46 protein-coding genes (1 of these 46 running past the window's edge) are annotated in these 57671 nt (G+C 40.5%); 28 read left to right on the forward strand and 18 right to left on the reverse strand.

Annotated elements, in window-relative coordinates:
• Positions 1-233: 233 nt before the first annotated feature.
• Together KCG35_RS09620 and KCG35_RS09625 are read right to left on the reverse strand one after the other, a co-directional pair.
• On the reverse strand, positions 234-998 hold the full coding sequence (locus KCG35_RS09620) for a substrate-binding periplasmic protein (RefSeq protein ID WP_215819483.1): 765 nt from the start codon (positions 996-998) through the stop codon (positions 234-236).
• A gap of 127 nt (positions 999-1125) precedes the next feature.
• Complete coding sequence (locus KCG35_RS09625) at positions 1126-2352, reverse strand: EAL and HDOD domain-containing protein (protein ID WP_215819484.1); 1227 nt, start codon at positions 2350-2352, stop codon at positions 1126-1128.
• A gap of 295 nt (positions 2353-2647) precedes the next feature.
• On the opposite strand from KCG35_RS09625, the gene KCG35_RS09630 reads away from it, so the two are divergent.
• The gene (locus KCG35_RS09630; RefSeq protein WP_215819485.1) at positions 2648-3013 is read left to right on the forward strand and encodes a hypothetical protein; all 366 of its coding nucleotides are present in this window, start codon (positions 2648-2650) and stop codon (positions 3011-3013) included.
• A gap of 50 nt (positions 3014-3063) precedes the next feature.
• Here the strand turns inward: KCG35_RS09630 and KCG35_RS09635 are convergent, their stop codons facing one another.
• Positions 3064-4041 (reverse strand): LysR family transcriptional regulator, encoded by a 978-nt coding sequence (locus KCG35_RS09635; protein WP_215819486.1) that lies wholly within the window; start codon positions 4039-4041, stop codon positions 3064-3066.
• A 137-nt stretch (positions 4042-4178) separates the two neighbouring features.
• On the opposite strand from KCG35_RS09635, the gene KCG35_RS09640 reads away from it, so the two are divergent.
• The 7 genes from KCG35_RS09640 (at position 4179) to KCG35_RS09670 (ending at position 15155) form a co-directional block, all read left to right on the forward strand.
• Positions 4179-5384, forward strand: a complete 1206-nt coding sequence (locus tag KCG35_RS09640) for a multidrug effflux MFS transporter (RefSeq protein WP_215819487.1) — start codon at positions 4179-4181, stop codon at positions 5382-5384.
• A gap of 291 nt (positions 5385-5675) precedes the next feature.
• Complete coding sequence (locus tag KCG35_RS09645; protein WP_215819488.1) at positions 5676-12023, forward strand: transporter substrate-binding domain-containing protein; 6348 nt, start codon at positions 5676-5678, stop codon at positions 12021-12023.
• A gap of 123 nt (positions 12024-12146) precedes the next feature.
• A complete protein-coding gene (locus KCG35_RS09650) occupies positions 12147-12662 on the forward strand; it encodes a chemotaxis protein CheX (RefSeq protein ID WP_215819489.1) in 516 nt (171 codons plus the stop codon).
• 2 nt (positions 12663-12664) lie between these two features.
• Complete coding sequence (locus KCG35_RS09655; RefSeq protein WP_215819490.1) at positions 12665-13051, forward strand: response regulator; 387 nt, start codon at positions 12665-12667, stop codon at positions 13049-13051.
• A 77-nt stretch (positions 13052-13128) separates the two neighbouring features.
• The gene (locus tag KCG35_RS09660; RefSeq protein ID WP_215819491.1) at positions 13129-14064 is read left to right on the forward strand and encodes a sensor domain-containing diguanylate cyclase; all 936 of its coding nucleotides are present in this window, start codon (positions 13129-13131) and stop codon (positions 14062-14064) included.
• A 136-nt stretch (positions 14065-14200) separates the two neighbouring features.
• On the forward strand, positions 14201-14737 hold the full coding sequence (locus KCG35_RS09665) for a hypothetical protein (protein ID WP_215819492.1): 537 nt from the start codon (positions 14201-14203) through the stop codon (positions 14735-14737).
• A 10-nt stretch (positions 14738-14747) separates the two neighbouring features.
• Positions 14748-15155 (forward strand): phnA protein, encoded by a 408-nt coding sequence (locus KCG35_RS09670; RefSeq protein WP_215819493.1) that lies wholly within the window; start codon positions 14748-14750, stop codon positions 15153-15155.
• A 9-nt stretch (positions 15156-15164) separates the two neighbouring features.
• On the opposite strand, the gene KCG35_RS09675 is transcribed toward KCG35_RS09670, so the two are convergent.
• A complete protein-coding gene (locus KCG35_RS09675) occupies positions 15165-15662 on the reverse strand; it encodes an SUF system Fe-S cluster assembly regulator (protein WP_215819494.1) in 498 nt (165 codons plus the stop codon).
• Between the two features lie 389 nt (positions 15663-16051).
• On the opposite strand from KCG35_RS09675, the gene sufB reads away from it, so the two are divergent.
• The 6 genes from sufB (at position 16052) to sufT (ending at position 22115) form a co-directional block, all read left to right on the forward strand.
• The gene (gene sufB / locus KCG35_RS09680) at positions 16052-17500 is read left to right on the forward strand and encodes a Fe-S cluster assembly protein SufB (RefSeq protein WP_215819495.1); all 1449 of its coding nucleotides are present in this window, start codon (positions 16052-16054) and stop codon (positions 17498-17500) included.
• 9 nt (positions 17501-17509) lie between these two features.
• Positions 17510-18250, forward strand: a complete 741-nt coding sequence (gene sufC, locus KCG35_RS09685; protein WP_215819496.1) for a Fe-S cluster assembly ATPase SufC — start codon at positions 17510-17512, stop codon at positions 18248-18250.
• Between the two features lie 105 nt (positions 18251-18355).
• Positions 18356-19717, forward strand: coding sequence for a SufD family Fe-S cluster assembly protein (locus KCG35_RS09690; protein WP_215819497.1), 1362 nt, complete (start codon positions 18356-18358; stop codon positions 19715-19717).
• Complete coding sequence (locus tag KCG35_RS09695; protein WP_230409113.1) at positions 19714-21009, forward strand: cysteine desulfurase; 1296 nt, start codon at positions 19714-19716, stop codon at positions 21007-21009. Before KCG35_RS09690 ends, KCG35_RS09695 begins: the two co-directional genes overlap by 4 nt.
• The gene (sufU, locus tag KCG35_RS09700) at positions 21006-21455 is read left to right on the forward strand and encodes a Fe-S cluster assembly sulfur transfer protein SufU (RefSeq protein ID WP_215819498.1); all 450 of its coding nucleotides are present in this window, start codon (positions 21006-21008) and stop codon (positions 21453-21455) included. Before KCG35_RS09695 ends, sufU begins: the two co-directional genes overlap by 4 nt.
• A 9-nt stretch (positions 21456-21464) precedes the next feature.
• Complete coding sequence (gene sufT / locus KCG35_RS09705; protein WP_230409114.1) at positions 21465-22115, forward strand: putative Fe-S cluster assembly protein SufT; 651 nt, start codon at positions 21465-21467, stop codon at positions 22113-22115.
• A gap of 10 nt (positions 22116-22125) precedes the next feature.
• Here sufT and KCG35_RS09710 read toward each other — a convergent pair whose 3' ends face one another.
• The 4 genes from KCG35_RS09710 to KCG35_RS09725 form a co-directional block, all read right to left on the reverse strand.
• Positions 22126-22488, reverse strand: a complete 363-nt coding sequence (locus KCG35_RS09710; protein WP_215819499.1) for a hypothetical protein — start codon at positions 22486-22488, stop codon at positions 22126-22128.
• Positions 22489-22679: 191 nt separating this feature from the next.
• The gene (locus KCG35_RS09715) at positions 22680-23171 is read right to left on the reverse strand and encodes a GNAT family N-acetyltransferase (RefSeq protein WP_215819500.1); all 492 of its coding nucleotides are present in this window, start codon (positions 23169-23171) and stop codon (positions 22680-22682) included.
• 164 nt (positions 23172-23335) lie between these two features.
• Positions 23336-24379: an SGNH/GDSL hydrolase family protein gene (locus KCG35_RS09720; RefSeq protein ID WP_215819501.1), complete on the reverse strand. Its 1044-nt coding sequence runs from the start codon at positions 24377-24379 to the stop codon at positions 23336-23338.
• Between the two features lie 383 nt (positions 24380-24762).
• Positions 24763-25230, reverse strand: a complete 468-nt coding sequence (locus tag KCG35_RS09725; RefSeq protein ID WP_215819502.1) for a DUF6174 domain-containing protein — start codon at positions 25228-25230, stop codon at positions 24763-24765.
• Positions 25231-25796: 566 nt separating this feature from the next.
• Here KCG35_RS09725 and KCG35_RS09730 point away from each other — a divergent pair.
• Positions 25797-26603, forward strand: coding sequence for a substrate-binding periplasmic protein (locus KCG35_RS09730; RefSeq protein WP_215819503.1), 807 nt, complete (start codon positions 25797-25799; stop codon positions 26601-26603).
• A gap of 71 nt (positions 26604-26674) precedes the next feature.
• On the opposite strand, the gene KCG35_RS09735 is transcribed toward KCG35_RS09730, so the two are convergent.
• Both KCG35_RS09735 and KCG35_RS09740 read right to left on the reverse strand, forming a co-directional pair.
• A complete protein-coding gene (locus KCG35_RS09735; protein WP_215819504.1) occupies positions 26675-28399 on the reverse strand; it encodes an LVIVD repeat-containing protein in 1725 nt (574 codons plus the stop codon).
• Between the two features lie 973 nt (positions 28400-29372).
• A complete protein-coding gene (locus tag KCG35_RS09740) occupies positions 29373-30527 on the reverse strand; it encodes a GNAT family N-acetyltransferase/peptidase C39 family protein (protein ID WP_215819505.1) in 1155 nt (384 codons plus the stop codon).
• A gap of 283 nt (positions 30528-30810) precedes the next feature.
• Here KCG35_RS09740 and KCG35_RS26320 point away from each other — a divergent pair, with 283 nt between their 5' ends.
• From KCG35_RS26320 to KCG35_RS09770, 7 genes are all read left to right on the forward strand, one after another.
• Complete coding sequence (locus KCG35_RS26320) at positions 30811-31245, forward strand: RimK-like ATPgrasp N-terminal domain-containing protein (protein WP_230409115.1); 435 nt, start codon at positions 30811-30813, stop codon at positions 31243-31245.
• Positions 31224-32300: an ATP-grasp domain-containing protein gene (locus tag KCG35_RS26930; RefSeq protein ID WP_309227344.1), complete on the forward strand. Its 1077-nt coding sequence runs from the start codon at positions 31224-31226 to the stop codon at positions 32298-32300. Before KCG35_RS26320 ends, KCG35_RS26930 begins: the two co-directional genes overlap by 22 nt.
• Positions 32301-32670: 370 nt before the next feature.
• Positions 32671-32952 carry a hypothetical protein gene (locus KCG35_RS09750; RefSeq protein WP_215819506.1) on the forward strand — a complete coding sequence of 94 codons (282 nt, stop codon included), beginning with the start codon at positions 32671-32673 and terminating at the stop codon, positions 32950-32952.
• 297 nt (positions 32953-33249) lie between these two features.
• Entirely contained in the window at positions 33250-36381 is a 3132-nt protein-coding gene (locus KCG35_RS09755; protein WP_215819507.1) for an efflux RND transporter permease subunit, read from the forward strand.
• Positions 36382-36541: 160 nt separating this feature from the next.
• Positions 36542-37987 carry a DUF4139 domain-containing protein gene (locus KCG35_RS09760; RefSeq protein ID WP_215819508.1) on the forward strand — a complete coding sequence of 482 codons (1446 nt, stop codon included), beginning with the start codon at positions 36542-36544 and terminating at the stop codon, positions 37985-37987.
• 7 nt (positions 37988-37994) lie between these two features.
• Positions 37995-38699 carry a Sir2 family NAD+-dependent deacetylase gene (gene cobB, locus KCG35_RS09765; RefSeq protein WP_215819509.1) on the forward strand — a complete coding sequence of 235 codons (705 nt, stop codon included), beginning with the start codon at positions 37995-37997 and terminating at the stop codon, positions 38697-38699.
• Between the two features lie 157 nt (positions 38700-38856).
• The gene (locus KCG35_RS09770; protein ID WP_215819510.1) at positions 38857-40599 is read left to right on the forward strand and encodes a sugar phosphorylase; all 1743 of its coding nucleotides are present in this window, start codon (positions 38857-38859) and stop codon (positions 40597-40599) included.
• A 68-nt stretch (positions 40600-40667) separates the two neighbouring features.
• Here the strand turns inward: KCG35_RS09770 and KCG35_RS09775 are convergent, their stop codons facing one another.
• Both KCG35_RS09775 and KCG35_RS09780 read right to left on the reverse strand, forming a co-directional pair.
• Positions 40668-41879: a glycosyltransferase family protein gene (locus KCG35_RS09775; RefSeq protein ID WP_215819511.1), complete on the reverse strand. Its 1212-nt coding sequence runs from the start codon at positions 41877-41879 to the stop codon at positions 40668-40670.
• A 12-nt stretch (positions 41880-41891) separates the two neighbouring features.
• Positions 41892-42719 (reverse strand): HAD-IIB family hydrolase, encoded by an 828-nt coding sequence (locus KCG35_RS09780; RefSeq protein WP_215819512.1) that lies wholly within the window; start codon positions 42717-42719, stop codon positions 41892-41894.
• 534 nt (positions 42720-43253) lie between these two features.
• Between KCG35_RS09780 and KCG35_RS09785 the strand changes: the two genes are divergently transcribed.
• The 5 genes from KCG35_RS09785 (at position 43254) to KCG35_RS09805 (ending at position 47301) form a co-directional block, all read left to right on the forward strand.
• A complete protein-coding gene (locus tag KCG35_RS09785; RefSeq protein ID WP_215819513.1) occupies positions 43254-43613 on the forward strand; it encodes a hypothetical protein in 360 nt (119 codons plus the stop codon).
• Positions 43614-43786: 173 nt separating this feature from the next.
• Positions 43787-44152 (forward strand): hypothetical protein, encoded by a 366-nt coding sequence (locus KCG35_RS09790; protein ID WP_215819514.1) that lies wholly within the window; start codon positions 43787-43789, stop codon positions 44150-44152.
• A 44-nt stretch (positions 44153-44196) separates the two neighbouring features.
• A complete protein-coding gene (locus KCG35_RS09795) occupies positions 44197-44550 on the forward strand; it encodes a hypothetical protein (protein ID WP_215819515.1) in 354 nt (117 codons plus the stop codon).
• Positions 44551-44811: 261 nt separating this feature from the next.
• Complete coding sequence (locus tag KCG35_RS09800) at positions 44812-45792, forward strand: ABC transporter substrate-binding protein (RefSeq protein ID WP_215819516.1); 981 nt, start codon at positions 44812-44814, stop codon at positions 45790-45792.
• Between the two features lie 855 nt (positions 45793-46647).
• Entirely contained in the window at positions 46648-47301 is a 654-nt protein-coding gene (locus tag KCG35_RS09805; RefSeq protein WP_215819517.1) for an outer membrane beta-barrel protein, read from the forward strand.
• Between the two features lie 60 nt (positions 47302-47361).
• Here KCG35_RS09805 and KCG35_RS09810 read toward each other — a convergent pair whose 3' ends face one another.
• From KCG35_RS09810 to KCG35_RS09835, 6 genes are read right to left on the reverse strand one after another with little or no spacing between them, the layout of a single operon-like run.
• The gene (locus KCG35_RS09810; RefSeq protein ID WP_215819518.1) at positions 47362-49146 is read right to left on the reverse strand and encodes a BatD family protein; all 1785 of its coding nucleotides are present in this window, start codon (positions 49144-49146) and stop codon (positions 47362-47364) included.
• On the reverse strand, positions 49140-51104 hold the full coding sequence (locus KCG35_RS09815; RefSeq protein ID WP_215819519.1) for a VWA domain-containing protein: 1965 nt from the start codon (positions 51102-51104) through the stop codon (positions 49140-49142). Before KCG35_RS09815 ends, KCG35_RS09810 begins: the two co-directional genes overlap by 7 nt.
• On the reverse strand, positions 51104-52129 hold the full coding sequence (locus KCG35_RS09820) for a vWA domain-containing protein (protein ID WP_215819520.1): 1026 nt from the start codon (positions 52127-52129) through the stop codon (positions 51104-51106). The genes KCG35_RS09815 and KCG35_RS09820 overlap by 1 nt, the downstream gene beginning before the upstream one ends.
• A complete protein-coding gene (locus KCG35_RS09825; protein ID WP_215819521.1) occupies positions 52099-52614 on the reverse strand; it encodes a DUF4381 domain-containing protein in 516 nt (171 codons plus the stop codon). Before KCG35_RS09825 ends, KCG35_RS09820 begins: the two co-directional genes overlap by 31 nt.
• Positions 52611-53543 carry a DUF58 domain-containing protein gene (locus KCG35_RS09830; protein ID WP_215819522.1) on the reverse strand — a complete coding sequence of 311 codons (933 nt, stop codon included), beginning with the start codon at positions 53541-53543 and terminating at the stop codon, positions 52611-52613. The genes KCG35_RS09825 and KCG35_RS09830 overlap by 4 nt, the downstream gene beginning before the upstream one ends.
• A gap of 1 nt (position 53544) precedes the next feature.
• Complete coding sequence (locus KCG35_RS09835; protein ID WP_215819523.1) at positions 53545-54507, reverse strand: AAA family ATPase; 963 nt, start codon at positions 54505-54507, stop codon at positions 53545-53547.
• Between the two features lie 400 nt (positions 54508-54907).
• Here KCG35_RS09835 and KCG35_RS09840 point away from each other — a divergent pair, with 400 nt between their 5' ends.
• Positions 54908-57671 carry the 5' portion of an NAD-glutamate dehydrogenase gene (locus tag KCG35_RS09840; RefSeq protein WP_215819524.1) on the forward strand. Its footprint extends 2114 nt past the window's final position, so only the first 2764 of its 4878 coding nucleotides appear in the window; the start codon lies at positions 54908-54910; its stop codon lies beyond the right edge, outside the window.

Here is a 57671-nt window from a genome sequence, read left to right on the forward strand (position 1 = left end):
GGGCCTAATGACTGTTGTAAATAAATTATGAAGTGTTATATGAACGTTATTAGAGTATTTATACCCATAACAAAGGGGAGGAGTGAGACAAGTCTGGTTTATTATATAGTAGTCAAATACTGACAACAAAACCTTTATGCCTTAAGGATATAAAAATGATTCATGAAGGGGATAGGATAGCTTGTAACTGATAAGCGTTAACCCTCCTTGGTTAGTAGTGAAATAATAACCTTTTAATTTACGCCATATCTTCTGAGTATTTCTTTATAGTCGTTAGTTGTTTTGAAAGCACTTAGTGCTTTATTGAACTTATCCATAATCTGCAAACCACGGGAGTCATGTTTATTAAACATTAAGTGGAGTTGTGCATGGTTAAATGGTTTTTTCAGTGTTGCAAAGCGTTGCTTTGCATCAGGGAATTTTTTAAGTAATAAATTCCAACCAACTAATTCAGCAAGTGGTAAAAAGTCGTGCTTACCTGCAGACAACTCGATAAAGGCGGTTTCTTCATCTTTTGCCAGACTTACTTGTAAGTTAGCTGTACGTAACTTTTCTTCATCAGAGTAACCATTCGGGATAACCATACGGTATTGCGTAAAGTCTGCTAATGACTCCCAGTTGTGAGGTGGTGATTGGATATTATCTTTAACATAAAAGAAAACGGTATTTGAGTCAGCAATGGGATCTGAAAAAGCAAAGTATTTTTCCCGCTTTTTATTATGATAATAAGGATAAATGGCCCTCACCTTACTGTAACGTAAATGTGCTTCACAACCACGCCACGCCATGAATTTAATTTTAGGAGTGAGATTCATTTGAGTCTCAAAGGTCCCTCTAATAATTTCGGTGATAAAGCCATTGCCAGGCTCAAATTCGGTGACATAAGGAGCCCATTCACCGGTGGCTAATTGGATGGTATCGCTTTGGTAGCTATAAGCAACGAGTGGAGTGAGAAAAAAACAGATTCCTAAAAGTACTTTTTGCAGCGTACAGCGCATATTACAGCTCTCCTCTGTTAAGCACTTGAGTTTTTCTTATTTATGAGTGCTATTTCGGATAATACGTATGCACAGGGTTGTTTTCTACAGAAAGGTTAGAATAATTCGTAATAAAAACTGATGGTTGCTATTGACCGCTGGCAACTTGTAACCATTGGTTTGTTTCCTGAATCGCGTTGACGTATGCCTGATTTAAATCGGATAGACCTGCTTGAATAGACTCTAATGTAGAAAATTGAATGTAATCCCATAAGGCCTGCTGATAATAGGAAACTGCTAAAATTGTTTGCCCAAGTTGGCCTTCGTAATTGAGAATGGCTGACTTTAGCCGGGCGTCGATAGGTAGTTTATCAAGTACATCAGCCTTAGGTTGGTCAAAGAATGCATCAATTAAAGATAATAAACCACCTAGGAAGTAAGGGGCTGAGGGAACCTTTAAGTGGTGTTTTGCTAACCATTCACACATACTGGCACGGGTTAGAGCCATCTGACAAAGGATAGAAGGTTTTTCTTGCAAATGACTTAACGATAATAAAGTAACAAAGTTACGAACTCTATCAAGACCCAACTGTAGTATAGCTTGTTTTATTGACTCTATCTCTTTACGGCGGCGGTATAAAGGACTATTAACCCACTTTAAGAGTTTTATGGAGAGGGTAGGGTCTTGTTTTATAATTTGTTCAATATTTTCGATTTTACAATCGGGGTCTTGTAATTGTGCAATTAGGTTCATGACAGCCAAAGTACTGGCATTAAGCTCCTTACCTGACAAAAGTTGAGGCTTACTAAAGAAAAAACCCTGAAATAATGAAAAACCTAATGACTTACAAAAATGAAAAACCTCATGATCTTCGATTTTTTCAGCAAGAAGTGTGACTTGATAAGGCTTTAATTGTTGTATTATTTGCTCAATTTCATTCGGACTCAAATGTAATACATCGACTTTCACAATATCCACTAGCTTGAGTAGAGGAGACAAGCGCTCGGTATCGATGACATCATCGAGTGCGAGTGTGAAGCCTTGTTTTTTTAAGTTAGCAATGGCTGCAAGCACAGCATCGTCCAACGGTACAGTTTCTAATATTTCAATAACGGTATTTTCAGGAGATAAAGATGGTGGGTTGAGCAGCCAGAAACGAGTAAAATTAATAAATGCTCTACTATTATCAGTGATTTCTTCAAGTGTAAAAGTTGTTAGCAAGCGGTCAATTAACCGGGAAGTTGTCTTGTCGCCACTAATATCTGTTGGACCAAAGTTGGCATCTCGAAATAATAGCTCATAGCCTTGAATTCGATAGCTAGTATCAATGATAGGCTGTCGTGCCATTAAAATTTGTGTTGTTTCTTCATTCATACCGCGAATCTCTAATACTTGAAAGAATATAGCACATAAGCATTTTCAGGCTGAGGAATATGAGGGAGAGGAGACAAGAGGTATCAAATAAGCTCTTAGCTTGTGGTTAATCGTCTGGACACTGTTTAGCAACGTGATGGAATAATTCATGGCTATACTGTTTACAGGTATTAGTTAAATGAACACTTCCTCAAGTTTGCTGCATACAGGGTGAGCATGTGTAGGAAAGCAGCTCATCAAGCTACATGGGGCAGAGGGTGGACGACCCCAAATGGTGTGGCAAGGAGCTATTAACATGACTACATTTCGAGAGTGCTTTCAAGAACCGCCTCCTATGGAGTCGGATGAAAAAGATTGCATTCGATATCCAACAGAAAGTGAGATGGAGTCTTTGTTTGAGCAGTTTCAGCACTTGCCAAATCATCAAGAGCGGCAATATTTTTTGCAGCAACACTTTCCTTACCACTGGTTACCTGACGATTTATTGGAGTGGTTAGTTGATGAATGGCGCTATCGCCTTCCTCCTGACCATCCTATGTTGGAAGCTTTTATTAACCCTAAGGTCGACTGGCAGCAATTAGCCATATTAGCCCGATCTCATGGACTTAATCAGTTTTATGATCAGCTGGTGACGTTGTTAAGCTATAAACACCAAGAATAACCCATTGCTTGTTTTGGAAGCCTCCTTTGTTTTTGTACAGTGGTTTTTGCTCAGTGGTTGAAGTTGAACGTTGAGGCTTGGTTGTCACGTATATGTTGATAAAGCGTTTCTCGAAGCCACTTATGACCAGGGTCACTTTCATAACGTTGATGCCAAGTCATCAGGTAGGTAATGGTATCGATGGTAATAGGAAGAGGTAACATGGCAAGTGGATAGTTTTGCACCGCATGTCGTGCAAATATATGGGGGCAGGTAAATATAAGGTCACTATTACGGGTAATTTCTAACGCAGCATGGAATTCTGGTACCTGAACAACGATGCGGCGAGACTTATTTTGTTTGGCAAGGGTGATATCAAGTGCCCAGCGGTCATGACCTTCACAAGAAGCCTGCACGTGGGAGAGTGATAGGTAATCGGCAATTTGCCATGATGGCTTTGACAGGATCGGATGGTCCTTGCGAACCAGACAAACAAAATGGTCTTCGTGATCTTCTAATAAGTGTTGAAATTTTACACCAGGTGGGATGGGATCCAGTTGGTGGCGAGAGTCAATAGCATTTTCTCTCGCAGTAATGCCAAGGTCAATCCGTCCTTGGGCAATAGATTGAAGAGACTCTTCAGACCAGTCTTCGAATGTAAGTACCATATTGGGAGCTGCTTTAAGTAGGGGCGCAAAGAAGCTAGGCAAGAAGAGCTGATAGGCACTATCCACCGTTACAATCGTAAAGTCCCGTTGAGTCGTCGCAGGGTCAAACTTGGGTGGCTGGATGAGTTGTTGAATATCTTGTAGTGCACTGGCGAGTTGGGTGTGTAGGCTTTCTGCTCGGGGAGTGGGCCGTAAACCGTGTGCAGAGCGTATAAAAAGAGGGTCTTCAAAGAGATCGCGCAATCGAGCCAATGTTTTACTCATGGCTGACTGGGTGACATGGAGGCGTTTGGCTGCCTTGCTGACGCTCTGTTCTTCCAGTAATACTTGAAGATTGATTAGCAAGTTCAGGTCATATCGTGATAGTTTATCTAGCTTCATGGTCGTGATATTCCATAGCGGAAATATTACCTTGAATATTAGTCATTTGAATTCATATCTTAATCGTACTAAATTGAACGCGCAACCACCCCGTGTGAGTTGATTTTTTTAACCTCTTTCTGCTTAAAAACTGCAACATGAAGTCTAAAGTTGTAAGTCAATTTTTTGTGGCGGCCCTGGTGCCGCTTGTTTTATTTGGGCCTATGGGGATTGATATTTATCTACCCTCGATGGCATCACTTGTTGATTACTTCCACACCGATACAAACCAGGTGCAATACACACTGAGTGTGTTTTTATTCACGGTGGGTATTGGGCAGTTGGTTGTGGGTCCGCTATGTGATCGCTTTGGTCGGCGGCCTGTAGTGCTTGTAGGTATTGTTTTGTATTTGCTTTGTAGTCTAGCAGCTGCTTGGGCACCTACGATTAACTGGTTAATTACAGCCAGGGCTTTACAGGGTTTAGGGAGCTGTTGTGCTTCTGTCGTTGCCTTTGCAGTGGTTCGAGATGTGTTCCCTGCTGCACAAGGTGCCAAGATGTATAGCTACCTCAATGGTTGTGTTAGTGTTGCTCCAGCATTGGCGCCAATGTTAGGAGGTTTACTTGCAACTCTGTGGGGATGGCAGGCAAACTTTTATTTTTTAGCCTGCTTTGCCGGTATTATAGGTATTATGGTTTGGTGCTGGTTAGATGAAACCCGGCCCAGTGATACCGAAGCTGTGCGCTGGCACTGGCGGCCCTATTGGGAAATTCTTCAACATCGACGTTTTCAATTTTACTGTTACTGCTGCATGGTTGCCTTGGGCATGATTTGTAGTTATGTATCCGTGGCCAGCTTCATCATGATTGAAACCTTAAAGCTAACCCAGATTCAGTTTGCCCTTTGTTTTGGTGCAAATGCGTTGGTTATTATGGCATCTAGCTTTTTAGTTGCACCTAAGCTTATGACCTACTTAGGACGTCACCGCTGTGTGATGTTGGGCTGTTTACTGATTGTTATTGCTGGGGTACTCATGTTACTTGGGTTCATGGTACAAGGTACTACTTTAATAGGGTTTTTGCTACCAGTGATGGTTGCGGGTTGTGGCTTTGCTTTGATATTAGGTTCTGCTGCTAGCTATGCATTAGCACCCTTTGGCAAAAGTGCGGGTACTGCTTCTGCAACACTGGGCTGTTTACAAATGGTTATGGCTTCTGTGGCAAGTATTGTCACTGTGCAGATGCCTTTCCCTCATGTAATGTCATTAGCGCTAGTAATGATTACCTTAGCTATTATTCCACTATTATTAAGCAAAAGCTGGTTAGGCCAAGCAATTCCAGTGGAAAATCATAGCTGCGCATAACTTATTTTTTTACTGAATGCCTTACCATTAAGCCGTACTCTTAAACAGGGTACGGCTTTTTTTTAGGTTTAATGAAATAAGTAAACGTTATTCTCTCTTAAAAAATGAAAACCCAATTAATAACGTAATATGTTCTGTTATTACTTCGGCAGTACCAGGCTAATCTGACTATAATTGATTCACATGATGAGCATACAGAGCGATGTTATTGGACATGTGTTTTATAAAATGATCAATCGTTACGACTAAATAGAATTTGGTTAGCATCACCCCATATAGCTCGAGAGATAATTGTTTGTAATTAATTTATTAAAGGAGTTCTGGCAACATGCAGTAGGGACACATCAGGGTATCCCTGGAGCAGTAAGCTTAATGAGTGTTTCTCAACAATTATTAAAGAAGCTTTATTATTATTTGTGCTGTATTAAGTCGATACAGTGCATATTTCTTTGGCTATTGATACTTCAGTTAGTAACTGCATTTCTATTTTCTCCAATGTTGGCTTTGGCGGCAGAGCCAATATCACTTCACCATGTAAAACTCAAGATTAATGGTCCCCACCAGTTTGCTTATGCGGGTTATTATGCGGCTATTGATAATGGCTATTTTCGTGCATTTGGTCTTACCGTTACGATTGAAACAGGGGAATCAGACCATGATGTCATTAATCTTGTTAGCAATCAGCAAGCCGAGTTTGGTGTTGCTGGCGCCAAACTTATTCAAGCTCGGTTAGCCAATAAACCGGTCTTATTATTGGCCAATCTATTCAAACAAACCCCAAAAGTGATTGTATTACAAGGGATAGATAAATCGCCTCAAGCGTTAAAAGGCCAGCGTTTAGCGGTTGAAAATCCTTATAACCTTGACCTGGTAACACGAGTTTTTTTATACCAACAAGGAATTCTATTGGATCAGGTCAAGCTTGTCGTAGAGCAAAATCCTCTACAAGCCTGGCAACAGGGAAAGGTTGCAGGATTTACATCAAGGTTGGATCAGTTAGATGATGTACAAGCATTAAAAATACCTCATACAGTACTGCGTATGAGCGATTGGGGAATACATTTCTATGAAGGAAACTTATTTACCTCTGAAGCTTATGTCACCAAACATCCGCAATTAGTGAAAGACTTTATCGCGGCTTCACTTCGAGGTTGGCAATATGCATTAAAGCATCCCAAAGAAACAGCACAGCTCATTCACCAGCGTTATTCACCCCAGGTCAGTGTTGAGAAACTGATGCAGCAGGCTGACGCCTTAAAAGAAATTATTTTAGAAAAAGGAGAGCTAGAGATTGGCAGTGCAGACTGGGGGGATTTACGTAAGATGGGGCGAGCCTTACTGGCGATGGGCGTGTTTGGCTCTGATATGCAGTTAAATGAAATGTTATTTGAGAGCTTACGGGGGAAACAGGTACGTTTAGCATCATTAGAGTGGCCTCCCTTTGTGGGGAATACGCTTCCCGAGAATGGGTTGACTTCAGCCATTGTGGTTGATGCTTTTGCGAAAGTAGGCTATCAGGTGAAGGTTGATTTTTTACCATGGACGGAAGCGGTTCGTCGAACCTCAAACGAAGAATATGACGGTTATTTTCCTGAATATTATGATCCAGAATTAGCCAAACGTTTTATTTACTCAAAGCCTGTCGGTCAAAGTTATGTTGCCCTGGCTCAGCGTAAAGCTTATCCCATCCATTGGCGAATTATTGATGACTTGGAAAAATACCGTATTGGCGTAGTGGAAGGTTATTTAAATCATCCTTTGTTGGATCGAAAAATTTCTCTTGGGGAGGTTGAAACATATAACAGTGTCGATGATGCAAGAAATTTGCAAGCGCTATCAAAAGGTTTAGTTGATGCCAGTGTGGTTGATCCTGCTGTTTACTACTATTTAATGCAAACTCATCCTGAGTTACGTGGTAATGAAGAATCATTAGAACTTAACCAGCGTTGGCTTGGGACGCAACAATTACACATAGCATTTGCAAATAATAGTCGAGGCAAACAGTTAAATGAAATTTTTTCACAATCCTTTTCAGCGGTTACCTCTGCTAAGGAACAATTGGCGTATATCACTCAATACCAGCATCAATACCCGATTTTAACTCAGGCCTTATTAACGTTAGAGTCAAGTGCCAGACAAAGGCAATTGGAAGAGGCGAATTTATCACCTGAGCATCGAGACTGGATCAGAAAAAATCCTGTGTTACGCGTACCTTTAGTCAATAATCGGCCACCATTTGTATTTGAAAAACAACCAGGGAAGTTTCAAGGGTTCATTATTGATTATATTTCACTGCTAGCAAGTAAAGTGGGTTTGCGAGTTCAGTTTTTTCCTCATGATTCAGTGCTGTCATTGCGTCAGCATTTTCACCAGAAAAATTATTCATTAATGATCAGTGAATTGCCAGATTTACTGGCAACCAGTAACACCGTACTCAGTCCAACGGTTCTTGATGACCCTTTAGTGTTTGTGGGTAATCGAGCAAAAAGTGCGATTACCCAATTAGAGGAACTTGAACAAAAAAAAGTAGGTGTTGTAGAGCACACTACGGCATATCATTTTTTGGTTAAAAAGTATCCTTTAACACAGTGGGAAATTTATTCCGATGCTCAGACACTATTGAAGGCAGTAAGCAAACAGGAAATTGATGCTGCCGTTTTGCATGAAGCAACATTTAACTATATTACTCGAAACTATTGGTTTCCAGATATTTATATAACAGGACAACCCCAAATAGTATCGGTAGATAAGTCCCTTTCCTGGCGTTTTATAGTCTCGCAAGAAGACCCTAAATTATTTAGTATCCTTAATGAAGGAATACAACAAATAACACCTATTGAAATACAGCAGTTACAACGAAAGTGGATTAGATCTCCAAGGCTCGAGCCCAGCTCTCGGATGAAGTTGGTATTAACAGAAGATGAATTGCAGTGGCTACGGCAACATCCATTAATAAGAGTATCAAATGAAACCGATTGGCCACCATTTGATTATGCTGAAGATGGTGTCCCAAAAGGATATTCCATTGATTTAATGAATTTGCTTGCCAAGCATTTAGGATTACGGTTTGAGTATATTACGGGGCCACCGTGGCAACGTTTTCTGGATATGATACGTAAACATGAATTGGATTTATTGCATACGGCATTTATTTCTCCAGAACGGGAGAAGTATATGTTGTTTTCCCAGCCTTACCTTATTTTACCAACGGCTGTTGCCGTTATTGATAAAAATAAAGCACAACAAGCAATGCAATCAAACCTTAAGCAACAACGTATAGCCATTGTAAAAGGGTATAATTACGAGCGTACGTTAACAGAGTATTTTCCTGAAGCAAAATTATTTTCGGTCACTGATCCCGTAAAAGGGTTACAGGCAGTATTGTTTGATGATGCAGATATGTATATGGATTCTAAACCTGTGTTGCATTATTTATTGGAACGATATAACATGCATCAGTTGCAAGTTATGGATGCACCAGGCAATGTGAACATTGATAATGATGAGTTAACTGTTGCTGTTAGGGATGACTGGCCAATACTCAGAAATATTATTAATAAAACACTGACAAATATATCCGATGCTGAGAAACAGGTGTTAAGCAGTCGATGGTTACAGTCTACAGTCTCTGATCATCAACAAACAGTACAGCTTTCTCCAGAAGAACAAGAGTGGTTAAAAAGGAATCCTGTTTTAAAAGTTGCCAATGAGACGGATTGGCCACCCTTTGATTTTTATGAAGATGGTAAACCACAGGGATTATCCGTTGACTATATCAATTTATTAGCTAAAAAAATAGGCTTCACCGTTGAGTTCATTACGGACTCCTCTTGGAATAAATTGCTGAACCAAGGCTATGAAAATACCCTTGATGTCCTTGTAAATATTGTTAAAACACCTGAGCGTAGTGAACATCTAGTGTTTACAAAACCATATGCAAAGCTTCCTAATACATTAATTAGCCGTCAAGAAGATCATTATCAAGCGCTGCAACAGCTAAATGGAAAAGTACTGGCATTTACCGAAGGCTTTTATATTGGTGAGTTTTTAAAAGAGTCCTTTCCAAAAATAAATATTAGGTTAACGCATAGTAGTCGTGAAGCGTTAAAACTTGTCAGCTCAGGAAAGGCTGATGCAACCATTGAAAGTAGTGCTACCGGAAAATACCTAATTGAAAGAGAAGGGTTAACTAATCTTGTATTTGCAAATAATGTGCTTGAGCTTGATAAGCAACATGAGGCATTGCATTTTGCGGTGAATAAAAAAAATAAAATATTGCTAAGTATTTTGAATAAAGGGATCAGTGAGTTAAGTTTAAATGAAGTACAAAAAATTAATGCTAAATGGATAGGTGACTACTCTCATGCAGTGATGGAAGGTTTAAGATTAGATCTAACATTTGATGAGAAAAAATTTGTCGCTAAAAAGCGGAAGATAAAATATTGTATTAATGATCATTGGCAACCTGTGGAGTTCATTACGCCAACGAGTGAGCATAGTGGTATGACAGCTGATTATTTACAGTTGATTACTGAAAGAACAGGGTTGAGTTTTTCGCTAGTAACAGATAAAGATGATATGAGTTCATCCTGTGAGGTGTTGTTGGCTGCAATGGATTTACCTTCATTACGAGAGAAGTACAACTTTACCAGACCACTATTACGCTTTCCTTTGGTTGTTGCTGTAAGGTTGGAAAAGTCTTTTGTGGAAAATATTAATTCATTACAGGGGTTACGAATTGGTGTTGTTTCAAACAGTATTACAAAAGAAATCCTACAAAAAAATAATGTGGGCATTAATATTTTTGAGTATGAAACCGTAGAAAAAGGTTTTAATGATGTTGTCTCGGGTGATATCGATGGTTTTGTTGATGATATTGCGGCAATTAGTTACTGGCTTCAAAAAAAACGTGCTCATGAAATAAAAATTGCAGGTCGATTAGATCTTGAAAAAGTATTGAGTATTGGTGTAAGTAAATATTATCCTGAATTGTTAAGTATTTTAGATAAAACAATTGAAACGCTCACTGTTCAGGATCAAGAACAGATTTATAACCACTGGATGAAGGTAACCATGGAGGAATACGTTGATTATAGTTTGTTATGGAATGTATTGCTGATTGTCAGTGGAATCATTATTGTGGTTGTTTTTTGGAATAGAAAAATAACCACACTTTATCGACAGTTACAGTATAAGTCTAACCAAATTGAAAATCTATTACATAATTCTGGGCAAGGCTTTTTAACGTTTGATGATAACCTATTTGTTGATCCTCAATATAGTATCGAGTGTGAGCGAATTTTTCATTGTACGCCTTCTGGTAAAAAAATAACATCATTATTGCCGTTAGCTAACGATACAGATGCTAGCTTGTATGAGCGAGTGCTTAGTCGGTTAAAAAGAACGATTGATCCGCTAAAAATAGAAATGCTACTTTCCTTGTTGCCTTCAAGTTTTGTTATTACTGGTCGTTTTATTGCGGCAGAGTACCGCTATGTGCAAGAAAAAATCATGATGATATTAACGGATATGACGGAGGAAAAAGAATTACAGGAAAACCTTGAAGAAGAACGGCGCAACCTTGAGTTTGTAGTATCAATTTTGACGGATGGACAGGATATTTTTTATTTGCTGGATGAGTTTGAGCAGTTTATTTCGAATTTGCAGCAGCTATATGCATCTTCAAAAGAGGTCGCACTAAGTGTAAATGTGAGGCAGATTTTGCAAGAATTCCATACTTATAAGGGGATATTTTATCAGTATGGTTTTAAGCGGTTGCCTGATGCTATTCATAACGTAGAACAAAAGATAATAAATTTGCCTGATAAAAAAGAGTATAAAAAAGTATTAACTCATGTCGTTGAGAGTAATTTAATGGCATGTTTAGACCAGGATCTTAATGTTGTCCGTCGAATGTTTGGTGAAGACTTTTTAGCCAATAAGGGGGGAGTTGTTATAGGCAATCAACAGTTAGAGTTGTTAGTGAAAAAGGCTAAGCAAGTTTTGGCAAATGAAGCTGACCCTGAACAAACTAGGGCGCTTGCACGTTATGCCCTGAATATGAAAGCCGTCGATTTGCATACGATGCTGGCTGCTTATGAAAAAACAGTACAACGCTTGGCTAAGCGCTGTGCTAAAGAAGTGTCATTTGTTTTGGAGGGTGAGTCAGTCATTGTTAATCCCGATCGCTTTACTAAATTAATTCATAGTTTGATTCATTTGTTTAGAAATGCAATTGACCATGGTATTGAAGCCCCAGATGTGCGGCTTGAAGCTGGCAAAGAAGCTTGTGGTGAAATACTCTGTACAGTAAGAGCCAAAGAAGGTTCCTGCATAATTACAGTGGCTGATGATGGTGCAGGGATTTCCATTACAGCGTTACGGGCACAGTTACAAGAGCGGTATATAGAGAGGGTATTAGAATTTGCCAAGATGGAGGATGAGGAATTACTGCCTTTTGTTTTTGAGCATGGTATTACAACCTGTTCAAGTGCAAATGAAATATCAGGTAGAGGCATTGGTTTGGCAGCAGTAAAAGAAGCCGTTGAAGAACTGCATGGTTCTATTCATGTTACCAGTCAGCGAGGAAAAGGGACTCAGTTTAAAATGAGTGTTCCTCTTCAGTATGGTGATATGTAAAGGCTGCTTTGCTCAGTTAAAGAGTAGATTATTACTAAACTTGTATTGTAAAAAGCAAAATGGCATGAAGATACGCTAAGGATGAAGTCGGTGAAGTAAGTATCGGATTGAAGGGTAAGTAATATGACAAAGCCAGTGGATATTGGCCATGTAATGGCGCTCATTGCTAACCGAGCGAAAGAAATTTTGGTTGAAGAAGCTTCGATAGAAGTACAAAGAACTGACTTTGTTTTAGAAGATGTGCAGTTATTGACGCTACGTGACTATACTTCAATTTTAAGTATGGGCGGTCCAGTCAATATGATGATTGCATTCAGTTTTGATATGTCATTACTGCATTATTTGATGAATTGTTTTATGTCTGGTATTGAATTCCCTCCTGAAGAAAAAGAAGTGTATTTAGAAGAAACAGGAAGTGACTTGCTGAATACGATTATTGGTAATTGTACAGCACTGCTAGGTTGTAAAGAACTTGTTCACTTTTCTCCTCCTGTTGCGTTTTCAGGGGGGAAAAGTCTGGTGAAACATCGTCATGCACAGTTCTATCGAACCACACTACAAACCCAGTTTGGGGATTTAGTCATTATCTGTGTTGGACCAAAGGATATGTTTGATCAATATTTAAACTATCTGGAGTGAGTATGACAGGGTTGCGGGTGATGGTTGTGGATGACTCACTCATTACCATCAATAAGCTAACTAGAATGTTGACGGAGCTAGGGTATGACGTGGTTAGCCAGTGTCGTAGCGGTGTACTGGCCGTTGAAAGTTATCCAAAAGTGAAACCTGATATTGTGACGATGGATATTACCATGCCTGATATGGATGGTATCGAGGCGACAAAAGCGATTATGGCCAGTGACCCTCAGGCCAACATCATTATGGTGACTTCCCATGGACAGGAACAAATGGTGCTGGAGGCCATTGATGCGGGTGCTCAGGGTTATGTGTTGAAACCAGTTAAAGAAACACGTTTACAGGAAGTTATTCGAAAAGTTTTGAAAAGTTACAATGATAAGGCGGAGTAACTTGTTTTTTGAGGTAAAAGGAAGGAAGTACATGGTGTTTAGCCCATAAGATAAGTGTTAATAATGGTATTTCGTCCATGCTGGATGATAGTATTTTTGAAGCGTTGTTTGATGCAATTCCATTTGGAATTTATGTGGTTGATGTTAATTACCGTGAGGTTGTTTATGTTAATCAAGCATTTAAACAAGCAATAGAGCACAAGCCAGGCTTAAAATGTTGGCAACAAATTTACCAGCAGGATCAACCATGCCTATTTTGTAAAATTCCTGAACTGGTGAATGGTTCAGGTAAACCAAATGGTAAAGTGGTTGTTTTTGAGTATTTTAATGATACGAACGACTGTTGGTATCAGTTACAAGAGAGTGCCATGGTTTGGCATGATGGGAGGGTTGTTAAATACTCAATCTCTGTCGATATAAGTCAACTCAAGGAAGTTCAAAATTCGTTAGCTGAAGCACATGCAGAATTAGCATTAAAAAATCGTGAATTGGAAAAACTGGCCAATTTAGATCGATTGACCTCACTTAATAACCGCTTAAAACTCGATGAAATTCATCTCCAAGAAGTACAGCGTGCTGAACGTTTTAATCACCCGTGTTCAATTATGTTATTAGATCTCGATAATTTTAAAGAGGTGAATGATCAGTATGGGCATCAGATGGGTGACAGTGTCTTAATTAATATTGCTGGATTGCTTAAAGCAAATTTACGAAAAGTTGACACTGTGGGGCGGTGGGGAGGAGAAGAGTTTTTAATTATCTGTCCAGAAACGAGTACTCAGCAGTGTGTTTTTCTTGCTGAAAAGCTTCGACAGGCACTGGAAAACTATAACCATGGTACCGCACAGTGTACAGGAAGCTTTGGTATAACGGGTTACATTCCAGGTGATCGACCTGAAACAATGGTTAGGCGTGCTGATAATGCACTTTATTTGGCTAAACATGCTGGACGCAATTGTGTACGTGTGATTGATTCAAATAATTTAATCCCTCTTCGCGAAATTCCCGGTTAGTATTTTTCTGTCTCATTTTTTGTCGTTGTTTATTACTGACTATGAGACAGGTTACCCTTGAACGAGATCATGCTGTGCTTTAATAAGCGTTTATGATTTTTCCCTGCCGTTAGAGCGCTTTGGTTAGGAGCAACAATTGAAAGTATTCAGTTTATTGTTTGGGGTAATGGTATCCCTCAGTACAAGTGTATTAGCTTCATCGGTCAAATCCAGTTTGCCCTGTTACCAGTCAAATAATACAAATAAGGTGATTGAGTGTTTAGCAAAGGTTATAACCAAAGCTTCTGTTACAGGAGACTATACTGATACTGCTGCCTATGTGGACCCTGATACCTTAGCGGCATTGCAGCAGCGGTGGCCATCAGCGCGTGATCGTCAACGTGTTTGTTTACAATTGGCAGTGAAACCATGTCAGTGGCCGACATCAGGTGAAGCATTGCTGGTGTGGTTGGCAAACCTGACTGTGAAGAAAGGGTTATGGTTGAATGAAAAACTGAAGGTGATCAGTACATGGCATAATGATCACCAAGGACAGGTAACTATCAGATTAGAGTCTGTAGCGGGCAACAACAAAGCGTCACATGTCGTCAATGTTGAATTAACATATAAAAATCAACAGTGGTATCTACTGTTACCAAGTGCTATGGTCCATACATTAATGGCATTAGATTAGATAAAAACAAATGGCAAAAGGTTTCCAAAGGGATGTGTTGCGAAAGCAGCAGCTGGAAAATTTCACAAGAGAATTAGTTCGTCGATACAGTGCCCTGTGCGAACTTTGTGGTGCACGAAAAACTAAATTGGTTGTATTTGAAGTACCACCTGTGTCTTCTGATATCAACATAGAGCATTGTATTTTGCTTTGTGAAACTTGTTTGCAACAAGTCTGTTATCCCAAGCAACGTAGTATTGACCATTGGCGATGTCTTTCTACGGCAGTATGGAGTGATCACCTACCTGCTCAAGTGATGGCTGTATTGCTGACTCGTTATTTTGCGAAGACGCATGACTGGGCTGCAAATTTGGAAGACACGTTATACCTATCGCCGGAAGCAGATCAATGGCTAGCAGAAGTTGAGTCTTTTGTTTAAGTGAGAGTGTTAGTCAATTTTGACAGGTGAAGGTTCAATAGGTAAAGGTTCAATGGTAGTTATTGTTTGCAGAGCATCTGAGGATACTTGTTGTGTAGACGAAACCGAAGCGTTGATATCCGTGAGTTTTACCTTTTTCAGTGTAATGTGGAGTTGTTGATTAATTTGTTGCCAGGGTTCTTTTAAATGGCAATGAGGTGAGAGCTCACACTGACAGCTTTGGGTGATGTTTGCGCATTCAGTTAATGCTATAGGGCCTTCAATGGCTTCAATAATATCTGCGACAGAAATGCAATTTCCTGGTTTAGCAAGAAGATAGCCGCCTCGAGCACCTCTAACGGACTTAACGATCTGATGCTGTACTAGATACCTTAAGAGCTTCCGTACAGTAGCCAGTGGAATGTTCGTCTTTTCAGCAATGGCTTCCAGACTGATAAGGCTAGCTTGCTGTTGTAGGAAATGTGCAATAATCAACGCGTAATCGGCTAAGCGGCTGATACGAAGCATATTTTATCCTTCCCTCTTTTATTGAGTATAACTAAAGTGTCAGCCTTGATAGCTAACTCAGTCAGCGAGCCGTTAAGTGCTGGTGTTCAGTAATATGACAAAATGCTTTCCTAGCAACCATTCTCGTTAATATCAGACATCCTTTATCATTCATTCTATACCAAATCAGTATTGATTTTAAAGCTTTTGAGGATTACCATGATGTATAAAGTTTACTAATTTAGTATGGTTTTGGCGGGTTAGGTAGGTTGAGAGGGAAATATACTAGTATGCATAGATTGCTACGTTGACTATTTTTTTAAAGACGCTCAGTGTTGGTGAGTAGCTATTTGCTTGCTAATAGGTTTGTTAAAAGTGATAGAGGGCTAAGGTGCTAGAGGAAAGTCACTATGTGTGCAGCCAATACAGACTTGCAACATCATTTGCAGCAACACTACAGTGCTGGCTTTGTTACAGACATTGAATCTGATACCTTTCCGGCAGGTCTGAATGAGACCGTTATTCGTCAATTGTCGGCTAAAAAACAGGAACCTGAATTTGTTCTAAATTGGCGGTTACAGGCTTTTCAACGATGGTGCAAAATGAAACCACCTACCTGGGCACAGGTGAAATATGCGCCAATTGACTTTCAAAGTATTGCTTATTACTCCTCACCAAAATCACTCGCAGACCGTCCAAAGAGCCTCGATGACGTTGACCCAGAGTTGCTGCAGACCTACGAAAAACTAGGTATTCCATTGCATGAGCAGGAAATGCTCGCTGGGGTTGCCGTTGATGCTGTGTTTGACAGTGTATCCGTAGCCACCACATTTAAAGACACCTTAGCAAAAGCAGGGGTAATTTTTTGCCCAATTTCAGAAGCTATTCAACAGCATCCTGAACTCATACAAGCTTATCTGGGACGCGTTGTCCCTCCTGGAGACAATTTTTATGCGGCATTGAATGCCGCTGTATTTAGTGATGGTTCATTTGTCTATGTGCCTGAGGGGGTACGCTGTCCATTAGAATTGTCTACTTATTTCAGAATCAATGCAGCTAATACTGGTCAGTTTGAGCGAACGTTAATTATTGCGGATAAAGGGAGTTATGTCAGCTATCTCGAAGGCTGTACGGCACCTATGCGGGATGAAAACCAATTACATGCGGCTGTCGTAGAGTTAGTGGCATTAGATGATGCAGAGATTAAGTATTCCACAGTACAGAACTGGTATCCCGGTGATGAACACGGGCGTGGTGGTATTTATAATTTTGTGACTAAGCGAGGCCTGTGTGCAGGTACTCGCAGCAAAATAAGTTGGACACAAGTTGAAACCGGCTCAGCAATAACGTGGAAATACCCCAGTGTGATCCTTCGTGGAGATCATGCGATTGGTGAGTTTTACTCTGTGGCTGTGACCCGTAATTATCAGCAGGCAGATACGGGCACTAAAATGATCCATGTTGGGAAAAATACCCGAAGCACCATTTTGTCTAAAGGTATTTCCGCAGGTAAAAGCCAAAATACGTATCGTGGCTTAGTTAAAGTTAACCCTACGGCAACTGATGCCCGAAATTATACCCAATGTGATTCTTTGTTAATTGGTGATGGCTGTTCAGCCAATACTTTTCCGTATATCGAAGCAGGTGAATACTCAGGTATTGTTGAGCATGAAGCCACAACATCAAAAATTGCTGATGAACAATTGTTGTACTTACAACAAAGAGGCCTGGAGCCTGAGCAGGCTGTCGCGCTAGTGGTTAATGGTTTTTGTAAGGATGTTTTTGAACAGTTGCCCATGGAGTTTGCGGTAGAAGCCAATCGTCTTATGCAAGTCAGTTTAGAAGGCTGTATAGGTTAAGGGGAAAATATGCTGGATATTCAATCATTGGCGGTAAGCGTAGCAAATAAAACTATTCTTAAGGCGATTGAGTTAACCATTAACTCTGGGGAAATTCATGTATTAATGGGTCCTAATGGGGTGGGAAAGAGTACGTTAACCCGAGCATTATTGGGTGATGAAGACTACACCGTTGAGTCAGGTTCAATAACGCTTGCCGGACAAGATTTATTGCCTTTGTCTATTGAGCAGCGTGCCCACCAGGGATTATTTATTGCATTTCAGCACCCAGTAACGATTCCTGGTGTGAGTAATTTACAGTTTTACAAAGCCATGGTGAATGCGCATCGTCAGGCTCAACACCAGGAACCTCTGGATGCTATTGAACTATTAGAACAAGTCAAACACGCTGCACAGCAATCCGGCTTGGCTGAGGACTTTTTATACAGAGGCTTGAATGATGGTTTTTCTGGAGGAGAAAAAAAACGAAATGAATTGTTACAGATGTTGTTGCTATCACCGCGATTTGCGGTAGTGGATGAAATTGATTCAGGGCTGGATGTTGATGCGTTAAAAATTATTGGCCAAGGTATACGACATTTGCAGCAACAGGGCACAGGTTTTTTATTAATTACCCATTATCCGCATTGGTTGGAGTATTTAACACCCGATCAGGTGCATATTTTGGTGGGGGGGCGTATCGTCCAGTCTGGTGGTGCCGAACTTGCCGATCAAGTAGCAGATCATGGGTTTCAGGCTTTTGCTGCTTGAGTTTTAGTTTTGGCAACTGACGGGAATGAATTACTAAATGTTCATCATTGATTGAATAAACAATTAGAGAATTTGAAGGTTATATCGTCACAGAGGGTTTTGTGAATGAGTGTGACACGCCAAACGATTAATGACCATTGCCAGCAGTGGTGGGATTCTGTTACAGACTCTTCGGCTAAGACTGTATCATTAGCACAACAACGTGCTTGGCATCGTTGGCTGCAACAGGGATTACCCACACGTCATCAAGAGTCTTGGAAATATACTCGGGCTGAACAGTTTTTTACAGAGCCTTTATTAAGTCAGCCTTTCCAGAAATTGAGTGTTTTACCACAAAAAAAGGGAATGCAAGTTATTGCCGATATAAAACAGTTATCGGCTAATATCAACCTTGATAAGGTTCGACAGGCTATTAACCCTTTACCAAACGCTGTGGTTGTTTATTGTGTGAATGATCAGTTTTATGTCGATAGTGATGGTGCTTCTCAACTACATTACCAATCGTATGAATCTTCACAGTCTTCAATGTTCCTGCCAGCTCAGGATTTGCTGGATGAAGACAGTGATGGTTTTGCACTACTTAATCTGTCGCTATCGTTATCATCACCACGGCTGACCATTCCAGCTAATAGCCAACTATCATTACACATCGTTTATATTGCAGTAGAAACGGGTTGGTATCAGCCCAGTTTGCGTATCCATGTGTCATCGGGCAGTCAGTTGACGTTAGTGGAGCATGGTATTTCTGTTCCTAGTTATTCTAAGGTTGACAGCTTATGTAATAGCTTGACTCAGCTGCATATTGCGTCCTCTGCAGACGTTTCTTATGTGTATCTCAATCAATTTTCACCCTTATGCCAGCATGTACATCAATTACTGGTTGATTTGGAGGAGGGTGCAAAGATACAGAGCTGGCTTGCTGCCTTGGGAAGTCGGATCTCTCGGTTACAGCTTATTCATCGGTTAGCAGGTAAAGGTAGTTCCGCTAAAGCGAATGCATTGTTATTGGGTCATGCGCAGCAGCACCATGATCATCGCATTGTTTTTCGCCACTTAGCTGAGGAATCTGAGAGCTATTGTTTGCATAAGGGATTATTAGCAGGAAAGGCAAAAGGGGTATTTAATGGCCGCATACTAATGACACCTGAAGCCCATCAAGCAGAAGGGAATATGTATAGTCGCAATATGCTGCTCAGTAGAGAAAGTCGGATGCATACGAAACCTGAGCTGGAAATTTATCATGATGCTGTGCGCTGTGCTCATGGGGCTACGATTGGTCAGCTTGATCGACAGGCATTACAGTATTTATGCAGTCGAGGCATAGCTTTAGCCCATGCTCGACAGCTGCTGTTAGCGGGTTTTATCCAGACGCTTTGGCAATCGTTGCCCAAATCATTATCTGAATGGCTTAATCATCACGTTACACCGAGTTTTGCCTTAGTCAGTGAACAAATGGAGGATGTATGATGGTTGAGCGGCCGCATCAACAACCATCTCAGCAGCAACCGAGTGATAGTCAGTCGACAGTGATTTCGGGTAGGCATTGCTTGACTGATGAGGTACGCCATCAGTTTCCCATATTGCATCAGCAGGTGCATGGTCAGCCATTGGTTTACTTGGATAATGCGGCAACAACCCAAAAACCTAATGCGGTATTGCAGGCACTTGATCACTATTATCGCTGTGATAATGCCAATGTTCACCGTGGTGTACATGCCTTAAGTGAGCGGGCGACTTGGGCTATGGAATCGGCCAGAGATACCATTCAGCAGTTTATTAATGCGGCCAGCCGGGAGGAAGTGGTCTTTGTCCGGGGCACAACAGAAGGTATAAATTTAGTTGCTCATGGTGTTGCAGAGAGTATTTTGCAACCTGGTGATGAGATTGTGATTTCAGCAATGGAGCATCACTCCAACATTGTCCCTTGGCAACTCGTGTGTCAGCGAACACAGGCGGTGTTAAAAGTTATTCCCATTCTGCCTTCAGGAGAGTTAGATCTGGAGGCATACCAACAACTCTTATCAGAACGAAGCCGGTTAGTTGCGATTAGTCATATTAGTAATGCGCTAGGTACGATTAATCCTGTGGCTAAAATAATTTCAATTGCCCATGATCATGGTATACCTGTGCTAGTGGATGGTGCTCAGGCAGTGGCACATACCCCTGTTGATGTACAGGCGTTGGATTGTGACTTTTATGTATTTTCGGGTCATAAAGTGTATGGACCAACAGGGATTGGTGTGTTGTATGGTAAGCAAGTATGGTTAGACCGTTTTCCGCCTTATCAAGGTGGAGGGGAAATGATTCGGCGGGTTAGCTTTGATCATACTGAATTTAATACCTTACCGTATAAGTTTGAGGCAGGTACTCCTGCTATCGCTGAGGCGGTTGGCTTAGGGGCTGCACTGCAGTGGTTTAGTCATTACCGTCAGCATTCTCTGTGGGAGCACGAAGCCACACTGCTCTATCAGCTACAGGCACAATTAAAGACTTTATCGGGGGTCACTATTATTGGCAATGCTAAAGAAAAAACAGCTGTGTGCTCTTTTACCGTAGCAGGCATTCATCCCCATGATTTAGGGACCTTATTAGATCACTGTGGTATTGCGGTGCGAGCAGGGCATCATTGTGCAATGCCTGTGATGGACTTTTTTAACGTACCAGCCACCGTTCGTGCATCACTGGCTATCTATAACACTACTGAGGATATTGCGCGACTGATTAAAGGGTTAGAGCAATCTATGGAGTTTTGGCAATGAACCCTGAGCTAAAACAGTTATACCAAGAACTTATCATGGATCATGGGCGACAACCTCGAAATTTTCACAAGCTTTCTCCCTGTACTCATGTGCAGCAAGCGGATAATCCTCTGTGTGGAGACCAGCTTACTTTGTACCTTGATATAAAAAATGGGGTCGTACAGGATATTGCTTTTCAGGGGCATGGTTGTGCTATTTCAATGGCGTCAACTTCCATGATGACGCAAGCGATTAAAGGGAAATCTGTTGAAGCTGCCTTGACGTTATTTAAACAATTTCACGAGTTAATTATGTCTGGGGAAAGCTCAGAAAATATGGGCCGATTGATTGTACTCAGTGGCGTTAAGGCTTTTCCTATGCGAGTAAAATGTGCCACGCTGGCTTGGCATGCACTAGAGCATGTGTTGTCTGCGAATGATGGGCAAGCAATTACCACTGAATACTGAGTGTAAAGCATGACGAAAAAGATGCCTTCAGCTTCTCTTATTCCTACTCATGTTATCAACGTGGGAGCAGCAGATGCTTTTCCCTCAAGTAGGCGTTATGAAGTGATCAAATTACAGCGAGCCTGTAAGGCTATCCTTGTGCCTGCAGGTGAATCAGTGCGCTTAAAAAAAGGTACGGACGTTGAGCTTGTTCAAAGTATGGGGCTGTCTTTCACTGTCAGGTTACGTGGTAACTTGTTTCGCATAGCTGGGGCAGATGCTGATGCTTTGGGCAAAGAAGAACCCCTATTAACTTTTCCTCAGGTTGATGCTGGAAGGGGGGATGATGAAAAGCTTGATGGTAAAGAGGTTAATAAAGCACATGTCTGGGCAGTACTTCGGCATTGCTATGATCCAGAAATACAGTTGAATATTGTCGATCTTGGGCTTATTTATAACGTCGAAATCATTCAGCGTAAAACAGGTCAACAGGTTGTCCATATTGATATGACACTGACAGCTCCTGCCTGTGGTATGGGGCCTGTGTTAGTTGACGAGGTTAAGCATCAAGTAGAGCAAGTACCCAATGTGGATGCTGTTCATGTCAACCTGGTCTTTGACCCTCCTTGGGATCGAAGTAAGCTTTCCGAAGCGGGTAAATTACAGTTAGGACTCATTTAAGCATGATGTATTACTGGCAAATATAACCTGTCCCAGTAACTCCAGCACAAAAGCAGGGTGTGCCTACGGGGCCAGGGTTGATAACGATTTGACACCATTTGTTGCCATACATATCACAACAATAAAGGTTGTAACTATTGTTATTGGCTGGGGTGTAGCGAGGAGTTCGTTTGGCAGGATAATCAGGGTCAAAGCTATCAAAGTCCACAGGGTTGTCTGCTTGTGGGGTGACGACTTTACTGGGCTGAATGTTGCTATTATTTGTATCGCTGAATGTACATTGTTGCATTACAGTAACGATGCTGACAAGGGCAGTAAGGAATGCGGTTGTTACCGCGAGCTTGCCCCAGAAAGACTTCGGTTCATCAGACATCTACAGCTACCTTACAACGTTGTCTATGAAAGCAGGTGAAACGTAATACTCTATATACAATGGCTTGTTAAATTCAGTATATACGCTTTAGCCGCAGTAATGACTTTTTGTTGGTAAGGCGGTGGGTGAATTATAGTGTTGGAGGCAATTCCTCTAACAGCGCGCTCCATGCGCTGTGTAAGTGATAAAGACTACTCTGCTAATTGATTCAAGGCTGTCCCCGTTAAGCGATATACTGTCCACTCATCTTGAGGTTTAGCGCCAATAGACTCGTAGAAATTAATGGCAGGTTGGTTCCAGTTCAGCACAGACCACTCCAATCGGCCGTAGTGTCTAGATTTGGCAATTTGTGCCAGTTTGCGTAGCAGGGCTTTGCCAATACCATGACCGCGTAATGTCTCATTAACATAGAGGTCTTCTAAATACATACCTGGCTGGGCTAAAAATGTTGAGTAGCTGGAAAAATATAAGGCAAAACCTGCAGGTTCGTCACCTAAAAAGGCGATTATCACTTCAGCAGCAGGATGTTCACCGAACAGTGTGGCTTTAAGTTTATCTTCTGTAGCAACGACTTCATGACTTAGCTTTTCATATTGAGCGAGGTTTTTAATAAAGTTAAGAATAGTTGGAACGTCGTCACTGGTGGCTGGGCGAATTATTAACGGCTGGTTATTATTACTCATTTACTGCTCCATGCTGATTTAAGGGCAAATATATGTTACACCCTTAATAATTATTGTGGGTATTTTTAGCTGAAGAAAATACCTTTTAGAAGGAGCATAATAACGGACTGAATAAACGATATGAACCCCTCCTTTAAATATAGAATATCGAAGTAGGCGAATTACTAGCGTTTACCTGAAGCAGAAAGAAGCTGAATAATGTCATCGGCCAGCAGATGGTGTACGGCATCTGTTGGATGCAAACCATCCCAAAATAGATACTGTTGAGGATTATCAACAATCTTATTTTGCGAAAAATCCCATGCTGAGTCTGTATAATTAGTCAAGGTTATATTGAGTGCCTGATGGGTATAGTGACTATGCTGATGAATTGTATTAATAATTTTTTGGAAGGCCGAGTGGCTATCATAGTAGTAAATGTTGACCGCTTGCCAAAGCTTATCCTGCTGACGCAGACGAATACCTGACGTTAAAACATCATTAAACGTGGTAATAAATTTTTCTGACTCTGCGCGATGTGCGGAAAGTAGAGGTGCGTACTCTAAAGCCGGAATATTACTGACCAGGATATGTCTTGCACCTAATCGATGCAACTTATCAATGTGATGTAGCAGGAGTTTTGCTGCTTGTTCGCCGTTCTGATTTAAGTCGCCAAATAAGGTGAACCAAAGATTATTAGCACCTCCTTGAATACTGATTAATTCGTCGCCTTCAAAATAAGCGTGCTTATGTGCCCAATCATTGATTTGCTGACCAATATTAGGCATGACAGAAGCACCGTGGAGTAGAGTGTCATCCGTTGTGACATCAATATCTTTAAAATATCCTTTTCCTGCTTGAGCGCCACCAATAGCCCAATTTTGTCCTTCATGTGCGTTAATGGTAAAAGGAAAAAATAATTTATTATTAAACTGAAGCGTGCCTTTTACGAGCTGGCGAGCGGGAGATAAATTACCATTAAAATAATGAGCCCATAGGTAGTCAGACCATACGAAGTGATTTGAAAAGCGGCCATTGAAGTAGGGGGGCCGAGCACGTACTCCAATACGTTGATCTGAGGCATTGGCTAGTGCTGTGGTTACTTGGTGTTTATTGCCAGTATCTGAGAGGCTGTCACCAAAAAAAATGATGGTTGAAAATGGTGAGCTGGCATTAGTGAGTAAAGGTAAAGCGCAAAGCATAAGGAGTACTACTCGCATAAACTTCATCGTGATATCCTAACTAGCAAGAAAAAAAGGCATGTATATTGCCATAGATTAGAAAGTAAACTATTTTCTATTAAGAGTAATTGTAAATGATGAAAAAAGAATTAATATGAAATTAAACTAATAACTAAATGAAAATATTTGATCTTTAATTGTAGTTGAAGTGTACGAAAAAAAAGCAGGGTGAAAAACTGTTTTAAGTCAATAATGTAAAAAGTATCAACAGTATATTCTTTTGTTCAGGATAAGTTATAACAGTATAAAAAATGCCAAAAAGCGACATCTCATAGGCAATGAGTTATGTCGCTTTTTTTCAAAGGGCATGCTAATAGAAGTAAACCTTTAGCTATCCCTAAGTTAGTTTACGCTAAATAAAAAAAGGCTGATTATGGCATCATAGGATATATTTTAGATATTGTGTAACCAATCTCTTCATCAGCAATGTAAGGATTGCGATCAATATATACTGATGTTGGATGATTCCAGCGCTTGTCAAACTCGGCGTTAATAATATGCGCATTGCCATTGGCTTGCATCAGCTCCGCAAACAAGGTATCAACTGTTTTAAACATACCTCTTCTGTCTTCTGGTACAACGGCCCCAGTACTTGTGTTGACAACATTTTTTACCTTATTGTCAAGCACATCAACTCTGAATGGTACGCCTGCATCCATACAGAAACAAGAGTAAGTATAAACATAAGAGTAGTTGGTGATTTGTTTTTTGTACCACCCAGCATAAGCACCATAAACTTGGGGTTTAAAGTCTTTGCTGAAATTATCCATAGGATCTGCAGAAACAGCACTAGCTGCAACAGACATTAATGCGATAGGTAAAATGTGGCGAAATTTCATGTTGAACTTCCTGTCCCAAAAAAGAGAGTTTTAGGAATTAATTTATATCTAACTATCGTTTCACTTCTGCCAAAATAGCAGTATTCTTGTTATGTGTATGTAAATAACTTAGTACAGCATCTCTGATAGTTAGAAATAAATTTGCCTTTTATTTTGAGTATTCTTAAGTACAGTACCTGTACATCTTGAGCTTAGTGTAACAATAGTCACCATTATGCACAGCTAATGGTGTTTTACTGCTTTTGATATTAAGTCTAAGCTTGAGATATTATTGCTCGAATAACGTTGTCACTAGGATGATGACTGGGGTCAATAATACATATTCTGTTGTCTAAATCAATAGCTGGTATAAATTTATTGGCGTCAATAAATGTTAGCTTTTTGCTACGATATTCGTTTAGGCCAACACTGTAAATATGGGTAAAAGAAGGGATGGATTGAAATCCGGCTAAAAATCTTTCGCGAAGGGTATATAATCATTAAGGTTACAATGTATTGATTTTCTTTATAGGACGGACAAAAGGAATTGGAAATATCTTTTTATATGAGCGTTTGATTGGCTTCTTATGTTGACTTATGCTTGGTTTTTTTTGGCTGTTAGCCTGAATATAGACTCAGTTCCGCCGTTGTTAGTGGTTGGAACGCCTGAGATTCCTTATCGCTATCAAGATGAAACAGGCGAATTGAAAGGTATTGATATTGAGATTATTCAGGGTGTTATGCAAGCGATGCACTTTAATTATACGATTCGCTTAGTGCCTGTTGGTTCTCGTATTATCAAAATGGCTCAGTCTGGTGATGTAGATATAGTGCTGAGTTTTTCAAAGAAGTCTGATCGTTTAGCTTATTTGTTATACCCCAAACAGTATTATAGCCTGTTTACCTGGAATTTTTTTATCCGTCGTGATGATGCTGCACATATTAAGTATCAAACGCTCAAAGATTTGGAGTCATTACGGGTGGGAGCCACGCAAGACTGGTCATACACTGAGGCTTTCTGGTCTGCCCCATTAAACTTACATGTTGAAACCAATAATCTTCTGCATATTGAAAAGTTATTACGTAACCGTATTGATGTTGTACCGATGAATACGTTACCCACCTTGATAGAACTTCATCAACGTGGGTTAAATCAGTTTATAAGCTATCTACCCAAGCCTTTGAGTTCAAAAGCTTATTATAATCCTACCAGCAAGTTTTCAACGCATCCTTTACTATCCAAGTGGCGAGTTAATTATGATCGTTTACTTTATTTATGGTTAAAGAATGGTCAAGTGAAGGCGATTTATCATCGATATTTTCCAAAAGATATTATTACTGATGATCTGATTCCTGCTCCACAAGCCATGGAGCAGACTCCTACTGATAACTAAAAGGTCGCCTGGTCTCTGTGTATCAGTAAAGCTTTTAATACAAGACTAAGTAGGCTTTATGAGAGAGAGCGTTAATCATGAGGCGGCCATGGGGATGTTGGTGCACTAAATTGCGGTCTTCCTAATATGGGACTGCTGAGCAGATAAAAGCCATGATTGGTAAATAACCAAAATAAATTGCGATCGTACTCAACGTAAACACTGTGAGACAAATTACCCATAGCCGATGGATGGACACGGTCAGGTGCGTAAGGAGGTACAAAATATGCGCTGATAAATGGATTGTGCGGGTTAGATACATCATATACTTGTAAGCCTGCATTATAAAAATTATAGGGAATAATGCCTTTGCGTGCGCTGCCTGGTTGGGTATAAGCACCGGTTCGTTTAGGACCAAAACTGCCTCTTCGTTGGCAAAAGTCAGTAAACATGGCCTGTTTGGGCGGATGAGGTCGAGGTAGAACATTTGTGATTGTAGGTTGGTGAGGATTACTGACATCGATTTGATAAATATGTTTGTAAGGCTCCCAACAGTCTTCGTTTAGAGGATATCCACTGTAATAAATATGTCCAGTGTAGTTGACTTGGCTGATATCGATAAAATCACCTTCTGTACCCGCAACACTTGGAGGGAAGTTTAAGTGAGCAACGGTCTTCATACGTTTGGGGTTGCTGATATCAACACTATAAAAACCAAGGCCTCCCATTGCCGCATAGCCATATTGAGCTGGTTGTGATTTAGTGGCTGGAGGGATAAATAACGACATGCGTGCGCCCATCCAGGACGTTCGATTTCCTGCGCGAGGATTCTGTTGATAGGCAAACGCATGCCAGCGATTATTTGTTCGCTGGCCAGGAACGGTAAGCTGGTCTAAAAAAAGTGGGTTTTCTGGGTTGCTTATATCCCAGGACTGGTAGCCTGCACTATACAAATCATTAGGGTATTCGGTTAAAGCGTAATCGGCACTTGGCGCTGCTGCAACAAACATCAGCTGCTTACCAGAAAAAGTTGGAATATCTCGAACACCAGAACCTTGTTGTTTTCCAATAGTAGCATCAGGATGGGTAATATCTGTCGTACGTGTTGCTAACAGTTCCCATTGATCAGGTAAAGGGCCATGCATAGCATAAACTTTAAAGCCTTTTAAGTGAGGTGCAGAGCGAATAGCTTTTACTTTTTCTTGCTCTTGGTATTTATCATGCAGTAAACCAAATCGTTGAACTTCATAGGCTTGGACCATAATGTAATGTTGTCGTTTGACATCCCATTGAATAGTACTGGCACCCATCATCTCTCCTGGTGGAAAGGGGTTTTCTTCGGGACCAGGACCATCTTTTCCCCAGGTACTGCCTTTGGTGAATAGCAACTTTGCCTGTTTGGGATAAGTGATATCAAAGATTTTTAAATCACGGCGAACATATTGATATAAATAACGGTGACCATTGAAATCAACAATATTTTGCCATGTATGAAAGGGTTCAACAGTAATAGGGTAATAGGCTTCAACTGTCATATTATGGATGTAACTATTGGTATCCCAGTAGTTAAGTTGCCCAGGAAAAGGCTGTGGTTTAGTTTGCTCGGGTGTTAAGGCGGGGTGCTTGAATTTACCAGTCTTAAGATTCATTCCATAACTGGTTGGGTCAGGAGGAAGAGGCTTTTTTTCTGGTGTTATATTGACCAGGCTTTTTAAATAAGGGTCTGTTATTGGGTGGGATGGTTTATCACAGATTCCATGCGGAGCAAAACAAAATGATATGCTAATAAGAGATAAAATAGAGTAAGTTTTTATCATGTTATGGTTTCCGCCTTCCGTATGCAGAACATTTTCAATCGAAATAAAAAAACATGAGTCTAGCGCCTTTCTTGACATAAGCCACTTTATATAAAGAAAGGCGAACAATAGAGTGTATCAAATGATATGCATCATTGCTTGCTTAAGTAGGGCTACTAAGGCGTTTATGCCTTTATTTCAACAATTAAATTCTTTTCGTTGTAAATATTTCTATATAATTATTCTAATTTATTCAGTTAAATAGCGTGGCACAATTGAATCATGTTTCCATTATGGTGATGAGTTAACAAAAAATACGCTTCATTAAGGAATTTAGACTGTTTAATCGTCACTCTACACCCAGTTATTTATTTTATATGCCAATTATCCAGGAAAAGTAACCGCTTATTTATAGTGGTATTTTCTTATGAGTCATACATTTGTTTTATTTTGGTTAAAAAATTACCAATAATGTGTGCAGTAAATACCTCGACTTTGGCCATCATTCAATACACATGACAGCTAAAAATAAGCTATTAGAAACAACAGGTTAGAATTAATTCATATCATGGTTTTCATTAGACATGAGTTAATTCAGGTTATAAACACTAACTGTATTGCTTTACCTGCAATGCCTTAGCTTCTAAATGGCCAAAGTCGAGTAAATACAATACTGTGTAATTTTTCAGGAAAATAATTAAAAGTAGTTGTCATTGATGGTTAATATCAGTATTGTGCCGGCTGGTACGATTGTACCGGGCAGATTTATTGCTTACCGGGGAAGCTGTTATATAGTGGAAACCTATTATATAAAGTGGTAAGTGATGAATCTGCCCAACTCTATTTATTTTTTACAAAGACCCTAAAACAAAGCTTTTTGTATCTAGGGTATGTGTATATCCATGAATAAGATCATTTAATTCCAATTAGAACAGCTCATCGGTCTTATATAGCCACCAGTCAAGAAAATAAAAATAGTTATATTCGGTATGAATTAGCTGGATTTATTTAGAAATAATGCGGTGCGCAATTTTACTTTTCCAAACTGACACATACGGCCAAAGCTTTCGCGCCGAATAGGCAGATGCTGATTGTCCAATGCTGTTTTATGGTACTTTTCGTCAATGTAAGGATCATGGATATACACGAAGTATTTATCAATATCGGTTACGACTACCCAATGTGGTGTTTTGCACCGATCTAATTGATAGGTGCTGATTAATACAATTGCTACTTGGTTTTGGTTAAGGGCATGTTCAATGTCATTGATCGTCAGGGGGCGATGGTGAGCTCGAATAGATGTTTTAGATATTTGTGATAAAAAATCATTGTGGACTAATGTCAGCACTTCTTTTTTATGTGTACTTCGTACAGAGTCAATGAATAAAGGCTGCTGATGACTGATCATCATTTCAACGTCAAAGCCCCGTTGCCACGCAGCAAGTGCTAAGCCATGTGGACCACAGCCACCGTGACCTGATGTCATAAAGATGGTTGTTGCCTCACGCCATAGTTGCAATTCAAGATGCTGGGTTACAGAAAACTCTGGTTTTAACGCTTGCATTGCCATCATTAAGGCCGCAGGACCACAGGTAAAGTCGGTTGTTTGCGAGTAATAAGGAATCGTACGAAACTGACATGACTGTTGATGATAGAGGATCCGCTTTTGGAGTCGAAGCGCATCTTCTTGGTCGTCATAATACTGTTTATAGATACCAAATGATTTGTACCCCATTCGCTGATAAATGCGGATGGCGGCTTCATTATCCAAACGAACTTCCAAGCGCATAAAAATACAATGCCTTTGAGCTGCCTGTAACTCACTAAAGTGCATTAATTGTTGAGCAATGCCTTGACCTTGGGCTTGGGGGAGGACAGCGACTGAATATAACCTGGCCAAACAAGTACCTCGGTGATAAAGGATTAATACATAGCCAAGGATGGGACTGCTTTGACTGCTTTGGGCTACAGCTAACAAAGCGGTGGAGGAGTGTAAAAAATGTTTAAAGCTTCGTTTACTTAGCCGATCGCTGGTAAAACATATTTGCTCAATTGCCAAAAGTTCGCTTAAGTCATTAGGGCGGGCAGGGCGGATTTGAATGCCAGTTGACCTGTCAGAGTCGTGAGGTTGAAATTCAGGAGAAAACATAAGTTGACTCAATAAATGGGTTAGTGTTAACTGCGCTATACCCTTCGCGAATAACTGTTATATATGTTATCCAAACTGTATTGAAACCACCTATATCCACTAAGGTCGATGTGAATGCATTTGTTCAAAATTTTAACCTACCGTCACACCCGTCTTTAATACTATAAACGTAATAGCTATTCAAAGCTACTAAGATGATGTGACTAAAAAATAAGCTGCCCGATGTATAGTGTTCGAAATAAATAAACATTTGTTGGTTAAATAAATTAAGGCACATGCGATTATGTCTCTCCTATATATCGTTGTTGAATCAACCAAAGATTGGAAGGACTTTTACCCAAGTGATGATGTGATTACGTTTGAGGACTATGTATCGTTATCGATGTCGAAAAAGAAGGAGCGAGTTAGAGTTCTCAATTTATGTCGGGGTTATAAATATTTAAGTAAAGGATATTATTGCTCATTACTTGCTGAAGCTCGGGGTCATCATGTTATTCCTTCAGTGAAAACACTTAATGATTTACGCAAACGAAAAATCTACGCCATTGACCTGGAACTTATGGAGCCTGATGCGCATATTGCCTTAAAGCATTTAAAGAAAGAAACCCGAGTGCATATTGATTTTAAATGTTATTTTGGCACAACTCCTCAGGAGTCAGCACAGCCCATTGCCCGCTTGTTGTTTGAGCGGTTTCAGTGTCCTGTGTTACAGCTTTAGCGAAGAACAAAGTAGATCATTGGTTGGTGACGTCATTAAAAGCACTATCACCCACCAGTTTAACGGATGATGAACAAACGGTGTTTGCTGAAGCGTTGGATGAGTACAGTCGAAAAATTTGGCGAAAACCAAAGCTGGCCAAGCGTTACCGCTACGATATGGCGATTTTGCATAACCCTGAGGAAGCATTTCCACCCAGTGATAAAATGGCGTTAAAACAGTTTGTTAACGCTGGAAAACGACTTGGGGTTTCTGTGGATTTGATTCAGCCTAAAGATTTTCTGAGATTGTCAGAGTACGACATGTTATTTATTCGAGAAACAACAGCCATTGATCATCATACGTTCCTGTTTGCCAAAAAAGCTGAAGCAGAAGGTGTGGTTGTTATTGATGATCCACTCTCAATTATGCGTTGTACCAATAAGGTTTTTTTAGCTGACTTATTTAGAACTCATCATGTGCCAAGTCCTCACACAATCTTGCTAATGCGTAACCAAAAGCCACAAATTGATCAACTGGAAGCAACGCTTGGCTTTCCCTTGGTATTAAAAATACCTGATGGATCTTTTTCCAGGGGGGTCGTAAAAGTGACTAATGCGACAGAGTTACAGATGCACTTGAAGGAGCTTTTTAAACAGTCGGCACTGTTATTGGCTCAAGAGTATATGTATACACCGTTTGATTGGCGTATTGGTGTGTTACAAGGTAAACCTATTTATGCTTGTAAATATTTTATGGCAAGGGATCACTGGCAAATTTACCAACATAATACGTCACATGTAGAGAGTGGAGACTATGAGGCGATACCCACCTATGAAGTACCAAAGCCAGTGGTTAAAGCGGCTGTAAAAGCGGCGAACTTGATTGGTGATGGATTATATGGCGTAGATATTAAAGCCCTCGATGATCGAGTTGCCGTCATTGAAGTTAATGATAATCCCAGCATCGATTATGGTGTCGAAGATGGTTTTCTTGGTGATCAACTTTATGAGCTTATTATTGAGGACTTTATTAGGCGCGTTGATAATGGAAAAAGAAGCGTCACATCATTGTAGTATTTTTTTATTGTATAAAGCTTAAGGCTCCTGTTCTATAATACCAATATAGTATTCATTTAAGTGGACGAGTAGTGGTTAATGAGAAGCTGATTCATTAAAATGGGTTACGTCATTGACGCACAGTAAAATGAGTGACTGACGTAAGGAAGAATCTCTTAAATCAATTTAACATATAAGTATGGTCACAGCGATTACACTTAATTACAATGCACACTGCTTAACTGTTGGGTTTTTGATGAGATAGATTACAGGGCTGTAATAGAAAGTGAGTAGACCTGTAAAACTAGGGAAGGTTTTAAAGGAAGTTGATTTGTAAAAAGTTAACTTCTTCCATATAACGCTGGGCTTAACAAAATGAGGTAAGTCTATGGTCATGGAAGATTTGCTCTGTGTAACGTACAACGGCGCTTTTTATATTGCACCTGTCGTTTATGAAAAGTCCATTGCCGCGTTACCTTCAAACCCTGATGAGCCTGACGCTGACCAGGCCTCAACAAATGTATCATCAGGCACTTCACAACCAGATATGGTTCCTATAGGTGTTTATTTAGAAGGAAAAATTGTGCCTTGGGATCGGCTGGATAGTATACACTATGAAGCGTCTGTTTTAGTTAGAAAAGGAGATGCTATATTTCAAGAGGCATCTTAAATCAGTGAATTCAATTAGACTGTTTATGTCAAATGGCACGCTTTCTATGCATGACATTTTAATATGAATAAAAAATGAAAGTGGTTGATTTGTGTAAACGTCTCCCTGATTAAAAGTGTTGATTACACTAGGGTGTCTAGTTCTGTCTGCTATAAATCTCTTTTCCGCTTATACCTGCTTATTCTCGCAAGTGATAATTCCAGATGGCTGACTATTATTAAAGGACATGAACGCTTATTACAGCCCATGATCTTTAAAGGTAGGTGATAGTGGGAATTCGAATTAAACAGGTCATCAATGAAGACTGATCAGTCTTCATTTTCTGGGTTTATTCCGTTATTAGCAAGTCATAGGGTTGCAGCGCACCTGTTGATGGGGGTTGCAATTATCGTAGGGCTTTGGGCATTACGACACATTAATACTCAGTTTTTTCCTTCCTTTGAGGTTGATGTCATTACCGTTTCTTCTGTTTGGAGTGGGGCAACCGCTGAGGATATACAACGTAGTATTACGATGCCTGTTGAGCAGGTATTAAAAGGGTTAAATGGCATTGATAAAGTTTATGCGACATCAACCTATGGCGTCAGCTTAATACGAATCGAGGTTCAGCCAGAGGTTGCTTTATCGGATGTGTTGGATAATGTAAAGCAAGCGGTTGATAATCTGCGGGACTGGCCCGAAGCGGCTGAGCAGCCAGAAATACGTTCTCTGGTACGTTATGAGCCCATTGCGAAAGTTATGTTACGAGGGGCTGTCAGTCTTGATGAGTTACGACAACTGGCTTACCGCTTTGAAAGAGAGTTATTGAACTTAGGTATTCGTAAGATCGACTTTAGAGGCCTGCCAGAGCAAGAAATCGCTATTAAAGTCGCGCCAGAAAAGCTATATGAACTTGGTATTACACTACAAACACTTTATACATTAGTCACTCAACGTAGTGTGGATTTACCCGCTGGAACAGCGGCAAGAAAAGAAGGCGCAAAGCCAGTACGTAGTTTAAGCCAAGCACGAGATCCTGCGGCATTAGCGGCACTACCCTTAGTCATTGATCCTGCTGGTCGTTTGATCAGATTAGGAGATATTGCAGAGGTAGTAAGGCAACCTAAAGATGATCAAGTCTTGTTAACCAGTAATGGTATGCCAGCTGTTGAGATGACGCTGCTTAGAACTGAGCGTGATGATACGCTTCAGGCCGCTGAAATGTTACGACAATGGTTAGCTGCATCTACCCATGAGTTACCTAAGGGGATTACCCGGCATGTGTTTAATGAACGTTGGCAGTATTTGCAGGAACGTATTTCCTTATTGCTCAAAAATGGGGTAGGGGGGTTATGTTTAGTCATTATCATGCTATTTCTATTTCTAAATGCTCGAGTTGCGTGGTGGGTAACATTAGGTATTCCAGTCTCTTTTTTATCTGCACTGGCCATTTTTTATTTAATAGGAGGTACGATTAATCTGGTCAGTTTATTTGGCCTGATTATGACGCTGGGTATCATTGTTGATGATGCGATTGTTGTTGGAGAAAACACACTTCAACGTATCCAGGGGGGGGACACGCCACTTCATGCGGCCATTAGCGGTGCACATTTAATGTTAGCCCCTGTCGTAGCCTCATCGTTAACGACAATTGCGGCATTTCTTCCATTACTGATTCTTGAAGGTGATATTGGCAATATTTTACGGGATATTCCCGTTATTGTAATTTGTGTCATTGTTGCATCGTTAATGGAATGTTTTTTTATTTTGCCTGGTCACTTACATCATAGTTTAAGTGGATTATCATCTCACCGTTATTCTTTGCGTGAGAAAATTGATAATCGATTTAGTCAGTTTCGTAATGGGCCATTTCGCCGTTTAATTCAACAAGCCGTCCATTATCGAGGGCTGACTATGGCTGCTGCATGTTGCTTATTGGCAATAAGTATTGGCTTAGTGGTTACCAATCATATTAAGTTTACATTTTTTCCTACAATTGACGGTAATAACCTACGGGCCAATGTACAGTTTACGGCAGGAACGTCTCAGCAAGCAGTGAGTCAATTTTTAAGTTACCTCGTTCAACAGTTGCGCGTTACCGAGCAGCAATTTGATCAACCCTTTATCGATCAAGTGTTAGTTATCCATCGCGCGGCTTCATTTGGTTTTCGTGGACAAGAAGCCGATGGTGATGAGCTAGGTTCTGTTGAAGTTGAAATCAGTTCTGCAGATAAACGACAGTTTAGTGATGCGGAGATTATTCGGCAGTGGCGACAACATATTGAATTACCCGCAGGTGTTGAAAAATTTACTTTAACTCAACGACGAGCGGGTCCCTCAGGAAAAGCGATTGAAATCAAATTGACGGGTTCATCGTTAGCTGACCTCAAAACAGGTTCTCAACAAATACAGGAAAAATTACGGCAATTTCAGGGGGTTACTAATGTGGAGGATGATTTACCCTTTGGTAAGGAACAACTTATATATTCTCTGACACCCGTAGGGTATGCATTGGGTTTAACGCTTAATGAAGTGGGACTTTATTTAAGGGCTGCATTGGATGGTCGGCGGGTTCAAATATTTCATGATGCAAATGAAGAACTTGAAGTTCGCTTACGCTTATCTGATGCGCAACGTGATTATTTATCTGCATTACAACAACTGCCTGTGGTTTTAGCTGATCGGTCAACTGAATTATTAAGTAATATTGTCAAATTTGAGAGCAGACAAGGGGTTGATAGCTTAAACAGGGTAGATGGCGAGTTAGCAATTATTGTCAGTGCGGATGTTGATGAAAATAGTGCTAATACCAACGAGATTCTGGGTCAATTACAGCAAACGTTTTTTCCTCAAATATCGGCAACACTGGGGATTCGCCTTAGTTACGAAGGACAAACGGCAGAACAGGATAAAACGCTGGATGATATGGTATTAGGCGGCGTTATTGCACTGTTACTGATTTATATTATTTTAGCCTGGGTTTTTTCCTCTTATAGCTGGCCATTTGCAGTAATGATGGCTATTCCCTTTGGTCTTACGGGGGCTTTTTTTGGGCACTTTATTATGGGCATGAACTTAACGATTTTATCGTTATTTGGCTTATTTGGACTAACGGGTATTGTGGTGAATGACTCAATCGTATTACTCAGCGTTTACCGACAACTCCGTTTACAAGGTATGGGGATACATGATGCGATTGTCGAAGCCGCATGTCGACGATTGCGTGCAGTATTATTAACATCGCTTACCACCATTGCTGGGCTTACACCTATTCTCTTTGAAACATCCTTGCAAGCTCAGTTTTTGATTCCAATGGCGACATCCATTGTATTTGGTTTGACGTTTGGAACCGTACTGATTTTGTTGGTCGTACCTGCTTTTTTGGTACACGTTGAGTGGTTATCAAAGACAACTAAACACCACTGGCGTGGTCTGATTAATGGATATTAACCACGATTTAACCTTTTCATGCCTATAGTACTTCAGCTATGCACAGTATCTTAGTGTTGATTAGCCTCTTTATTGTGAATAGACCCTTTGCAGTTAATAGAATTTTGGCTGTAAAAGACTGTAAATAGTACCTTGGCTGTGAAATTAACAGGAGTAGTGAATGCGATCTTCTAATTCCTTGTTACCTCAAAAAAAAGGGGTAAATAAGTCCTTGGCTTTATTACACCGGCTAAAACCATTGGCATGTATTTCCAGTGTTCTAGTTATGAGTCCATTGGGTGTTGCTGATACGTTGTCACTTAATGCGGCAGAAGATGCTGAACATACCGCACTCACCCTTTACCCAAATACTGCCTTGATTGAACAGGGTTTTAGTAAGTCTATCAAGCAAGGCGCGCAAACCATTGTCTTACAGAATATTAGTGATCAGGTGCTACTCGATAGCTTGACGATTCATGGTCAAGGTCATGTCAAGTCTGTACAGTTGACACGACAACCGTTGACGTATGATCAGTTAATGAAAAGTGTTATGGGAAAATCAGTTTCCGTGTACCAGGCAGGTAACTATTTAAGCAGTAGCCGACAGGGAAGGCTCCTTGCCTATGAAAATAAGTTAGGTATTGTATCTGTTGCAGATGGTGAGCATCTTATAGTGGACTTGCGCGATCCAAATGGATTACGAATAGCGTTACCTCAAGATACATTACCAAATGCCAACTTTACGCCACAGTTAATGGCTCAGTGGCAGGGCAAAGATACAACACAACAAGCTAAAGTTCGCTACTTGACGACAGGTCTATCCTATTCCAACCATTATGCTATTGCGATTGAGCCTAAACAGAAAAAGCTGGATATTACAGTTAATACGATTTTGGCTAATAAAACACGCACCGAATTTAATCAGGCTGAAGTCACGCTAGCCGCAGGGGATTTAGGCGTGCCCGCTCGTTCTCCACAATTGAAAGGACGTGCACGTATGGAAATGGCAATGGCTGATGCTGTGGGCGCTGCGCCTCCTGAAGCTTTAGGTGAACTTAACTTTTACCACTTCAAACAGGCTTTTGATATACCTGCACATTCTGAACAACAGTTGACATTGCTTTCCGAAAAGGATGTTGCTTATCAGCGTCACTATGAACACTTATTTTATTCTTCTCCATTTAACCGGCAGGTAAGCAGTGAACATGAGCGGCCCGTAACACTGTATGAATTTACCACAGAAAGTGATTTACCATCAGGTGATGTTCGTGTTTTTCAACAAGATAGCCGAGGTCGTTCTCAATGGATTGGTCAGTCATCCATTAGTGATACAGCGGCTGGGCAAAAGGTTAAATTGCAGTTAGGTGAATCATTTGATATTGACATTCAACGTAAGAAACAAGATGTTCAACAAATCGATAAGAATACATTACAAGTTGATTGGCAGGTTGAGATTCAAAATAGTAAGACAGAAGAAGTATCATTAGTGCTGGCAGATCAGGATGCCTCTTTGTTGTCTATTTCTTCAGTAAAAGGTGCAGAAACTATTGGTCATAATCGTATGCAAGTGGTGCTTCCTGCCAAGGGAACAGTGTCAGTAACATATCGTTCTACTCATCGACGTTGAGGTGAATATGTCATCCTATCAATCCATTGTCGTGTTAACAGGTGCGGGTATATCCGCTGAGTCAGGTATTCGTACATTTCGGGCAAGTGATGGATTATGGGAAGAGCATCGTATTGAAGATGTGGCAACACCTAATGGGTTCAGGAGGAACCCAACAATGGTGCATAATTTTTATAATACTCGCCGTAAACAGTTATTATCGCCTGAAATAACCTTTAATGCAGCTCATAAGGCATTAGCTTTATTTGAGCAACGCTTTGCTGGAAAATATTTATTAGTTACTCAAAATATTGATGATCTTCATGAGCGAGCGGGTAGCCAGCGAATTGTTCATATGCATGGGGAGTTACTGAAATCCCGTTGTGATGATTGTGGTGAAATTTTTTCATATAGGGATGATTTGTGGGTGACGACACCTTGTCCTCGTTGTCAATTGTCTGGCAGTTTACGTCCACATATCGTTTGGTTTAATGAAATTCCACTGGAGCTTGAAGCGATTTATTCAGCGTTAGCCTCATGTGATCTTTTTGTGGCGATTGGAACATCAGGTAATGTCTATCCCGCTGCGGGTTTTTTTCAAGAAGCTTCTCATCATGGTGCACATACGGTCGAATTGAATTTAGAACCCTCTGTATCAGGCTCTTTATTTAAAGAACAGCATTATGGCCCTGCGAGTGAAGTCGTGCCGAGGTTTTTTGCAGAAATTGCCTGAATCTGTACCGTTTACGTCTACACTAACAAATGACTTATTCTTTTTGTAAGCCTGTATCTATAGTCGAAGCTTTCGATCAAGCATAAGGTAAAGATATTGTGCTTACAGTAAATAGTTTTAGTGAGAATTCGCATTATTTGTATGCCATAGGTAGCCTATGACACCCTTTGAGCAGCGTGTACTGGAGCGAGTACGTTTTCTGTATGGCGATGATGAATCAGAAGTTATTGTTGAACGCATTTGTGATTTGGTTCGACGCTATGCGAGTTTAACAAAGGAAAGGCCAGATAGCCTTTGGACTGAAAAAGATGCGTTTTTAATTACGTATGCTGATAGTATTATTAAAGATGCTGAGCGTCCTTTAGTCATGCTGCAGCAGTTTTTGAGTGAATACTGCCGTGATATCTTTACGACAATTCATATTCTGCCTTTTTTTCCCTTTAGTTCTGATGATGGCTTTTCGGTAATTGATTATCGAGAGGTAAATCCTGAGTTTGGTACTTGGGATGATGTTCGTAGTATCAATGAAAATTTTGATTTAATGATTGATTTAGTCATAAACCATGCCTCCAGGGAAAGTGTGTGGTTTATGGACTTCGTAAATGATCAACCACCAGGGCGTGATTTTTTTATTGAGCAAGATAAAGAAACCGATGTATCTATGGTGGTGAGACCAAGAAATACCCCCTTGCTAGTACCTGTGCATACCCGTCGTGGGGTCAGACATGTTTGGGCAACGTTTAGTGAAGACCAAATTGATTTAAACTTTAAAAATCCCTCCATGTTATTGGAGCTAATTGATATTTTTCTCAGCTACGTGGCGGTTGGTGCTCGGTTTCTTCGCCTTGATGCCATTGCTTACTTGTGGAAATCACTCGGTACGTCGTGTATTCACCTACCACAAACACATGAAGTGGTGAAACTTATGCGGGATGTCTTGGAGCGGGTGGCACCAGAGGTTGTATTAATTACAGAAACCAATGTACCTGTTGAGGAAAATATTAGTTACTTTGGCATGGGCGATGAGGCGCACATGGTTTACCAGTTTGGTTTGCCACCCATGGTTTTACACGCACTTTATCGTGGTAATGCAGCTTACTTGACAAGTTGGGCGCAACAAATTCCACCATTGCCTCCTGGCTGTACTTATTTAAATTTTACCGCCTCACATGATGGAATAGGTGTGAGACCTGTGGAAAATTTATTGCCAGCGAATGAAGTAGAAGAAATGATTGATACTGTACGTCGTTATGGTGGATTTGTGACGATGAAAACTAATACTGACGGCACAGAATCCCCCTATGAAATGAATGTTTCGTTATTTGATGCCTTAATGGGCAGTCGACGTGGACCGGATGAATGGCAAATTCCTCGCTTTATTTGCTCTCAGGTGATCATGCTGTCGATGCGAGGCATCCCTGCTGTTTATATTCATAGTTTAACGGCGACACCTAATGACGTGGCTAATGTTGAACGTACAGGGCGTATGCGATCAATTAATCGGACGCGCTGGTTATTTGATGATTTAGAAACTCGGTTAGCAAACAGTAATACACCTAATGCTGAGGTGTTTGATACATTGAGCCGGTTATTACAAATTCGTAAACAACAGCCAGCCTTTCACCCCGATGCAGGACAAACAGTTAAATCGTTGAATAAAGCATTATTTATTATTAAACGTGTGAGTTTGGATAGAGCGCAGGTTGTTTATGCTCTGTGTAATGTGTCAGCCGTAAATATTGAGTTGGCAGTGAGTGATTTATTAGATGACGGGGAGCAGGTTATTGCTGATTTAATGGGCGAAAGTAGTATCAGTGAAGCTCAGGATATGCTGAAGATACTACCTTATCAATGTGTATGGTTGCAGGTGAGTCATCCTTATAAGGATACTGCTGAATAACCTTAATAAAAAGCTGAAATGGTTATCTATGTGCTACTCCTTGGATAAGGAGTAGCCGTTTAATTAACCTAGGCGTTATCAGTTTCAACTGCATCGTAGAAGCGCTCAAGAAAATCAGGAATAGCACTTGTAACCCTATTCCAGCTTGGGATGAATGGCCGTTGCATTGGATGATTTAAAAATGCTTCTCCTGCCGCCATAATATTTTGGGCAAATAATTCTACGGCTTGTTCTTCTTCATGACGATCAACTGCAAGTCCGTTAATTAAAGCATCATTGTAATATGATTCGATAAAATCTAGCGCAATACGATAGTACGTTGCTTTAACGGTGCGGAATGTTTCCAGCGAAAAAATATTGCCTCGTGTCGCTAGCTTTCGAAAAATTGCTTTGGATATGTCAATACTCATCTTGGCGAGCCCTTTACTGGGATCTTCCACTGATAAAGGTTGGTGTTTGTGGTCATAATTATCAGCGATATCAACCTGACAAATCCTATTATTGGCGAAGTTTCGCTTTATTTCTAATAAAACACCAATTTCCAGCCCCCAATCACTCGGTATTCTTAAATCATTTAAGGCATCAACTCGGAGTGCAAATTCCCCTGCCAGTGGATAACGGAAACTATCTAAATATTCTAAATAATCAAGTTGTCCTAGTGTTTGTTTAAGTGCCCGTAGCAGGGGGGTGACCAGTAATCGGCTGACTCTACCATTGATATGACCATCGGCAACTCTAGGGTAATAGCCTTTGCAAAACTCATAATTAAATTTTGGATTAGCCACTGGATACAAGAGCCGCGCTAACATTTCCCTTGAGTAAGTTTTGATATCACAATCATGCAGGGCAATGGCTTCAGCTTTACCGGACGCAAGAACATAACCATAGCAATACCACACATTGCGTCCTTTGCCTCGTTCCACTGCTGCCAGTCCTTTTTCTTTTAATAAAGTATCCAGAGCTTTGAGACGAGGGCCGTCATGCCATAAAACGCGATGGGGAATATTAAGGCGCGAAAAATACTCTTTGCTATGATTAAATTGCTCTTTATCTGCCATATCTAAGCCAATAATCACTTCACTTAAATAAGGTACCTCACATAACTCATCAATAATTTTTGCGAGGGCTGGCTCCGCTAACTCTGAGTAAAGGCTGGGTAACACAAGAGACATAGGTCGGTGACGTGCAAAAGAAACTAAATCTTTTTCCAGCTCTCTGAAAGATCGAGACGATAAATTATGTAGTGTAGTGACAATACCATTTTGATAAAAATCAGACATCACTTATCTCCTTTAGTGAAGTGCAAATTGGTTAAATAGTTGTTCCATTGCTTGCTGCCAACCTTCAGGACCTGGTTTGGTTGTATAGATAACCTGTGGGTGGTTGGTGAGTGAAAGTGGAGGCTTAGACGTTGATGGTTTAATAACCACTGCAATATCAGCAGCTTTTAACATAGGGTAATCATTTGGGCTATCACCAAGTGCTATACTTAGCCAGTTAGTCGTTGGGTAGGCTTGTTGGTAATCTGCAAGCAGTTGTTGCATAGCTTTTCCTTTGTCACAAGGTGAACTGATGTGATAAAAGCGCCCACCTTGGGTAACATGTAATTGGTGATTTTGCAGGTGTTGGATGAAAGCAGTTAAATGATCGGCTGTATCTTTCCAGAGAAAGGGTTCAGTACAACTGCGCTGCTTAGCGAGATGGGCTTGATGAACAGAGAGCCCAGTGAGTTCTGCAATTTGTTCAGCACTTAATTGATTGAAGCTTTGATAGTTAAAAGGCTGAATTTGATTAAAATGCGCTAATATATCGAGAATATCCTGATAGCTTTGTCCTAGCGATAAGACTTTCCAGTCATTATTTTTTTCATTACGCTGATCTGTTGAAAAATAGTCAGAAGGGTAACAGATACCACTGCCATTCTCGATTATGAAAGGGTGATATATGTTCAGCTTTTTACGGATTTCATGGGTTTCTGCGACCGTTTTACTGGTGTTGAGAATCAATGGGATTTGATGGCTTGCGATGATGCTTAAGGCACTCTGCGCAGCTGTAAACTCATAATGCTTATGATCAAGTAATGTAGCATCCAGATCTGTAAAGATAATCAGTTTTTTCAACCTCGCCTCCTGGTACTAACAGCTAATAACGCGTTAGGCTGAGATCAGTATAAGCTTATTTTTTGTAATATTTATGAAGGCTATCAAACGGCGACCTTAGTGAAAAGTGGGCAAACGAAAAAAACAAAGAAAGATTTTATACATAGCAACGAGAGTTTGATTGTAGGTGATTAAGAATTTTGGTTTTGATTAAAGTATAGCCATGTTAGCGTTTTTATTGCATAAATATGGACGTTATTGTTAGCTTTATAATATCGATCAGCCACCTTAAACGAACTTAATTACGGTTGTATCTTTTGATTAAAGCGAGCTTGTTATTTGTTATCACTAAAATAAATTGTGTAGATCTAAGACTGTATTTTATATACCCTTTGCTGTGGGTATTATAATTTTTATTACTTCTAAAAATGAATCACGATTGGTATATCAGCATAATATTTATAAACGATGGGTGTCGTATAAGTATTAATACGGTTGTTTTGTTTTTGCGTGTATCTATAATGGCTCCTGCTGTTAACAAGCAAGGAGAAAATAATGAAAAGGATATTTTTTGTAGCATTATCCTCATTAGCCGTATCAGCAAGCATAGCTTCGGCGGAAGGAGTCAGCGAAGGTTATGCACCAGTAACGCTTTATGGTGGCTTTTCGATTGACAAAAATGAGTTAGTTACTGAAGCAGTGTATCCCTGCAATGCTGATTTATATACGACAATGGTTGATACATCCAAACAGCCCTTAGAATTAATAGTAGTAAAAACCAATGATGGTGTTGATTGTCGAATGATGCCGTATCGCCATGAATTACGCATTAAACTACCTAAAGTCTTTAATAAGGAAAAGGGCACTTTAAAGGCAATTACATCATTTACGTTGAAAAATAAAATAAGTAAGTAGTCTGTATTATTCGTTTTAAAAAATACTTTTTTTTGTGTGTATGCTTTCGTGATGCATAGGAGGACTATGTCTTTGTAGTAAATCCTGTGTTTTACAAGGTGTAAGCATACTGACGTAAAAAGTGCATTTTTAGAGTGCACATAGTATTAATATGGAATGGAAGGAACTAACCTATGAAAATTAAATCTCTCATCGCCGCATGCTTCGTTTTATCTACTCAAGCATTTGCTCAAGACGTGACAGTGACAAATGGCTATGGCCCCGCTACTTTATATGGTGGATTTTCTATTCAAGGAGAAGAGTTGGTTACCACTGCCGTGTATGCTTGCAATGCAGGATTATTCAAGGTGTATGCTGATACCACTCGTGATCCTCTTAAGTTAACAGTGGTGAAAACGGGTGATGGAATAGATTGCATGATGGTGCCTTATCCTCATGAACTTAAATTAAAATTACCAAAAGTCAGGGATAAAGAAACAGGTAGTTTTGTTGTGGCAGATAAGTTTGTTTTAACAAATACTTTTAAAAAAACGTTTTAATACATTTGTAGTAAAAACAACGTTGATCAAAAAGGAATTTATTTGTGAAAGTTAAAGTATTAATGGCTGTCGGGGCATTGCTATCAACCAGTGTTATGGCCACAGAAGGTGCTCTTAGTAGTTTAAGATCCACCGAGTTATATGGTGGTTATTTTGTTAAAGGTAACCAACTTGTTACAGAAGCAGTTTATGGTTGTAACGCAGGCTTATTTAAGGTATATGCTAATACAGACACTACTCCAGCAACTTTAACCATTGTAAAAAGTGATGGACCTGATTGTCTAATTGTGCCTTTTCGGCAGGAGCTTAAAGTTAAACTGCCAAAGGTTATCGATAAAAAAACAGGAAAGCGTATAACTATTAATGAGTTTAAACTCAATAATGTGTTTAATAAGTAGTTTTTAACTACACCTTATGCTTTAAAAATAAGGGTATACGTTGATAAACGCCTACAGTGAATTGTAATGCATGTTGTGAGCATAAAACAGTTTATTGTAGGTTGTGTGTAAAAAATAGCTTAAATTTATAAATATTATATGTTTGCTTTTTGGGAATTAAAATAATAATACCTCAATAAAGATACAAATCATTCTAAATGTTAATCTCTGTGATATATACTTTGTGTTTATTACATCGTAATTATGTTTAGGTTGATCAATATGAACACTCAAACCATATTATTCTTGTTTCTTCTGGTACTGATCGTGAATGAGGTTCGTGCAGGGGAAAAAGATATTGTGGTTATTGAAAGTTACCATACCACTTATCGTTGGGATATGGACTGGTTATTGGCCCTTCGCTACAGCTTGCCTCATTATAACTTAGTGACCTTTCAAATGGATAGTAAAAGGCTGCCTGAGGAACAATTTTCCACTCGTGCTGATATTGCATGGGATATTATCAAGCGGGTAGATCCAGCACTCATCATTTTAGGCGATGATAATGCACTAAGTTATCTTGCGGATCAAATAGGGGAAAGTAAATATAAAGCTGTTTATCTTGGTATCAATTCTAATCCAAGACAGACAGGATTATTTCAATACAAGAATATTACTGGTGTATTAGAGCGGCCATTATATCGACGATCAATTATTGAAATGAAAAAGATCATTCCAGGCATGAAGCGCGTGCTTATCATGTTTGATGATAGCCCAACGTCTAAATATGCCGCTAAAGATCTATTTCAAGGGGCTAAGCGTTTGGAATACAATGGTGTGGAAATACATCTTGTTTCAACAAATGATTTTGATAGATGGCGTAAAATTTTATTAGCCGCAAAAGATCAAGGTTATGATGCCGTTTGGGTGGGCCTGTATTTTACTATTTTCGATAAGCAACAACATGTAGATCACCGAGAAGTATTATCCTGGACCTCAAAAAACAGTCAGGTACCCTTGTTTGCCTTGTGGGACTTTGCTGTTGGTACAGGAAAAACGATTGGAGGTTATGTGATGACAGGTAACTCACAAGGAATGGCTGCAGGTCAATTGGCACTGCGAGTACTGGCAGGTACATTACCTGAAGAAATATTGCCTGTTATCCCTGAGCATGGGCAATTAATCTTTAGTCAGCAAGAATTGAAGCGATGGCAATTAACGTTACCTATGGAACTGCAATTATCTGCTAAGTTTCTTGAATAGTGATTCAGGGTAATTATCAGGGCAACCGCATATAACTTTACCCCCACCTTTGTTCAACGTCTGCATAACGCCCTTTGAACACGCCATGAATCCTTCCCTGGAGGCTTGATTGCCGCATCCTTGCAGTTCATGGCGTCGAACATATTGTTATTCCGTTCCTTAAACTTTAATTTTCATTCTGAATTAAGTGTCTTTGAGGTGATTCTCATTTAATTTGTTAGTTATTTTGATTTAGGTAATATCATCTGTTTTGACGCTGTCCTTGATATTGTTTGGTGCGTCAGTGTTAGTACTTTATCGCGTAAAATAATGTTTAGTTTCATTTTTTAAATGTGCTTTTAGGCTATAAATAAAAGTCGAGTGGTTGGCTAGTTGAAGTGGTTCTTGTTTTTAGATTGAGGGTTTTTGTCTATTTGTTTTGATTGAAGTATTAAAAATAAATATTAACTATGCAGTTGATTGAATTATTTGGTTAAATTAAACCAGATAAAAAATAGCTAGATATTACAGGTTATAAGTATTTCGAAGAATAAGCGATATTTTGAGTTTGGAGTGAGTATAATCTGTTGTGATTTGGTTGATATAATAGCTGTTTTGGTTTCACGTTTTGTTTGTGCATGAAATATAAAAAGCTAAATAAAATCTGTTTAAATTGATACGGTGCACAAATTTTATTTGAAAGAATTACACCTGTTACGAAACATTTTTCTTAAAGGTAACGAAGGGCCATTTCTAAAAATGAGGGCCTTATGTCAAAAGTTTTTAAATTTATAAAAAGTGGGTCGTAACAGGAAATACTAAGCGTCAAAGGAATAGCTGACGAGCTGTGGTCTGGCTGTTGTATAGGTACATTTTATGAAAAAAACACTTCTGGGTCTTTTAATAGCACCTTGTTTGATTGCGCCAGCAGTAAATGCTGATGATGTTTTCTCTTTGCCTAAACGAGAAGGGTTTTATGTTGGTGGTGGTTATGGCCTAGCTAAATATCAGGATGGTTGTGATGGCGTTGACTCAAGTATTTCATCCTCAATAACGGATTGTGATCGAAAAGACCAAGGTTACAAAGCATTTGCTGGCTATCGTTTTAATGACTTTTTTGCATTGCAAGGCGGTTATTATGATTTAGGGAAAGCCACTGCTGATGCAGAAAATGGTTATAAAGGTAGCTGGGAAACAGGTCATGGTTCGCGTGAAATTAAAGGTTACGCATTGCAGTTAGTGACACTTTATCCAGCAGATGAATATCTTGATATAAAAGCAATGATCGGGGCTTTCCACTGGCAGTCTGATACTTCTGCAACAGGTTATTCGGTAAATCATGCGGTATTTTCTTATGATAACAACGAGCGTGGTACCGATTTAATGTATGGCGTAGGGGTTAATATTCATTTAACGAATCAGCTTTCACTTGGACTCGATTACGAACGTTTTAACAATATTGGTGATGACCGTTATGTTGAAGGTGATGATGTCGATTTTATCAGTGGTTCAGTCCAATATACGTTTTAATACAAAAGATATCCAATAAAAAAGGCACCTGATGGTGCCTTTTTTATTGGATGTAACCTTTTACTGGGGTTGTGGGTAAAGGGGGGGAAGTGCGTTGTCTTCCTGATGAGCGTGGTTTGATCGAAGTTGTTTTACTTGTTGTAACAACTGTTCATAAAGCTGCTTAGGTTCTTCAGTAAGGGTACTTTTACCATACCGAGATTGCTGTAATTGGCTAAATAATTGTTCTAGCTTTTTATCTTGCCATAACTGTAAGCAACTAACGAGCGTGGTAGCTTGTTGGGCATTTAAATGGTATTGGCTCCAAACAAGGAAGACCTGACAGAGCATTGGAAAGTCATGTTGCTGACAGGCTTCTTTTAATGAGTTAAATGCGGATGATTCAGATTCTGTAGCTTGTTTAACCGATAAGTTATTTTCTGAACCTGATGTAGATTTGGATTTAAACCACCAAAGTAGTAGTGTACAGACCCATAAAGTGGCAAATAATAGCGTTAACCACATCCACCCTGTTGCTTGCGGTGCGTTAATAGGTGAGCCAGTCGAATTATCTGTTGACTGTGAATTTTGTGGGATATTGGCACGACTTTCTTGGTCAGGGGTTGTAGTAACAGGACTTGTATTCTTAGGCTGCTTAGTTGATTGTTGACTGCCAGGGGCTGCTATAACCTGTAATGTTCTTGCAGGTAGTTTTGCAGTTCGAATACGTTGCTGAGCAGTATCAAACCAAGTGTATTTAATAGCCGGGAGATTGTATGTGCCTGGCTTGGTAGGCACTATGGCAACGGATTCTTGCCGGCGTCCAACAATACCATTGGCTGTTGCATGATCTTCTGTTTTCGTTTGATCTGGATACGTTTTTAATCCAGGTATATCTAATGTGGGCAGGGGAGGAAGTTGTGCAGAACTCATCCCATCAGCCGTAACAGTGATAGTTCGGGTTATAGAGTCACCTACCTGCAGTTGTTCACGTTCCCCACTCCATTTTTCTTTTAGAGTGATATCTGATGCTGGCAACCAGGGCTGTTTTTTAGGGTAGTCTTTTGGTGTGGGAAGCACTGATAAATTGATTGGGGCAGAATTAACCTGTACCGGTTTACCCAGTGTGCTATTAAAAAAACGATCAAAAGGCTGCTGACGGAAAACTTTTGTAGCCGTAAAGGTTTGTTGTGGAATAGTAATTTCACCACTTTTTTGAGGAAAAATAGCGTATTGAACCTCTATAACCCTAAATCGCTTGCCATTAATAATGCGTTCAAAGCTACGGGGATCACCCACTTGTTTAACAATGGCCTCTGGAATATCTAGCTCAGTAATTTGACTGCCACTGTAAAATGGTACTGAGTGAAAGATTTGTACTGTAAGTAAAGCCTGGCCTTGGACAAAGATCTCTTCTTTATCCAAATGTGACTCCATAAAAACATCAACGTTACCATTTTTAATGTTTTTGTTGCTTTTTTTGACATCAAGGGTAATAGGTTGGCTACGCTCTCCATCTAATTCAATAGGGGGGATAACCACATAACCGCGGCGTTTGGGTTTAAGGGTAACGATCCAATTTGTCCAGGCTTGGCTTTTACCGTTAACAGACTGGTATTGGCTGCGCTGTTGGGTGGATAGGACACTAAAGTGTTCTTTAAGTGGCGTTAAATCAGGCTCATTGAAAAACTGTTGCTTATCACTGCGTAGTGTTAATTCGACAGTATCATTCTCGGAGATTGTGGTGCGATCGACGGATGCGGTCAGCGATGCATAAGAAGGTAATGCCAAGCCACCGACACAGCAAAGCAAAAGGTTTAAGCGAAGGTATAACCAAAACACGTAACGGAAGTCATGTTTTACCATAGCGTCTCATCTTCCTGTTGCTGTTGATTGCGCATGCGCTGTTGGTACAAAAATTTACGGCGTAACAAGCCACTTGGATCATCGGGTATTTGGCGAAGCCAGCCTTCTACCGCTTGCTTATTTTCAGTTTGACTATCATCTGATTCAGCCTCTAGAGCACTGACAGGCTGACCATTTTCTGGGTTTGAGTTGTCAGGTTGTGAGGCCTTTGCTTGTTGTTCTTTCTCGCCAGCAGATGATTCATTTTTTTCCTTTTGCTTTCCTTGTTTAGACTGCGGATCAACGCTTGCTTTTTTGGATTGATCTGGTTGTCCTTGGCTTTCATTTTGGAGATTGTTTTGATCATTGGGTTGGCTTTGTTGTGCTTGCTGACCTTTGGGTTGTGACTTTTCTTTGGACTTCTCAGCTTGAGACTGATTATCCGATTGCTGTGAGGAGGATTGCCCAGTATTTTGCTGGTTTGAGGGTTGACCCTGCTGTTGAGATGATGAATTCTTTTGTTGCTGTTGCTGTTGCTGTTGCTGTTGCTGTTGCTGTTGCTGTTGCTGTTGCTGTTGCTGTTGCTGTTGCTGTTGCTGTTGCTGTTGCTGTTTTTGCAATAGCTTTTCAAGTAAGTCTTTATTGTATTGAGCATCTTTATGATTTGGGTCGAGTTTTAAAGCCTTTTTATAGGCATCAATGGCAGGCTTAAGCTGGCCTTGTTTAGCCAGACTGTTGCCTTGATTGTAAAAGCCTGAGGCTGAGTTAAGTTGACCAAATAATTCTGCTGCTGTCTTATAATCGTTGGCATTATAGGCCGCAGTTGCCTTCCAAGCAGGATCTTCAAATAACGTCTGTGCTTGTTTAGGATCATTTTGTTGCAGGGCATTAGCGCCTTGCTGATCAGGCGTTTGCCACAAATCTTTCCAGCTAAGCGCCTGTGCAGAAGGTGACTGCAGAGGTAAATAAAAGCAAAATAGCAGTGTAATTAACCAGCCACGCCGAAATGCAAGAAGGGCAAGGGGGAGTAGCAGCAGAGTAAGCCATACACCTTGATCTTGCCATTGGTCAAACCCTTGTTGAGCAACCTGGTGATGCTGCTGGCGATTATTTTTTGGAAGCACTTTGAGTAAATCATCATCAGTCAGCGTTAGGTGACTATAGGCGCCATCATTTTTTTCAGCCAAACGAGCAAGCACTTTACTGTTTCGCTTGGCAATAATAATGGCACCATTATCATCTTTTAATAAACCTTGGTTACCAAGTTTGATAGGTGCTCCTTGGTCAGTACCTACACCAATAACACTGAGTGATACGGTTTGTTCCGCCAGGATCTGATTAATTTCTGATAATGACTGACTGGTAACTCCATCTGTAATTAATAACAAATGTCCTTGGCCTTTACTCCCTTGGTGTAATAAAGTCAGGCCCTGTTTGATCCCGGCAACGACATTGCTTCCTACCGCTGGCATAATTTCTGGCTGAAGGGCTTTGGTTAAGTTGGCGACAGTTTTCGTATCTTCTGTCAGTGGACTGACGACAAATGCATCTCCTGAATAGGCGACAAGTCCAGTTAGACCTTCTTTCCTTAACTTGAAAAGATCTTGAAGTTTACGCTTAGTCGCCACCAGCCGGTTTGGCTTAACATCTTCGGCATACATTGAAAGAGTTTGATCAACCACAATGACCAGGGGTGTTTCACTGCGATGCACGGGGATGCTGATTTGCTTCCAACTTGGACCCGCAAGGATGAGGGTAGCAAGTAACCAGGCAGTGAATAGACCCATAAGTGGCCAGTGCTGTTGAAAATGTTGCATTTGCTTGCCTACCAGGTAGGGCAGCAATTCAGGGGCAATAACGTGTTGCCAGGCTCCTTGCTGTTGCTTGGCATACCATAAGGCTATGGCCAGGAGAATTAAAGGAACAAGCAATAGTAACCAAGCAGGACGTAAAAAGTGAAAATGGGTGAGTAGTTCCATCAATACTTCCTCATTGGCCACCATTGTTTTGACTGGACAAGAATGAGGCCAGCCCATATCAAACTAATCAATAATGCAAAGCCTAGTGGCCAGTAGTGCAGTACTTTAACAGGGCGAAATAATTGCGCCTCTTGCTCAACGGGTTCTAGTTGATCAAGTTGTTGATAAATATCTTCAAGTTGTTCGGTGTTTTTGGCGCGAAAGTAGCGGCCACCTGTGATTTTAGCAATGTCTTTCAGGGTTTCTTCTTCCAAGTCTTGAGAGGGATTAATACGTCTTGCACCAAAAGGGGAGCCTAAAATACCAGGCCGAATCATTTCCTCAGCACCTACACCAATGGTATAGACTTTGATCTTTTCCTTGATAGCAAGCTGTGCAGCTTGCTGTGGTGTTACCTGACCTGCTGTATTTTTTCCATCTGTGAGTAGAATCAGTACTCTGCTTTTTGCCGGACGTTTTCTTAATTGTTTAATGGCTAAGCCAATAGCATCACCTATTGCTGTATTGCTTCCAGCCATACCAATAAATGACTCCTCTAATAAAATACGTAAGGTGTCTTGGTCAAAGGTGAGCGGTGCCTGTAGGTAAGCTTGGCTTCCAAATAGGATGAGTCCTAAACGGTCCCCTTTGCGGCGTGTCAAAAAGTCATCCAGTACAGACTTAACGACAGTCAATCGATCAACATGTTGTCCATTAAGTGTTAAATCTCTTCTTTCCATACTTCGAGATAAATCGACGGCAAGCATGAGATCACGTGCATTACTGGATAAAGGTATAGGATCGCCAACCCAACGAGGCCGACTGGCAGCCAGCAGTAAGGCAATCCAAATCAGTATTAAAAAAAACAACGACCAACGTCTTTTTAAGGCTGTCGATGAAGATGAGCTGTCCGTCAGCTCTGTAATTGTTTGGTAAAAGGGCACATGCAATGCTGACTCCTCTCGTGGCGCTGGTCGGAGCAGCAGATAACAAAGCCAGGGCAAGGGTAATAAAATTAGTATCCAGGGCCAGTGTAGTTCAACCATGATGCTTTTTTGGTCCAGTTAATTAATAGCGCGTGTAGCAGTTCAGTATTACAGTGCGGGTTTGGTTGGTAGCTCATTGCACCAAGGGTTTGACCAACACCTTCAGTAAAGGCATTTGACTGACTTGCCTGATCAAGGGCTTGTAGCCACTGTTGGCCACAAAGCGAGGCTATATTTGCACGAGGCTGTGTTTGTAAAAGGGTTCGCTTTAAATACTGGTTTGCGTGATGTAAGTAGGTGCTTGTTTGTTGATGTTGTTGATAGTGTTGCCAGATTTGGTTGAGTTCCGTCAGGAGGTGCCGTTGGTATTGGTAACGGCGCCAAAAACGAAGCAGGCACCAAACACAGAAAGCAACAACACCTATGATGAGCATTGCTAATACCCACCATCCTGGTGATAGCGGCCACCAGCTTATAGGGGGTGGTTCGTGTAAAGGTTTTAAGTCTGAAAGGGCCTGCGCTAGTTGGGGATTTAAAGCACTCATACTACACGCTTGCTCCAGGGTGAATGAAAGACCTGTTTTAGCTGGTCAACAGCTGAGTGTTGTGTTGTCAGGGGGTGAAATGTCATCCGATAGCGACGGCAGAAAGTCATCAGGGTTTGCTGGTGCTGTTGTGCTTGCTCAGCAAAGCGTTGACGCAACTGTTTTTGTTGAGAGTTTAATGAACAGCGGTGCTGGCCATCCGTAAAGGTATAGTTACCTGGAGGTGGTAACTGGCTTTCCAGCGGGTCCTGAATATGAAACATGAGCACATCATTATGGCTGGCAAGTCGAGATAAATATTGACGAGCTCGTTCGGAAAACTGCAGAAAATCGCTAAAAATCGCGACAGTGGAGCCTGGTTTTATTAAACGACAGGTATGTCCAAGCACATCAGCAAAGTAGGTTGAAGGTTCTGTAGGCTGAGCGGTCATACTCAAGGCATGATTATAAGCATGTATGTTATGTAGCAACTGCAGTACAGCTTTCTTTTGGCGTCGGGGTTTAATTTCCTGATGGCCTTTCTCTGAAAAGACAATACCACCAACACGGTCACTATTTGCCAAGGCTGCCCAGGCTATGGCAGAACCTGCCTCCGCAGCGATGACTGATTTAAAGTCACCCTGACTACCAAAAAACAGCGACTGACTTTGATCGACCAAAATAAATACCGGGCGCTCTCGTTCTTCTTGAAAAACTTTGGTATGAGGCTCCTGGCTTCGAGCTGTTACGCGCCAGTCGATAGTGCGAACATCATCACCAGGCTGGTAGACACGCACTTCGGCAAACTCGATACCTCGTCCTTTGCGACTGGAGCGGTATTGGCCGCTAAGTGCACTTTTGGCTATTCGCGGCCTAAACAGGCTCAATTCTTTACTATGTAGTCGTAGTTGTATTAGATCATCTAATGAAGAGTAGGCTCGATAAGTCATATTAAGCTATTGGCACCACAGAAATGAGCTTGTCTATTACTTGCTGCGGACTGATACCTTCAGCTTCTGCTTCAAAAGACAGCAGGAGGCGATGTCGTAACACATCATGAACAACGGCTTGCACATCATCAGGGCTCACAAAATCTTTATCATTTAACCAGGCGTAGGTTCTGGCACAGCGATCAAGAGCAATAGTGCCACGAGGGCTGGCGCCATATTCAATCCAATTAGCAGCTTGTTTATCGTATTCGGCAGGGTGCCGACTGGCTTGAATAAGTTGGACAATATATTCCATAACACTATCCGCCATGTGTAAATCAAGAATTTCTTGGCGGACAGCAAAAATAGAGGCTTGTGATACTGGCTCAGAGAGCGGTGTGGGGGAGTGGCTTTTAGCTTCTCCTCGTGCCAGTTGTAAAATTTGACGTTCAGCCGCAGCATCTGGGTAGTCAATTAATACATGTAATAAAAAGCGATCGAGCTGTGCTTCTGGTAAAGGGTAAGTACCTTCCTGTTCGATAGGGTTTTGGGTTGCCATCACTAAGAACAATTCTGGCAGTAAATAGGTTTGTTTGCCTACACTCACCTGGCGTTCAGCCATCGCTTCCAGCAGGGCCGATTGAACTTTAGCGGGTGCACGGTTGATTTCATCTGCAAGCACTAAATTATGAAATATAGGGCCTTGTTGAAATTGGAAAGTACCATTTTCAGGACGATAGATATCAGTACCTGTTACATCCGCAGGCAGTAAATCGGGGGTAAATTGAATACGGTGAAAATTAGCTTCAAGCCCAGTAGCAAGCATTTTGATCGCTTTGGTTTTGGCTAAACCTGGAGCCCCTTCCACAAGTAAGTGACCATCAGCCAATAAAGCCATAAGCAGGCGTTCAATGAGATGCTGTTGTCCAATAATGACGGTAGCTAAATAGTCACGTAAAGCATTTATAGCGGCTCGATGACTCATACACCTTTCTCTTTGTAATGCTAATACGACACATTGTGTCAACCTGGGTGTCGTGTAATGAATTATGTTTTAGCGTTTAATCCTTCTAGCTATGGGGGTTATGCTATGGTTTTTCAATAGGATCAAACTTTGGTTTCTTTCCTTAGGGTTGCTTTATAGCAGGTTGTGTTCGGAAAATACGACTTAAGTGGCTTTTGAAAGTTCCCCTATAATTCCAAGACTAACTAGAAAAAGCTGCTGGCTGGGGTGACTGTGCCAACTAAAGACTGAAAAAATGAGATAACACAACGCGCTAATATATGTTTGTTTGAAGTTGGGCTTCTCTCGTTATCCCTTGCTCACCAGTTATTAATCCCTGAGCTACCTTGTGTAGTGTTTAGCTTCTCTTGGAGTGAGTGGTATGGGCTATATTGCTGCGGATAACAAAGCTGACTTTTTGGCTAAATTAGTCGTTGAATTGGAGCATCATGTACCTAAGGAACAATATGAACCGCTTAGGGCATTTACACAGCAGTTTTTTTCAGTAACTGCTTTTGAAGACCTCGCTCGTTTACATAAAAGTGATGTTGTGGGGAGTACATTATCACTTTGGCGATACATCCAATATCATGATCCCTCACAGCCAAAGATAACAGTTATAAATCCTGAGTATGAACATCAAGGGTGGCACTCTACGCACACGATTATTCAAATACTGCATCAGGACTTACCCTTTATTGTTGACTCGGTACGGATGACGCTCAATCAGCGTGGGTCAACGATTCATTATTTACAAAATAGTGTCTTTAATCACCTACGCGATCCCGCGCATCATTTGATGTTATCTGGCAAAAATGCAACAGATGCTGTTAAACATAAAGAAGCTGTGCTTTACCTTGAAATTGATCGACTGGATAGTCAGCGCGAGCTAGCAGTATTGCAAGAAGAAATAACAGCCATTTTATCGGATGTTCGTTTGGTTGTGACAGATCATAAAGCAATTACTAAACGCGTAGCGGTGCTGGTTGAGCAAATAACTCAGCGTCCTGTAGGGAAGCTTGATGATATTCAAGAGATTAAAGCTTTTTTGCAATGGTTAATTAAGGATAACTTTACGTTCTTAGGCTATGAGGAACTCACGGTTGAGCAAAAAGGACAACGAAAAAACCTTAAACCTGTAAAAGGTTCTACTTACGGTTTGCTAAAATCTGGAAGGTTATCATCTCAAGTTGATTGTGACTTTTATAGTAACAAAGCAATTGTCTGCTTCTCAAAGGCAGGGGAGCGCTCAACGGTTCATCGGCCTGCGTATCCAGACTACATTTCCATTAAACAATTAAATGAACAGGATGAAGTGGTTGGAGAAGCGAGAATTCTTGGTCTTTATACCTCGCCGGTTTATCATCAAAGCCCACATCACATTCCGTTGTTACGTCAAAAAGTAAAGCAAGTCATCGCGAGATCACATATTCATCCCAAGTCGCATCATGGTAAAGAACTGAACCAAGTATTGCAGGTATTGCCGCGAGAAGAGCTTTTTCAAATGTCATTTGATGAGCTATACCAAACGGCACTGGGGATTTTACAAATTCAGGAACGTCGTCAAATCAGACTGTTTATTCGTCAGGATAAAAATCAACTGTTTTATTCATGCTTGGTCTATATTCCTCGTGATGTGTACAACACACGTTTGCGAATAAAAATGCAACAAATTTTGGAAGATCGGCTCAATGTGCAGGATGCAGAGTTTACTACCTATTTTTCTGAGTCAGTGTTAGCGCGCGTACACTTTATTTTAAGAGTGAACCCAGACCATGAGCATAATTATAATTTGCAAACATTGACGAATGAAATAATACAAGTTGCGTATTCCTGGGAGGATGAGTTTCGGGATACTTTACTTGAGGCAAAAGGGGAGGTGTTAGGTAACCATCTTATTGTGCAATATGCTGATGGTTTTCCTGCGGGCTATCGTGAAGTATTTTCACCTCGAACGGCAGTCGTTGATGTCGGACACCTTGAGTCATTAAGTGCTGATGATCCACTTGAGATTAGTTTTTATCAGTCCATTGATGATGTGGAAACCACATTGCACTTTAAGGTTTACCATTATAATAAACCTTTGCCACTGTCTGATTTAATACCCATTATTGAAAATTTAGGCTTAAGGGTGGTGAGTGAACATCCTTATAAAATTCGTAAAAATTCAGGGGAGGTTTTTTGGACCCATGATTTTACCTTGGAATATGCGCTTGAACCATCAGGTAATGGTCAACAGAGCATAAATGTACAGCAGGTAAATCGCATTTTTCAGGAAGCTTTTCGAGAAATTTGGTTTGGACGTGCGGAAAATGATGGTTTTAATCGGTTGATACTGGGGGCACAGTTAGATTGGCGTCAGGTGGCCATGCTACGAGGTTATGCGCGCTATTTAAAACAGATTCTGTTTAGTTTGAGTCAGCCTTATATTGAGTCGACATTAATTCAAAACATTGTCATTACTAAGTTATTGGTTGAACTTTTTAATATTCGTTTTAATCCAGAATTTAAGGGTACATTAGCACACCGGCAACAACAGCAGCAGGATATTGAATACCAAATTTATGCTGCACTGGATGAGGTTAATGTCTTAAATCAGGATCGCACTTTACGTCGATATGTTGAAGTCATCAGTGCCACATTACGTACAAACTTTTTTCAGTCTCAGGGCGCAAATGAATCGAATAATAGTGAACAGCCTAAGACTTATATTTCCTTTAAATTTGATCCTACGCATATCCCTGAAATGCCATTACCTCATCCTAAATACGAAATATTTGTTTATTCGCCGCGGGTTGAAGGTGTTCACCTTCGTGGCGGAAAAGTGGCTCGTGGAGGGTTACGTTGGTCTGACCGATTAGAAGATTATCGGACTGAAGTATTGGGGTTGGTGAAAGCACAACAAGTCAAAAATGCAGTGATTGTTCCTGTGGGTGCGAAAGGTGGCTTTGTGCCTAAACGGTTACCCACAGGTGACCGCGAAGCAATTATGGCAGAGGGGATTGCCTGCTATCAGCTATTTATTCGTGGGTTATTGGATTTAACTGATAATTTAGTGGCTAACGAATTAAGTAAACCACCTCAGGTGGTGTGTTATGACGATGAGGATTCATACTTAGTGGTGGCGGCGGATAAAGGAACAGCCA

It is taken from the genome of Zooshikella harenae, from assembly GCF_018837975.1.
Taxonomy (GTDB): Bacteria; Pseudomonadota; Gammaproteobacteria; order Pseudomonadales; family Zooshikellaceae; genus Zooshikella; species Zooshikella harenae.

Coding starts and splice junctions, on each gene's coding strand:
- KCG35_RS09625 (WP_215819484.1), bottom strand. CDS start 2,352: ATGAATGAAGAAACAACACAAATTTTAATGGCACGACAGCCTATCATT.
- KCG35_RS09770 (WP_215819510.1), top strand. CDS start 38,857: ATGACACCCTTTGAGCAGCGTGTACTGGAGCGAGTACGTTTTCTGTAT.
- sufB (WP_215819495.1), top strand. CDS start 16,052: ATGTGTGCAGCCAATACAGACTTGCAACATCATTTGCAGCAACACTAC.
- KCG35_RS09630 (WP_215819485.1), top strand. CDS start 2,648: ATGACTACATTTCGAGAGTGCTTTCAAGAACCGCCTCCTATGGAGTCG.
- KCG35_RS09775 (WP_215819511.1), bottom strand. CDS start 41,879: ATGTCTGATTTTTATCAAAATGGTATTGTCACTACACTACATAATTTA.
- KCG35_RS09820 (WP_215819520.1), bottom strand. CDS start 52,129: ATGGTTGAACTACACTGGCCCTGGATACTAATTTTATTACCCTTGCCC.
- KCG35_RS09835 (WP_215819523.1), bottom strand. CDS start 54,507: ATGAGTCATCGAGCCGCTATAAATGCTTTACGTGACTATTTAGCTACC.
- KCG35_RS09640 (WP_215819487.1), top strand. CDS start 4,179: ATGAAGTCTAAAGTTGTAAGTCAATTTTTTGTGGCGGCCCTGGTGCCG.
- KCG35_RS09695 (WP_230409113.1), top strand. CDS start 19,714: ATGATGGTTGAGCGGCCGCATCAACAACCATCTCAGCAGCAACCGAGT.
- KCG35_RS09725 (WP_215819502.1), bottom strand. CDS start 25,230: ATGAAATTTCGCCACATTTTACCTATCGCATTAATGTCTGTTGCAGCT.
- KCG35_RS09810 (WP_215819518.1), bottom strand. CDS start 49,146: ATGGTAAAACATGACTTCCGTTACGTGTTTTGGTTATACCTTCGCTTA.
- KCG35_RS09805 (WP_215819517.1), top strand. CDS start 46,648: ATGAAAAAAACACTTCTGGGTCTTTTAATAGCACCTTGTTTGATTGCG.
- KCG35_RS09690 (WP_215819497.1), top strand. CDS start 18,356: ATGAGTGTGACACGCCAAACGATTAATGACCATTGCCAGCAGTGGTGG.
- KCG35_RS09650 (WP_215819489.1), top strand. CDS start 12,147: ATGACAAAGCCAGTGGATATTGGCCATGTAATGGCGCTCATTGCTAAC.
- KCG35_RS09740 (WP_215819505.1), bottom strand. CDS start 30,527: ATGTTTTCTCCTGAATTTCAACCTCACGACTCTGACAGGTCAACTGGC.
- KCG35_RS09710 (WP_215819499.1), bottom strand. CDS start 22,488: ATGTCTGATGAACCGAAGTCTTTCTGGGGCAAGCTCGCGGTAACAACC.
- KCG35_RS09620 (WP_215819483.1), bottom strand. CDS start 998: ATGCGCTGTACGCTGCAAAAAGTACTTTTAGGAATCTGTTTTTTTCTC.
- KCG35_RS09760 (WP_215819508.1), top strand. CDS start 36,542: ATGCGATCTTCTAATTCCTTGTTACCTCAAAAAAAAGGGGTAAATAAG.
- KCG35_RS09730 (WP_215819503.1), top strand. CDS start 25,797: ATGTTGACTTATGCTTGGTTTTTTTTGGCTGTTAGCCTGAATATAGAC.
- KCG35_RS09735 (WP_215819504.1), bottom strand. CDS start 28,399: ATGATAAAAACTTACTCTATTTTATCTCTTATTAGCATATCATTTTGT.
- KCG35_RS09635 (WP_215819486.1), bottom strand. CDS start 4,041: ATGAAGCTAGATAAACTATCACGATATGACCTGAACTTGCTAATCAAT.
- KCG35_RS09800 (WP_215819516.1), top strand. CDS start 44,812: ATGAACACTCAAACCATATTATTCTTGTTTCTTCTGGTACTGATCGTG.
- sufU (WP_215819498.1), top strand. CDS start 21,006: ATGAACCCTGAGCTAAAACAGTTATACCAAGAACTTATCATGGATCAT.
- KCG35_RS09825 (WP_215819521.1), bottom strand. CDS start 52,614: ATGAGTGCTTTAAATCCCCAACTAGCGCAGGCCCTTTCAGACTTAAAA.
- KCG35_RS09655 (WP_215819490.1), top strand. CDS start 12,665: ATGACAGGGTTGCGGGTGATGGTTGTGGATGACTCACTCATTACCATC.
- cobB (WP_215819509.1), top strand. CDS start 37,995: ATGTCATCCTATCAATCCATTGTCGTGTTAACAGGTGCGGGTATATCC.
- KCG35_RS09660 (WP_215819491.1), top strand. CDS start 13,129: ATGCTGGATGATAGTATTTTTGAAGCGTTGTTTGATGCAATTCCATTT.
- KCG35_RS09750 (WP_215819506.1), top strand. CDS start 32,671: ATGGTCATGGAAGATTTGCTCTGTGTAACGTACAACGGCGCTTTTTAT.
- sufT (WP_230409114.1), top strand. CDS start 21,465: ATGACGAAAAAGATGCCTTCAGCTTCTCTTATTCCTACTCATGTTATC.
- KCG35_RS09785 (WP_215819513.1), top strand. CDS start 43,254: ATGAAAAGGATATTTTTTGTAGCATTATCCTCATTAGCCGTATCAGCA.
- sufC (WP_215819496.1), top strand. CDS start 17,510: ATGCTGGATATTCAATCATTGGCGGTAAGCGTAGCAAATAAAACTATT.
- KCG35_RS09670 (WP_215819493.1), top strand. CDS start 14,748: ATGGCAAAAGGTTTCCAAAGGGATGTGTTGCGAAAGCAGCAGCTGGAA.
- KCG35_RS09830 (WP_215819522.1), bottom strand. CDS start 53,543: ATGACTTATCGAGCCTACTCTTCATTAGATGATCTAATACAACTACGA.
- KCG35_RS09675 (WP_215819494.1), bottom strand. CDS start 15,662: ATGCTTCGTATCAGCCGCTTAGCCGATTACGCGTTGATTATTGCACAT.
- KCG35_RS09720 (WP_215819501.1), bottom strand. CDS start 24,379: ATGAAGTTTATGCGAGTAGTACTCCTTATGCTTTGCGCTTTACCTTTA.
- KCG35_RS09815 (WP_215819519.1), bottom strand. CDS start 51,104: ATGGAACTACTCACCCATTTTCACTTTTTACGTCCTGCTTGGTTACTA.
- KCG35_RS09755 (WP_215819507.1), top strand. CDS start 33,250: ATGAAGACTGATCAGTCTTCATTTTCTGGGTTTATTCCGTTATTAGCA.
- KCG35_RS26320 (WP_230409115.1), top strand. CDS start 30,811: ATGTCTCTCCTATATATCGTTGTTGAATCAACCAAAGATTGGAAGGAC.
- KCG35_RS09715 (WP_215819500.1), bottom strand. CDS start 23,171: ATGAGTAATAATAACCAGCCGTTAATAATTCGCCCAGCCACCAGTGAC.
- KCG35_RS09790 (WP_215819514.1), top strand. CDS start 43,787: ATGAAAATTAAATCTCTCATCGCCGCATGCTTCGTTTTATCTACTCAA.